54 protein-coding genes (1 of these 54 only partly in view) are annotated in these 56493 nt (G+C 67.3%); 37 read left to right on the top strand and 17 right to left on the bottom strand.

Annotation, left to right across the window (positions count from 1 at the left end):
* Positions 1-157: 157 nt before the first annotated feature.
* Entirely contained in the window at positions 158-445 is a 288-nt protein-coding gene (locus tag EGH23_RS05605) for an amphi-Trp domain-containing protein (protein WP_220579016.1), read from the bottom strand.
* 211 nt (positions 446-656) lie between these two features.
* Between EGH23_RS05605 and EGH23_RS05600 the strand changes: the two genes are divergently transcribed.
* Positions 657-932 (top strand): PadR family transcriptional regulator, encoded by a 276-nt coding sequence (locus EGH23_RS05600; RefSeq protein WP_162315939.1) that lies wholly within the window; start codon positions 657-659, stop codon positions 930-932.
* A 40-nt stretch (positions 933-972) separates the two neighbouring features.
* Here EGH23_RS05600 and EGH23_RS05595 read toward each other — a convergent pair whose 3' ends face one another.
* Positions 973-2253, bottom strand: coding sequence for an AI-2E family transporter (locus EGH23_RS05595; RefSeq protein WP_220579015.1), 1281 nt, complete (start codon positions 2251-2253; stop codon positions 973-975).
* 82 nt (positions 2254-2335) lie between these two features.
* Between EGH23_RS05595 and EGH23_RS05590 the strand changes: the two genes are divergently transcribed.
* Entirely contained in the window at positions 2336-3598 is a 1263-nt protein-coding gene (locus tag EGH23_RS05590; protein WP_328765813.1) for an MgtC/SapB family protein, read from the top strand.
* 15 nt (positions 3599-3613) lie between these two features.
* Here EGH23_RS05590 and EGH23_RS05585 read toward each other — a convergent pair whose 3' ends face one another.
* On the bottom strand, positions 3614-3940 hold the full coding sequence (locus EGH23_RS05585) for a ribbon-helix-helix protein (protein ID WP_220579014.1): 327 nt from the start codon (positions 3938-3940) through the stop codon (positions 3614-3616).
* A 173-nt stretch (positions 3941-4113) separates the two neighbouring features.
* Here EGH23_RS05585 and EGH23_RS05580 point away from each other — a divergent pair, with 173 nt between their 5' ends.
* The 9 genes from EGH23_RS05580 (at position 4114) to EGH23_RS05540 (ending at position 15351) form a co-directional block, all read left to right on the top strand.
* Positions 4114-6018, top strand: a complete 1905-nt coding sequence (locus EGH23_RS05580; RefSeq protein WP_220579013.1) for a sensor histidine kinase — start codon at positions 4114-4116, stop codon at positions 6016-6018.
* 80 nt (positions 6019-6098) lie between these two features.
* Complete coding sequence (locus EGH23_RS05575) at positions 6099-7034, top strand: HhH-GPD family protein (protein ID WP_220579012.1); 936 nt, start codon at positions 6099-6101, stop codon at positions 7032-7034.
* Positions 7035-7079: 45 nt separating this feature from the next.
* Complete coding sequence (locus tag EGH23_RS05570; RefSeq protein WP_220579011.1) at positions 7080-8834, top strand: alkaline phosphatase D family protein; 1755 nt, start codon at positions 7080-7082, stop codon at positions 8832-8834.
* Between the two features lie 81 nt (positions 8835-8915).
* Complete coding sequence (locus tag EGH23_RS05565; protein WP_220579010.1) at positions 8916-9494, top strand: NADPH-dependent FMN reductase; 579 nt, start codon at positions 8916-8918, stop codon at positions 9492-9494.
* Between the two features lie 51 nt (positions 9495-9545).
* The gene (locus EGH23_RS05560; RefSeq protein WP_220579009.1) at positions 9546-10178 is read left to right on the top strand and encodes a YIP1 family protein; all 633 of its coding nucleotides are present in this window, start codon (positions 9546-9548) and stop codon (positions 10176-10178) included.
* Between the two features lie 24 nt (positions 10179-10202).
* Positions 10203-10466, top strand: coding sequence for a hypothetical protein (locus tag EGH23_RS05555; protein ID WP_220579008.1), 264 nt, complete (start codon positions 10203-10205; stop codon positions 10464-10466).
* Between the two features lie 65 nt (positions 10467-10531).
* Positions 10532-12790, top strand: a complete 2259-nt coding sequence (locus EGH23_RS05550) for a DHH family phosphoesterase (RefSeq protein WP_220579007.1) — start codon at positions 10532-10534, stop codon at positions 12788-12790.
* Positions 12791-12831: 41 nt separating this feature from the next.
* On the top strand, positions 12832-13317 hold the full coding sequence (locus tag EGH23_RS05545; RefSeq protein ID WP_220579006.1) for a cupin domain-containing protein: 486 nt from the start codon (positions 12832-12834) through the stop codon (positions 13315-13317).
* 369 nt (positions 13318-13686) lie between these two features.
* Positions 13687-15351: a tRNA uridine(34) 5-carboxymethylaminomethyl modification radical SAM/GNAT enzyme Elp3 gene (locus tag EGH23_RS05540; protein WP_220579005.1), complete on the top strand. Its 1665-nt coding sequence runs from the start codon at positions 13687-13689 to the stop codon at positions 15349-15351.
* Positions 15352-15505: 154 nt separating this feature from the next.
* On the opposite strand, the gene EGH23_RS05535 is transcribed toward EGH23_RS05540, so the two are convergent.
* Both EGH23_RS05535 and EGH23_RS05530 read right to left on the bottom strand, forming a co-directional pair.
* Positions 15506-15883, bottom strand: a complete 378-nt coding sequence (locus EGH23_RS05535) for a hypothetical protein (RefSeq protein WP_220579004.1) — start codon at positions 15881-15883, stop codon at positions 15506-15508.
* Positions 15884-16021: 138 nt separating this feature from the next.
* On the bottom strand, positions 16022-16396 hold the full coding sequence (locus EGH23_RS05530; protein WP_220579003.1) for a DUF7994 family protein: 375 nt from the start codon (positions 16394-16396) through the stop codon (positions 16022-16024).
* 60 nt (positions 16397-16456) lie between these two features.
* Between EGH23_RS05530 and EGH23_RS05525 the strand changes: the two genes are divergently transcribed.
* Positions 16457-16918 (top strand): SRPBCC family protein, encoded by a 462-nt coding sequence (locus EGH23_RS05525; RefSeq protein ID WP_220579002.1) that lies wholly within the window; start codon positions 16457-16459, stop codon positions 16916-16918.
* Positions 16919-16927: 9 nt separating this feature from the next.
* On the opposite strand, the gene EGH23_RS05520 is transcribed toward EGH23_RS05525, so the two are convergent.
* On the bottom strand, positions 16928-17755 hold the full coding sequence (locus EGH23_RS05520; protein WP_220579001.1) for a hypothetical protein: 828 nt from the start codon (positions 17753-17755) through the stop codon (positions 16928-16930).
* A 182-nt stretch (positions 17756-17937) separates the two neighbouring features.
* Here EGH23_RS05520 and EGH23_RS05515 point away from each other — a divergent pair, with 182 nt between their 5' ends.
* The 7 genes from EGH23_RS05515 (at position 17938) to EGH23_RS05485 (ending at position 26173) form a co-directional block, all read left to right on the top strand.
* On the top strand, positions 17938-18648 hold the full coding sequence (locus EGH23_RS05515) for an MBL fold metallo-hydrolase (RefSeq protein ID WP_220579000.1): 711 nt from the start codon (positions 17938-17940) through the stop codon (positions 18646-18648).
* A gap of 65 nt (positions 18649-18713) precedes the next feature.
* Positions 18714-19748 (top strand): NAD(P)/FAD-dependent oxidoreductase, encoded by a 1035-nt coding sequence (locus tag EGH23_RS05510; RefSeq protein WP_220578999.1) that lies wholly within the window; start codon positions 18714-18716, stop codon positions 19746-19748.
* Between the two features lie 62 nt (positions 19749-19810).
* Positions 19811-21970: a ribosome rescue protein RqcH gene (gene rqcH / locus EGH23_RS05505; RefSeq protein WP_220578998.1), complete on the top strand. Its 2160-nt coding sequence runs from the start codon at positions 19811-19813 to the stop codon at positions 21968-21970.
* Positions 21971-22109: 139 nt separating this feature from the next.
* Positions 22110-22811 (top strand): DUF4013 domain-containing protein, encoded by a 702-nt coding sequence (locus tag EGH23_RS05500; protein WP_220578997.1) that lies wholly within the window; start codon positions 22110-22112, stop codon positions 22809-22811.
* A gap of 228 nt (positions 22812-23039) precedes the next feature.
* A complete protein-coding gene (locus EGH23_RS05495) occupies positions 23040-23774 on the top strand; it encodes a DUF4013 domain-containing protein (RefSeq protein WP_220578996.1) in 735 nt (244 codons plus the stop codon).
* A gap of 39 nt (positions 23775-23813) precedes the next feature.
* Entirely contained in the window at positions 23814-24881 is a 1068-nt protein-coding gene (locus EGH23_RS05490; RefSeq protein ID WP_220578995.1) for an mRNA surveillance protein pelota, read from the top strand.
* Between the two features lie 134 nt (positions 24882-25015).
* Positions 25016-26173, top strand: coding sequence for a sensor histidine kinase (locus tag EGH23_RS05485; protein WP_220578994.1), 1158 nt, complete (start codon positions 25016-25018; stop codon positions 26171-26173).
* Positions 26174-26199: 26 nt separating this feature from the next.
* Here the strand turns inward: EGH23_RS05485 and EGH23_RS05480 are convergent, their stop codons facing one another.
* Together EGH23_RS05480 and EGH23_RS05475 are read right to left on the bottom strand one after the other, a co-directional pair.
* A complete protein-coding gene (locus EGH23_RS05480; RefSeq protein WP_220578993.1) occupies positions 26200-26961 on the bottom strand; it encodes an MBL fold metallo-hydrolase in 762 nt (253 codons plus the stop codon).
* Between the two features lie 324 nt (positions 26962-27285).
* On the bottom strand, positions 27286-28086 hold the full coding sequence (locus tag EGH23_RS05475) for an ArsR/SmtB family transcription factor (RefSeq protein WP_220578992.1): 801 nt from the start codon (positions 28084-28086) through the stop codon (positions 27286-27288).
* A gap of 172 nt (positions 28087-28258) precedes the next feature.
* On the opposite strand from EGH23_RS05475, the gene EGH23_RS05470 reads away from it, so the two are divergent.
* A complete protein-coding gene (locus tag EGH23_RS05470) occupies positions 28259-30997 on the top strand; it encodes an ATP-dependent helicase (protein WP_220578991.1) in 2739 nt (912 codons plus the stop codon).
* A gap of 27 nt (positions 30998-31024) precedes the next feature.
* Here the strand turns inward: EGH23_RS05470 and EGH23_RS05465 are convergent, their stop codons facing one another.
* On the bottom strand, positions 31025-31666 hold the full coding sequence (locus EGH23_RS05465) for a helix-turn-helix domain-containing protein (RefSeq protein WP_220578990.1): 642 nt from the start codon (positions 31664-31666) through the stop codon (positions 31025-31027).
* 320 nt (positions 31667-31986) lie between these two features.
* Between EGH23_RS05465 and EGH23_RS05460 the strand changes: the two genes are divergently transcribed.
* The 3 genes from EGH23_RS05460 to EGH23_RS05450 all read left to right on the top strand — a co-directional run bounded on the left by EGH23_RS05460 (position 31987) and on the right by EGH23_RS05450 (position 34830).
* Positions 31987-32676 (top strand): helix-turn-helix domain-containing protein, encoded by a 690-nt coding sequence (locus tag EGH23_RS05460; protein WP_220578989.1) that lies wholly within the window; start codon positions 31987-31989, stop codon positions 32674-32676.
* Between the two features lie 76 nt (positions 32677-32752).
* Positions 32753-33214: a PH domain-containing protein gene (locus tag EGH23_RS05455; RefSeq protein WP_220578988.1), complete on the top strand. Its 462-nt coding sequence runs from the start codon at positions 32753-32755 to the stop codon at positions 33212-33214.
* Positions 33211-34830: a PH domain-containing protein gene (locus EGH23_RS05450; protein WP_220578987.1), complete on the top strand. Its 1620-nt coding sequence runs from the start codon at positions 33211-33213 to the stop codon at positions 34828-34830. Before EGH23_RS05455 ends, EGH23_RS05450 begins: the two co-directional genes overlap by 4 nt.
* A 333-nt stretch (positions 34831-35163) precedes the next feature.
* Here EGH23_RS05450 and EGH23_RS05445 read toward each other — a convergent pair whose 3' ends face one another.
* Both EGH23_RS05445 and EGH23_RS05440 read right to left on the bottom strand, forming a co-directional pair.
* Positions 35164-37980, bottom strand: coding sequence for an AAA domain-containing protein (locus EGH23_RS05445; protein ID WP_220578986.1), 2817 nt, complete (start codon positions 37978-37980; stop codon positions 35164-35166).
* Positions 37981-38018: 38 nt separating this feature from the next.
* A complete protein-coding gene (locus EGH23_RS05440) occupies positions 38019-38426 on the bottom strand; it encodes a DUF2237 family protein (RefSeq protein ID WP_220578985.1) in 408 nt (135 codons plus the stop codon).
* A 169-nt stretch (positions 38427-38595) separates the two neighbouring features.
* Between EGH23_RS05440 and EGH23_RS05435 the strand changes: the two genes are divergently transcribed.
* The 5 genes from EGH23_RS05435 (at position 38596) to EGH23_RS05415 (ending at position 42837) form a co-directional block, all read left to right on the top strand.
* Positions 38596-39141 (top strand): hypothetical protein, encoded by a 546-nt coding sequence (locus EGH23_RS05435; protein ID WP_220578984.1) that lies wholly within the window; start codon positions 38596-38598, stop codon positions 39139-39141.
* Between the two features lie 37 nt (positions 39142-39178).
* The gene (locus EGH23_RS05430; RefSeq protein WP_220578983.1) at positions 39179-39508 is read left to right on the top strand and encodes a hypothetical protein; all 330 of its coding nucleotides are present in this window, start codon (positions 39179-39181) and stop codon (positions 39506-39508) included.
* A gap of 74 nt (positions 39509-39582) precedes the next feature.
* Positions 39583-40077 carry an Lrp/AsnC family transcriptional regulator gene (locus EGH23_RS05425; RefSeq protein WP_220578982.1) on the top strand — a complete coding sequence of 165 codons (495 nt, stop codon included), beginning with the start codon at positions 39583-39585 and terminating at the stop codon, positions 40075-40077.
* A gap of 125 nt (positions 40078-40202) precedes the next feature.
* The gene (locus EGH23_RS05420; protein ID WP_220578981.1) at positions 40203-40661 is read left to right on the top strand and encodes an NAD-binding protein; all 459 of its coding nucleotides are present in this window, start codon (positions 40203-40205) and stop codon (positions 40659-40661) included.
* Positions 40662-40665: 4 nt separating this feature from the next.
* Positions 40666-42837: a universal stress protein gene (locus EGH23_RS05415; protein ID WP_425433201.1), complete on the top strand. Its 2172-nt coding sequence runs from the start codon at positions 40666-40668 to the stop codon at positions 42835-42837.
* A gap of 44 nt (positions 42838-42881) precedes the next feature.
* Here the strand turns inward: EGH23_RS05415 and EGH23_RS05410 are convergent, their stop codons facing one another.
* The 3 genes from EGH23_RS05410 to EGH23_RS05400 all read right to left on the bottom strand — a co-directional run bounded on the left by EGH23_RS05410 (position 42882) and on the right by EGH23_RS05400 (position 45416).
* The gene (locus EGH23_RS05410; RefSeq protein ID WP_220578979.1) at positions 42882-43937 is read right to left on the bottom strand and encodes a GNAT family N-acetyltransferase; all 1056 of its coding nucleotides are present in this window, start codon (positions 43935-43937) and stop codon (positions 42882-42884) included.
* A 169-nt stretch (positions 43938-44106) separates the two neighbouring features.
* A complete protein-coding gene (locus tag EGH23_RS05405) occupies positions 44107-45057 on the bottom strand; it encodes a zinc-dependent metalloprotease (RefSeq protein ID WP_220578978.1) in 951 nt (316 codons plus the stop codon).
* 74 nt (positions 45058-45131) lie between these two features.
* A complete protein-coding gene (locus EGH23_RS05400) occupies positions 45132-45416 on the bottom strand; it encodes a hypothetical protein (RefSeq protein WP_220578977.1) in 285 nt (94 codons plus the stop codon).
* 77 nt (positions 45417-45493) lie between these two features.
* Here EGH23_RS05400 and EGH23_RS05395 point away from each other — a divergent pair, with 77 nt between their 5' ends.
* From EGH23_RS05395 to EGH23_RS05370, 6 genes are all read left to right on the top strand, one after another.
* On the top strand, positions 45494-46552 hold the full coding sequence (locus tag EGH23_RS05395) for a M20/M25/M40 family metallo-hydrolase (RefSeq protein ID WP_220578976.1): 1059 nt from the start codon (positions 45494-45496) through the stop codon (positions 46550-46552).
* A 146-nt stretch (positions 46553-46698) separates the two neighbouring features.
* The gene (locus EGH23_RS05390) at positions 46699-47841 is read left to right on the top strand and encodes an AI-2E family transporter (protein ID WP_220578975.1); all 1143 of its coding nucleotides are present in this window, start codon (positions 46699-46701) and stop codon (positions 47839-47841) included.
* Between the two features lie 81 nt (positions 47842-47922).
* Positions 47923-48105 carry an LSM domain-containing protein gene (locus EGH23_RS05385; RefSeq protein ID WP_162315981.1) on the top strand — a complete coding sequence of 61 codons (183 nt, stop codon included), beginning with the start codon at positions 47923-47925 and terminating at the stop codon, positions 48103-48105.
* Positions 48102-48275 carry a 50S ribosomal protein L37e gene (locus EGH23_RS05380; protein WP_004517916.1) on the top strand — a complete coding sequence of 58 codons (174 nt, stop codon included), beginning with the start codon at positions 48102-48104 and terminating at the stop codon, positions 48273-48275. Before EGH23_RS05385 ends, EGH23_RS05380 begins: the two co-directional genes overlap by 4 nt.
* A gap of 9 nt (positions 48276-48284) precedes the next feature.
* Positions 48285-49727 carry an amidophosphoribosyltransferase gene (gene purF / locus EGH23_RS05375; RefSeq protein ID WP_220578974.1) on the top strand — a complete coding sequence of 481 codons (1443 nt, stop codon included), beginning with the start codon at positions 48285-48287 and terminating at the stop codon, positions 49725-49727.
* 158 nt (positions 49728-49885) lie between these two features.
* On the top strand, positions 49886-50455 hold the full coding sequence (locus EGH23_RS05370) for a GNAT family N-acetyltransferase (protein ID WP_220578973.1): 570 nt from the start codon (positions 49886-49888) through the stop codon (positions 50453-50455).
* Between the two features lies 1 nt (position 50456).
* Here EGH23_RS05370 and EGH23_RS05365 read toward each other — a convergent pair whose 3' ends face one another.
* Positions 50457-51014 carry a DUF420 domain-containing protein gene (locus tag EGH23_RS05365; protein ID WP_220578972.1) on the bottom strand — a complete coding sequence of 186 codons (558 nt, stop codon included), beginning with the start codon at positions 51012-51014 and terminating at the stop codon, positions 50457-50459.
* Positions 51015-51208: 194 nt separating this feature from the next.
* Here EGH23_RS05365 and EGH23_RS05360 point away from each other — a divergent pair, with 194 nt between their 5' ends.
* Positions 51209-52129: an alkaline phosphatase family protein gene (locus EGH23_RS05360; RefSeq protein ID WP_220578971.1), complete on the top strand. Its 921-nt coding sequence runs from the start codon at positions 51209-51211 to the stop codon at positions 52127-52129.
* Here the strand turns inward: EGH23_RS05360 and coxB are convergent.
* Positions 52117-52944 (bottom strand): cytochrome c oxidase subunit II, encoded by an 828-nt coding sequence (coxB, locus tag EGH23_RS05355; protein WP_220578970.1) that lies wholly within the window; start codon positions 52942-52944, stop codon positions 52117-52119. The two genes, EGH23_RS05360 and coxB, sit on opposite strands and share 13 nt — an antisense overlap.
* 186 nt (positions 52945-53130) lie before the next feature.
* Between coxB and EGH23_RS05350 the strand changes: the two genes are divergently transcribed.
* Entirely contained in the window at positions 53131-55407 is a 2277-nt protein-coding gene (locus EGH23_RS05350) for a DUF6789 family protein (protein ID WP_220578969.1), read from the top strand.
* A 1-nt stretch (position 55408) separates the two neighbouring features.
* The gene (locus tag EGH23_RS05345; protein WP_220578968.1) at positions 55409-55924 is read left to right on the top strand and encodes a DUF7979 domain-containing protein; all 516 of its coding nucleotides are present in this window, start codon (positions 55409-55411) and stop codon (positions 55922-55924) included.
* Between the two features lie 25 nt (positions 55925-55949).
* On the opposite strand, the gene EGH23_RS05340 is transcribed toward EGH23_RS05345, so the two are convergent.
* Positions 55950-56493, bottom strand: partial view of a cytochrome c oxidase subunit 3 gene (locus tag EGH23_RS05340; RefSeq protein ID WP_220578967.1) — the 3' portion only. It continues 275 nt past the right edge of the window; the window shows 544 of its 819 coding nt (coding positions 276-819); its start codon lies beyond the right edge, outside the window; its stop codon occupies positions 55950-55952.

The raw sequence follows: 56493 nt of genomic DNA, 5'->3' as shown, positions 1-56493 counted from the left end.
GGAGGGCCGAAGCGTCAGCGGGGACCAATTCAGGGCGGCAAGCGGTCGCGTTTTTCGCGACCGCTTTCCACTTACTTCGCTGCACTACACTACGCAGACGCTTCTCCGTTGTTCCGTTTCTCAGAAATATCGACACCGACGAGCGCCGAGAGCGGCGTCACTCGATCCGCAGGTCGCCGTCCGCGGACTCGCTCTCGGACGCGTTCTCGGGCCACTCCAGTTCGACTTCGATGCTCAGTTCGCCGTCGCCGTCGGTCGGTCCCTCCCGCTCGGCTTTGACCTCGAACTCCACTGTCTGCGGGGGGTCGAGGGTGACGGACTGGTCGCCCGCGCGAAGCGTCACGTCCGATCCGGATTCCAGCGAGTCGGCGAGCGTTCGGAGGTAGTCGGCGACGGCGTCTCGGTCGAGCGGTCGTTCTGTCTCGAACAGCGTCTCTTCTGGCATACCCTCCCTTGGCGGCGTCGCTAAATAATATCATCGGCATCACCTTTCCCAGAATGATGAAATATTGACTCGAATTTTCGGCGTGATAATTCGGCGCGATTCGCCTTGATACCACCGGAAAGCGGGTTCGATGTGGGGGAGGGAAACGCGAAACTCTCCGATTCGACATATTTAAACGATTTAGACAATAATACTAGTTTAGACCAGAGCGATGCACGACTTGACCGGATTCCAGCGCGACCTCCTCTACGTCATCTCGGGGCTGGAGGAGCCGCACGGGCTGGCGATAAAGGAGGAACTGGAGGAGTACTACGAGAAGGAGATCCACCACGGCCGGCTCTACCCGAACCTCGATACGCTCGTCGACAAGGGGCTCGTCGAGAAGGGCCAGCGGGACCGCCGGACGAACTTCTACACGCTCACGCGACGCGGCCGCCGCGAGATCGAGGCCCGGCAGGACTGGGAGACGCAGTACCTCGACGCGTGAGGCGACCCGACGTCGGCCGGCGCTGACTCCCCGACCCGACTCAGCTAGCCTCGGGGTCGTCCGGCGTCGTCGACCGCGCGGTGCCCGTCGATTGGTACTCCGCGGTCGGTCGGTCCTCGTTGCCCCGTCTATCGCCCTCGCTCTCGCCCCCGGTCTCGCTCGCTCCGCCCTCTTGATCCTCGACGAGATTCGTCGGATCGACCGCTCGCGGCCGTATATTTTCGCCCTCGACGAGCTCGGGGAGGACGAACCGGGCGAAGTGGACGACGAGCACCAGCAGCATCGGCGCGAGGAAGATGCCGGGCCAGCCGAAGAGGAACGGCCCGAGGACGTACGCGAACATCAACATCCCCGTGTGGAGGCCGGGCGCTGGGTCCCGGTCGCCCGCGGTCCGCCCGAATCGGCCGAGCGAGAAAGAGGCGCCGCTGGAGACGTACGGGCGGACCAAGAGGTCGGGAATCGTATCGACCACGACGAACGCGACCGCGACGAAGAGCGCGACGAACCACCAGCCGTCGCCGGCGAAGAACGCCTGCGCCGAGAGGTACGCCCCCATCGGGACGTAGACGAGTTTCATGCCGACGATGGGGACGAGGCTCGCGGCCCCGGCCAGCAGTCCAGTCAGGGCGGGGTACGGCACGGCGTGGCCGGCCGGTGCGACTATATCGACGAGGCTGAACGAGATGGCCCCGATCGCGCCGGTGACGATGGCGTTGAGGATGTTGCCGTAGAACACCTTGTGGAAACTCCGGTCGACCTCGTGGAAGTAGCGGTCTAAGACCCCGCGGTGGTCGAGGAAGTTCTTCCCCCATTCGGCCAGTCGCGGCCCGTCCCGGAGGAGGTAGAACGCGAAGGCGAACATGACGAAGACGTGGACGAGGCCGGTGCCTATGAACCCGACGTAGTTGAGGAACTGCGTGAGCGTCTCGACGAGGGTGCCGGTTCCGGCGTCCGTCAGGAGCGCCTGGGGGTTTTGGACGACGTCGGAGACGCCGAGATACGGTTCGGCGACGGCGGCGTAGGGGCCGAGGTCGGCGGTCGCGGCGACCCGTTCGAACTCCTGGAGGGCGATGGCGAGCGTGTAGTACAGCAGGCCGAGGACGGGCAGTGCGAGCAGGAACAGCGAGAGCAGCGCCGAGAGCGTTCGCTGGCGGAGGCGACGGTAGACGCGGCGGTACAGCGGCCGCGTCGCGTAGTAGAGGAAGATCCCGAAGACGAACGTGCCGATGAAGGTATAGAGGACGAACAGGAGCGTCGCCGCGAGGAGAGCGCCGAAGCCGATCCAGAAGGCGCGGGGCCAGTCCACGTCGGACGGTACCATGCGTTTCACTTTCGCAGCGGCCAATAAAAAGGTGTGCGCTCGCTGGCCGTAGTGTTTTACTCTCCGGCCGAGTACACGGACTGTGACTTTGATACAGTTGGCCTCCTCGCCGGGGTACGACGTCATCCTCAACATCCTGTTGGCCGGTGCGCTCGGGATGTTCCTCGGCCTGGAACGCGAGTGGTCGCAGAAGTCGGCCGGAATCCGGACGTTCGCGCTCATCAGTCTCTTGGCGGCGGTGTTCACGCTGACGGAGAACAGCACGCTCCTCATCGTCGGCGGCGTCCTCGTCATCACGCAGGGGGTGTTACTGGCGATACAGGGGCTCATGGCGGACGAAGAGCGCCTCTCGCTGACCACCTCCGTCTCGATGCTGGTCGCGTACGGCATCGGCTCGCTCGCCGCGACGGGGGCCAGGCTCGAGGCGGTGACCGTGGCCGTCATCTCCTCGCTACTGCTCGTCCTCAAGCGGGAGCTCCACAGCTTCGCGGGGGGGCTCTCGCGGGAGGAGGTGCGGTCGGCGACGGAGTTCGCCATCATCGCCTTCGTCGTCTATCCGCTGTTGCCGCCCGACCCGGTGTCGGTGCCGAGAATCGACGTCACGCTCGAACTCCGCACGATCTGGTTGATGGTCGTCTTCGTCGCGGGCATCGGCATCCTCAACTACGCCGTCGTCCAGAGCTACGGCGGCCGCGGCATCGCCATCACCGGCTTCTTCGGCGGACTGGCGTCCTCGACGGCGGTCGTCGGCACGATGATGGACCACGTCAAACAGCGCCCGGAGGCGAGTTCCTACGCGGTCGCGGCCATCCTGCTCGCCGACGCCGCGATGGCGCTCCGGAACCTCCTCATCACCGTCCTGTTCACCATCAGCCAGGGCGTGCTGGTGGAAGCGATCGTTCCCTTAGGCGCGGTCATCGTCGGCAGCGTCGTGGTCGCGGCGTACACGGCGGACTGGTCGGAGACCATCGAGATGAACCTCGACAGCCCGTTCTCGCTGCAGAACGCGCTGACGTTCGGCGGGGTGTTCCTGCTGGTCGTCGTGGCCGGCGGCGTCGCCAGCGCGCGGTTCGGGACGGCGGGACTGTACGTCACGTCCGCGATAAGCGGCCTCGTCTCCAGCGCGGGCGCGACCACGTCCGCGGTGTTGCTCTACCGGAGCGGAACCATCCAGAGCGAGCAGACGGCGATGATAGCGATCCTCATCGCGACGGCGTCCAGCATCGTCGTCAAGGCGGCGCTCACCGCGCCCAGTCCGAACCGGAAGTTCGCCACGCAGGTCGCCATCTGGAGTTCGGTCGTCCTCGGCGGCGCGAGCCTGATGGCCGTCGCGCTCCTGATGTGAGGTCCGCGGGCGGGGTCAGAACTGGTAGCGCCGGTCGTCGTCGTCCTGTTGCTGGGGGAACTGGTTGCCGGTCATCTCGTCGAAGGTCATCCCCGAGAGGTACTCGTCGTAGGTGCAGTCGTAGCCCGACCGGAGGTGGAAGTCGAGCGTCCCGCGTTCGACCGTCGCCTGGAAGAAGTCGTGGACGGCGCGGCGGACGAGCTCGTCGACGTCCTCGGGGTCGAGCGCGACCGAGAGCATCGCCAGTTCGTTGCGCGTCTCCCGGTCGAGGTCCACGGAGAGCTCCTCGCCGGCGGCGGCGTACTCGGCTTCGATCTCGTCTTGCAGATCGTCGAGACTCATGTCTCCCGGGTGGTGGAGGCCGCGGAAACGCTTTGCGACTCGTCGACCGAACCGCTCGCGAGCCGACGCCTCACGCCGTTTCGGGTCGCCGACAATATCACAAATTTTATACTTATTAGGCGGTGACACTCCGGGAGAGTGGCGGTTCGACTCACCGGGGACACCGACGACAGATGACTGGAGACGACGACGGCGCTCACTCGCGGGACCGGACGGCGGACCATCCGACCGGGCGAACGAGCGAACCGGAACCCGAGCGGACGCTTCGCGGCCGATTCCGGCGCGTAGTGCCGTCTGTCGTCCGACGGAACTACGCCGCCAGACTGGTGGTGACTCTCGCCGTCGTCGCCTTACTCGTCAGCGCCGCCGGATTAGCGGGCTACGTCCAGGTTCGAAACGCCGTCGAGGACGACCGGACCGAGATGCTGACGGAGGCGGCGACGCTTCGCGCGTCGTCGCTCGGCGAGTGGCAGTCGGGCGTTCGAGCGCAGACGCGGTCCTTTTCCGGTACGCTGGCGCTCGTCGACGGGAACGGGACGAGCGTCCGACAGTCGCTCGGACGGTTCGCGGCGACGTCGTCGGCGAACGTAGTCGAGATTCACTACGTCGACGGCTCGGGGGCACAGGCGGTGGTCGCTGCCAGCACCGAGCAGTCCGCGGCCGAACGGTCGACCGCGTCGATGCGGCCCGCGTGGCGGCCCGCCGTTCGCGAGGCGCGGGCCTCGACCGATCCGACGGCGGTTGCGTCGTCGGCCGCCTACGAGCGAGACGGGGGGCAGGCGATGGCGTTCGCCAGCCCGGTCGCCGACCGCGACGCCGTCCTGCTGGTCGTCGGGACGGTAGACGGGCGGCGGCTCGATAGCGGTGCGACGGGAACGACGGCGGTCCTCGACGGGGCGGGCGACCCCGTGTTCCCGACGGCGGCGAGAGATACCGAGCGGTACGCCGCGCGTGCGGGGTCCGAGACGGCCAGAGGCGGCGAGACCGCGACCGGCGAGGCGGGCGACGAGATGCTCGCGTACGCGCCGGTCGATGGGACGCCGTGGGTTGTCGTGACCGCCGCCGACCGGGCGACGCTCTTCGGGCCGTCGCGGGTGGTCGGTCGCACTCTCGCCGCCGTGATCGCGCTCGCGTTTCTCTCGTTGGGCGTCGCGGCGCTCGTCGTCTCCCGCGAGACGGTGACCCCGCTCGTCCGGCTCCGAGAGCGCATCGAGTCGATCGAGGACGGCGACCTCGGCGCGGACCTCTCGACCGAGCGCGAGGACGAGATCGGCCGGCTCTACGACGCCGTTGCCGACGCGCGCGACGCCCTCGCCGAGCAGATACGACAGGCCCGCGAGGCCCGGGAGATGGCGGAGCAGTCCAAGCGGGAACTGGAGCGGCAGAACGACCGCCTCGACCAGTTCGCATCGACGCTGTCACACGACCTCCGGAACCCGCTGACGGTCGCCCGCGGCCACCTCGAACTGCTCTCCGCGCAACTGACGACGCTGGACGGGGAGACGAATAGGGCGGAGCTACGGACCCACGTCGAGAAAGTCGAGGGCGCTCACGACCGCATCGAGTCGATCATCGACGACGTGCTCACGCTGACGCGGGAGGGCGAGAGCATCGAGCAGACGGCGGAAGTCGCCCTCGACGACGTGGCCCGCGACGCGTGGCGGAACGTAGACAGCGGGGGCGCGACCCTCGAAATCACGGGGACCCGTTCCATCCGCGCCGACCGTTCGCGTCTCCTCCGCGGACTGGAAAACCTGTTTCGCAACTCCATCGACCACGTCGGCGGGGACGTCACCGTCGCGGTCGGGCTGCTCTCGGACGGGTTCTACGTCGCCGACGACGGCCCGGGCATCCCCGAGTCGCAGTTAGGCGACGTCTTCGAGTACGGGCACACGACCAGCGAGGACGGGACCGGACTGGGGCTGTCAATCGTCAAGACCATCGCGGAGGCCCACGGCTGGCGGCTCTACGTCGACAGCACCTACGAGGACGGCGCGATGTTCGTCTTCTCGAACGTGACGGGCGGCGACGAACTCGACTGGTCGGACAGCGAGTTCGAGCGGGTCGACGTGGAGTAGTCCGGCGGTCCCGGCCCAGCGGCCGCCGCCGGCGACGAGGACCACTACACACAAACCGCGACGATGCTAACGGCGGGCCAATGAGCGAGCAGTCGGCGACCGCGGATCTCCCCGGCGACGTGCCCGCGGACCCGTCTCCGGTGCAGCGGGCGTTAGTCGAGTGGTACGAGGCCGACCACCGCGCGTACCCGTGGCGGCAGACCGACGACCCCTACGAGATTCTCGTCTCCGAGGTGATGAGCCAGCAGACCCAACTGGACCGCGTCGTCGACGCGTGGGAGGACTTCCTCGACCGCTGGCCCACCGTGGCGGACCTCGCGGCGGCCGACCGGAGCGACGTGGTCGGATTCTGGACCGACCACTCGCTGGGGTACAACAACCGCGCGAAGTACCTCCACGAGGCCGCGAGGCAGGTCCGCGACGACCACGGCGGCGAGTGGCCACGGGACCCCGACGGCCTCTCGGAGTTGATGGGCGTCGGCCCCTACACCGCCAACGCCGTCGCCTCCTTCGCGTTCAACAACGGGAACGCCGTCGTCGACACCAACGTCAAGCGCGTGCTGTACCGCGCCTTCGACGTGCCGGACGATGACGACGCCTTCGAGGAGGTCGCTCGGGCGCTCATGCCCGAGGGCGAATCCCGCGTCTGGAACAACGCCGTCATGGAACTGGGCGGCGTGGCCTGCGAGAAGACGCCCGATTGCGACGGCGCGGGGTGCCCGTGGCGCGAGTGGTGTTCGGCCTACGCGACCGGCGACTTCACCGCGCCGGACGTGCCGACCCAACCCAAGTTCGAGGGGAGTCGGCGGCAATTCAGGGGGCGCGTCGTCTCGACGCTGAAGGAGTACGACGAGCTCGCGCTGGACGACCTCGGCCCGCGAATTCGCGTCGACTACGCGCCGGAGGGCGAGTACGGTCGGGAGTGGCTCCGCGGACTGGTCTCGGACCTCGCGGACGACGAACTGGTGACCGTCGACGAGCGGGACGGCGAGACGGTCGCCCGCCTCCGGCGGTAGCGCCCCACCGAAACCGGGATACCGGTTCGCCGTCAGAGAGGTGGTATGTCGGGCGAGATCGGGCTGGACGGGCGGGACGAGCCGTCGCGGACGGCCGAGGACCACGTCGAATTACTTTCCGAACTGGATTCGCACGATCTCGCGCTGGCGATGGACCTCGTCGAGTCGGGCGACGCCGACGTCTTCGATATCGACGGCGAGGGCGACCCGGACGCGGTGTTCCCGCAGTCGGTGGCGAGCGGCGGGCCGACGCCGAGCGGCGTCATCCTCTGGACGCGCGTCGACCCCGAGCGGTTCGACGCGGAGACGCCGCTGGGCGTGCAGGTCGCGACGGACGAGACGTTCGGGGACGTGGTCTACGACGGCGTGGTGACCGACGGCGAGCGGATCGCCGCCCACGACTACACGGTGAAAGTCGACGTCGACGGCCGCCTCGACCCCGATACCGAGTACTGCTACCGGTTCGTCTACGACGGCGTGGCCTCCCGAACGGGGCGCTGTCAGACGCTCCCGCGGCCCGAGGACTCCCCCGACTCGCTCCGCATCGCCGTCCTCGCCTGTCAGAACTACCTCAACGGCTACTTCCCGGCGCTGGGCCACGTCGCCGAGGAGGACGTGGACTTCGTCGTCCATCTGGGCGATTTCATCTACGAGTCCGGCGACGGCCACTTCAAGGGCCTCGGCTCCTACGAGTACGAGGGCCGAGAGCTGTCGCTGCCCAGCGGCTACGACCGCGTGCGGAACCTCGACGACTACCGCTACCTCCACCGGACCTACCGCTCGGACCGCTTCCTCCAGCGCGCGCTGGAGTCGCACACGCTCATCGCCGGCTGGGACGACCACGAGATGGTCAACGACGTCTACTGGGACAGTCGGGCGGACGCGCCCGCGGGCGACCATCCGCGCGGCGACGACCCCGAGTTCATGACCGAACTCGTCGCAGACGCGATGCACGCGTGGTGGGAGTACATGCCCGCTCGCGTCGAGTACGACCCCAACGGCGAGTCCCTTCAGGAGCGGTTCGTCCTCTGGCGCTCGCTGGAGTTCGGCGACCTCGTCTCGCTGTCGCTGACCGACGAGCGCCTCTTTCGGGACCCGCCGCGGGAGGCGATTCCGACGCCCGACAACGTCGGTCCCCACCGCGAACCGCCGGGGCGGACGATGCTCGGCGAGGAGCAACGCGAGTGGCTCGTCGACACCATCGCCGACTCCGAAGCGAAGTGGACGGTGTGGGCCGACGAGGTGCTGACCATCCCGTTCCGCCTCGGCTCCGGACCGCTGTCGGTGTATCCCGTCCAAGGCGGCTGGGACGGCTACACGCGCGAGCGCTTGCAGGTGGTCGAGGCCATCGCCGCCGCCGACGTGGAGAACTTCGTGACGCTGACCGGCGACATGCACTGTTACGTCGCCGGCTACCAGCAGACCTCCTACCCCGGCCGCGTCACCGGCGGCGAGGGGGTCGCACAGGGCGAGCGCATCGGCGTCGAGTTCATGACGCCCGCCGTCACGTCGCTCAACGCGGCCGAAGCGCTGCATCTGACTCGGGGGCTTCGCGGGAGACTGACCGAGCCGCTGCTGAGCAAACTCGTCGCCGCGATGAACCCGCACATCGAGTTCTTCGACAGCCACAACTGGGGCTATTCGGTCGTGGAGTTCACCCGCGAGGACTGCACCTACGTCGGCTACGGCGTGGACAAGACCGTCGATTCGATGGACGGCGACCGATCCGTGGTCGTCGCCTACCGCGTCCCCGACGGCGTCGTCAACCTCGTCGACGTGACCGACGAGTACCGGTCGTAGCGGCGGCGACCCGGAACCGGCCGCGCTTTCACCCCTCGCCCTTCCGCTACCCCTTTACTCCGCGCCTCCGTGTCTCCGGGCATGTCCAGACCGCACGTCGTCGGTATCGCCGGCAGTCTCCGCGACGAGAGTTACACCCGCGTCGCCGTCGAACGCGCGCTCGCCGAGGCCGAAGTCGCGGGCGGGACGACCGAACTGCTCGACCTCCGTGAGTTCGATCTCCCGGTCTTCGACGCCGACGCCCGCGAGGCCGGTGACGCGACCCGATTGACCGACGCCGTCTCCGGGGCCGACGCGATCCTCCTCGGGACGCCTGTGTATCACGGGTCGTTCTCCGCGCCGCTGAAGAACGCGCTCGACTACTGCGGGTTCGACGAGTTCGAGAACAAGACGGTCGGACTGCTCGCCGTCGCCGGCGGCAGTTTCCCCATCACCGCGCTCGAACACCTCCGCTCGGTCTGCCGGGCGCTGAACTGCTGGGTCATCCCCCATCAGGCGGCCATCCCGCGGGCCAGAAACGCCGTCGAAGCGGGCGATATCACCGACCCGGACATCGACGAGCGAGTGGCGAGACTCGGCGAGGAGGCGGTGCAGTACGCCAATATCGAACCGGACCCGCCGTGTTTCGAGAGCACGGAGAACGTCGGCGCGGACGATTAGCCGCGGAGACGACTCGCAACTGTCATACTCGCAGAGTCGCTACGTTCGGGCGTGACACAGTGGGTCGAGAACACGACGGGCGGGCGCGACAGGGGACCGACCGCGCTGGCCCGCGCGTGGGGCGAGATTCTGGCCCGACCGCGGCGGTTCTTCCGGACCGGCGTCGCGCCCGGCGACCAAGCGCCCGGACTGATATTCGCGGCGCTGGTCGTCGCACTCGAAGAGCTGAGTCGCTTCCTCGTCGTCGACTTGGCCCGCCGCGGCGTCGTCTCGACCGGGCCGTTCGCGTATCCCGCCATCGGCGAGTTCACGCCGGGTATCGCGGTCCTCGTCCTGCTCGCGGTCGTCGTCTTCGTCGCGCCGGCGACGGTCCACCTGACGGCGGCGCTCCAGACGCTGCTGTTGATTCCCGTCGCTTCCGACCGCGGCGGCGTCAGCGAGACGGTGCAGGTGCTCTGCTACGCGATGGCGCCCTGCGTCTTCGCGGGGCTCCCCTCGCCCGAACTCCGGGTTCTCGTCACGCTCTGGGGGGCGGGGCTGTACGTCGTCGGTACCGCCGTCGTCCACGAACTCCGCCTGGGCGTGGCGGCCGTTCTCGCGGCGCTACCCGCCGCGATCGTCTTCGGCTACGGCTTTCGGGGCTTTCACGCCTTGGCGACGCTCGCATCGAGTGGTGGGTTTTAGGCGTCGGCGGCCCGCGGTTCGGATATGCTCAGTATCGACATCGAGCAGTTCATGCTGGAACTGAAAGACGGCGCGTTCAAGAACGTCGGTCCGTCGAACAAGCAGGCGACGATCAAGATGTACGACGTCGAGGGCGTGGACGTCCGCGAGTACGGCGACAAACGAGTCAAGATTGCCTTCGAAGACGAACAGGGCAGCGAAGTGGAGATAGCGCTGTTCCCCGAACAGGCCAGAGCGGTCGCTTCCGGCCTCGAAATGCTCGAATCGGAGAGCGACGTGATGGACTGAACCGGCGCGCCGCCGACGCGAGGAATTCGACAACAGTTTTAGGCAGCGCCTGCTTTCGTCGTCTAATGGGTTCGTGTATCATTTGCGGCACGTCCGTCGAAGGACGTATCTGTGACCTCCACGAGGAGGACGCCCTGTTCGTATTCCGAGGCAACAGTGCAGACCAACTATCCGTCGACCGGTACTACCGCGGTACCGTCGATGGATTCGCCGAGTTCGGCGTCTTCGTCGACATCGGCGACAGCGTCACGGGACTCCTCCACCGGAGCGAACTGGACCGCCGGCTCGACTCCCTCGACTGGGATTCGGGCGACGAGGTGTACGTCCAGGTGAAGAACGTCCGCGACAACGGCAACATCGATCTGGGCTGGTCCATCCGCCAGTCCGAACGCGAGTTCCGCGGCGTCCTCGTCGACGACCCCGAAGTCGGTCACTCGACGCTCCTCGAAGAAGAGGAAGCCGACGAAGCGGAGGCGGGTGCGGCGGATTCGGGAAACGGTAGCGCGCGGGACGAGGCGACCGAACGGAACGACGAAGCCGACCGGACTGGCGACAGCGGCGAGACTGCCGAAGTCGCCGAAACGGAATCCGACGCCGAAGCCGTCAGCCAGTCGAGCGACGCCGAACGCGTAGACGGCGCGGGCAGCGTCGGCTCGACGGAGAGCGGAGCCGACGACGCGGCGACGACGGAGACGGACGCCTCCCAGAACGGCGGGAGCGCGGCGGTCGTCGAAGAGCAGACCGAGGAAGCAGCGGCCGACTCGACCGACGCTGCCGCGACTGACGCCGAAACGGCCGATACCGAATCAGCCGACGCGGAGCCGAAGACGGTCGCCGTCGGGGCGCTCTCGGAGCACGTCGGCGAGGACGTTCGCCTCGAAGGCGAGGTCGTCGGCATCCGACAGACCTCCGGCCCGACGGTGTTCGAACTCTCCGACGAGACCGGCACCGTCGACTGCGCCGCGTTCGTCGAGGCCGGCGTCCGCGCCTACCCCGACGTCGAGGAGGGCGACTTCGCCCGATTCGACGGCGAGGTGCGCCGCCGCCGCGGCGAGATTCAGGTCGAGACCGAGGACCTCTCGGTCCTCGAAGACGCGGAACGCGACGAGGTCGAACAGCGGCTCGCCGACGCGCTGGACGACGAGGCCCGTCCCGACAGCGTCGACCCGCTGGCCGACGACCCGGCCATCGACGCCCTCTCCGAGGACCTCGTCGAGGCGGCCACCGAGATCCGCAAGGCGGTCCTCACCGACCGACCGGTCATCGTCCGGCACGCTAACACGGCCGACGGCTACCTCGCCGGCAGCGCGCTCGAACGCGCGACGCTCCCGCTGGTCACCGACCAGCACCGCCGCACCGACGCGCAGTACCACTACTTCGACCGCCGACCGCTCGAGGGCGGCGTCTACGACATGGACGACGCGACGAAGGACACGTCGACCATGCTCGACAACCGCGCGCGCCACGACGAGCAACTGCCGCTGTTCGTCTTCGTCGCCGCCGGCGGCACCCGCGAGAGCCTCGACGGCTTCGACCTGCTGAACGTCTACGGCGCGCCGACGGTGCTCGTCGACGACATCGACGTCGACGGCGCGGTCACCGACGCCGTGGACGCCGCCGTCTCGCCGAGCCTGGCCGACGCGCCCGAGACGACCGCGACGGCGCTGGCCGCCAACGTCGCCGCCCACGTCAACGACGACGTGCGCGAGGATCTCCGCCACCTGCCCGCGGTGAGCTTCTGGGAGAGCGTGCCCGAATCCTATCACGAGGCCGCCAGCGAGGCGGGCTACGACGACGAGGCGGTCGCGCAGCTCCGCGAGGCCGTCGCGCTGGAGGCCCATTACCAGTCCTACGAGGACAAGCGCGAGCTCATCACCGACCTCGTCTTCGGCGACGACGAGGACGACGTGGGCGGCCTGGCCGGTCACATCGCGGAGCAGTTCCGCGAGCGGGTGGACGACGAGGTCTCGACGGCGAAAGCCAACCTCGACTACCGCTCCGTCGGTGACGCGAATATCGCCGTGCTGGACACGGACGCGTACTCCCACCAGTACGAGTTCCCGCCGGAGGCGCTCCTGCTGGACGAGCTCCACCGCGACGTCCGCGACGAGGCCGACGCCGTCGTCGGTATCGCTAAGGATACGCTGTACGTCCGAACCGACGCCGACGTGGACATCCACGAACTGGCCGGCACCGTCGCCGAGGACGCGCCGGAGGGCGGCGTCGCCCCCCGGAGCGTCCGCGAGGGCTCGATTCGCTATCTGGCCGGTGAGCGCGACGCCGTGCTCGACGCGCTCCTGTCGGCGCTCGGCGACGAACTGTAGATTCGCGGAGCTTTTTCCCCGTTGCCGTCGTCGCCGGTGACATGAGCGACGGCCCCGTCAACGCCGACGACCTGGAGTGGACGAGCTACGAACACGGCCAGCGCACGTTCAAGCGCAAGCAGATCGGCGCGGCCGCCGGCGGCGAGGACCTCGGGACGAGCCTCTACGAGGTCGAGCCGGGCCACCGGATGTGGCTCCGGCACTACCACGAGGGCAACGAGGAGGCGCTGTTCGTGTTAAACGGCGGCGGGACGCTCTGGCTCGGACCCGACTCGACGGAATACGGCCTCGAAAGCGGCGACTACGTCGCCCTGCCCGCCGGCGAGGAGAGCGCCCACGAGATCGAGGCGGGCGAGGACGGTCTCCGCCTGCTCGCGGTCTCGACGATGGAGGAACCGGACATCACGGTCTATCCCGACAAGGAGATGGTGGGTCTCTACGCCGGCGCGGCCCCCGGCGGCGACAGCGACGAGCGCTCGCTCTCGACCTATTTAAATCGGAATGCGGAGATGGAGTATTGGGACTAGCGAGGGTCTGAGCGCAGGGAAGACCCTCGTACCGGAACGGCGACCGACGGGAGCCGTGAAGGAGTAGCGAGGGTCTGAGCGATGGCGAAGAACCTCGAATTGCGAGCGGAGAGGGACCGAATGTCTCTCAGGCAGTCGGGCGGCAACGCCGCCCGACGACGGCGAAGCCGCGAGCAGTAGCGAGACGCCGAGCGAAGCGAGGGGCGCGAACGGAGCGAGCGGCCCTCGATAAAGCGCAGCGGGAACGAAGTGACCCGCGAGCAGAGCAGCGAAGAACCTCGAACAGCGACGCGGTGACCGCGAGGCGTGAAGCGTCTCGAATGCGAGCGACACGCTTATTCGCGCGAGACGACGACTTCGGGTAACCCGATGAGTACCGACACGTCCGACCCGAGCGAGACGGAGGCCTTCCAGCAGGTGTGCGCGGAGTTGGTCGACCGGATCCTCGCCGGCGAGGTCGAGCGCGACGACGTCGAGCAGGCGAAGGTGGACGTCTGTCGGGAGTACTCCGCGCCGAAGGTGCCGAAGAACTCCGAACTGCTGGACTACGCGCCGCAGGAACACCGCGAAGTCTTAGAGGAGGTCCTCCAGCGGAAACCGGTCAGGACGGCCTCGGGCGTCTCGCCCATCGCCATCATGACCTCACCGCACCGGTGTCCCCACGGGAAGTGCCTCTACTGTCCCGGCGGCCCGGACTCGGAGTTCTCCTCCGCGCAGTCCTACACCGGCCACGAGCCCGCCGCGGCCCGCGGCGAGCAGAACGACTACGACCCGTACGGGCAGGTCACGCTCCGCCTGAACCAGCTACGCGAGATCGGCCATCCGGTCGACAAGGCCGAACTCATCGTCATGGGCGGGACGATGACCGCCCGGAGCCACGACTATCAGGAGTGGTTCGTCAAGCGGGCGCTGGAGGCGATGAACGACTTCGACGTGGACGCCGAACCCACGCCGGCCGAGGACGTGAGCTTCGCCGAGGACCCCGAGGAGTACGAGTTCAAGTACCTGGAGGACGTCATCGAGGAGAACGAGACGGCCGACGTGCGCAACGTCGCCACGACGTTCGAGACTAAACCCGACTGGTGTGACCCCGAGCAGATCGACCGGATGCTCGACTTGGGCGCGACGAAGGTCGAGGTCGGCGTCCAGACGACGTTCGAGCGCATCAACCGCGAGATGCACCGCGGCCACGGCGTTCAGGCGAGCATCGACGCCAACCGCCGCCTGCGGGACTCGGCGTTCAAGGTCGGCTTCCACATGATGCCCGGTCAGCCGGGGATGTCGAAGGAGATGTGTCTAGAGGACTTCCGGCGCATCTTCTCGGAGTCCCAGTGGAAGCCCGACTACCTGAAGATTTACCCGACGCTCGTCGTGCCGGGGACGGTCACCTACGACTGGTGGCAGAAGAACGACTTCGACCCGCTGGGCAATCAGGAGGCCGCCGAACTCGTCGCCGAGATCAAGGACATGATTCCCCGATACACCCGTCTCCAGCGGGTCCAGCGGGACATCCCGGCGGACTTCATCGAGGGCGGCGTCTGGAAGTCCAACCTCCGCCAGCTCGCATGGAAGGAGATGGACAAGCACGGCTGGTCCTGTGACTGCATCCGCTGTCGGGAGGCGGGCCACAGCGAGAACGACGCCGAGAACGTCTCCCTCGACGTGATGACGTACGAGGCCTGCGGCGGGACGGAACACTTCGTCTCCTTCGAGGACTTCGAGAACGACGTGCTGGTGGGCTTCTGCCGGCTTCGGTTCCCGAACGACCCCGTCCGCGAGGAGCTACAGGACGCGGCGCTCGTCCGCGAACTCCACGTCTACGGCAACTCGGTCGGGCTCGGACAGGCCGCGGGCGACGACGACCACCAGCACCGCGGTTACGGCAAACGCCTGCTGGCGAAAGCCGAAGAGTTGGCCCGCGACGCCGCCTTCTCGAAGCTCGCGGTCATCTCCGGCATCGGCGTGCGGGAGTACTACCGGAACAAACTCGACTACGAGCAGGACGGGCCGTACGTCTCGAAGCGGTTGGCGTGAGAACGGCCCGAATGAAGTGAGGGCCAGTTTTTCGCCCACGTTTTTCAACGAGTGGTGGTCAGAGACCACCCGAGGCCGAAAAAGGTGGCTGTGACGGGCCGTACGTCTCGAAGCGGCTGAGCTAGATACGAACGCGAATCTCGTCAACCCGGGTCTATCTCTGAAGGTAACCGTACGTGAGCGGGAACAGGGCGACGAACAGGAACAGCGTGAAGGCGGTCCCCGAGAGCGGGTCCGGCGGCGTGACCGTCGTTCCGGCGACGGCCGCGCCGAGACTGCTCACCGCGAACATCCACGCGACACGCTCTCGCCGGGCCACGGGTCTCGCTCGTTCGCGTGACCGCCGAACGCTAACGAGGTAGTAGACGGCGCTGGGCCAGAAGAGGACCGACCCGACCCCCCAGAGCGCGGGGAAGGAGCTACCGCGAGCGGCGGAATCGGCGTAGAACCAGTATCCGATCGAGAGCCACGCCACCGCGAACAGCGCGAGGCGGGCGAGAAACCCCGCGTAGAACAGCGCCGATAGAGACACGACTCGCGACTCGTCTCCCTGGGTTATCTGCTTTCCGTCGATCTCTCAGCGCTCGCGGAAGCAGTCGTCGCCGTCGATCACACCCGGCCGACTAGCGTTCGACGCGAATCCCTCGCACCGAGCGCGAGCTTCGCCAATTCACGGCCCGTCGTACTTCTCGGCCAGTCCGACGACGCCGAACAGCACCGCGCTCAGGCCGCCGAGGCCGACCAGCGCGGTGTAGGCGACGCCCGCTAAACCGCCCGGTCCGCCGGTCAGTCCGCCGAAGATAGCACAGCCGACGGCGATATCGCCGAGGCCGCTGCAGTCGTGGAGATCGAACTCGCGTCCGCCGACAGCCGTCGTCTGCCCCGTCGCAGCGGCGAAGAAGAGGAAACCAGCGGCTGCGAGAAACCCGGCGAACGTCGCCGCTCCGAGACCGGCGGTGAGCGAGGCCGGGCCGAAGAGCACCGCGAGACCGACGACCCCGGCCAGACAGCACACGCCCGCGAGCAGGTTCGTGCGATTCGCCACGACAGAGCGTGAGTGGCGGAGTCGGAAAGCCGATGCGGCTGGGAGACGCAGTATCGACAGATGCCCCGAATCCAGCGAGAGACGCGAATCGACGCGCCCCGCGAGCGGGTGTTCGACCTCGCGCGGCACGTCGAGGCCCACGTCGCCACGATGCCCGACGAGGAGGCCGTCGAGGGGACGGGACTGCTCGGTCCCGGCGACCGCGTTACGTTCCGCGCGCCGCAGTTCGGCATCCCGTTCGAACTCGCCGCGGAGGTCGTCGAGTTCGACCGACCGCGGCGGTTCCGCGACGTCCAACGCTCGGGCGTGTTCGGATCGCTCTCGCACGAGCACACCTTCGAGGAAGTCGAGGGCGGGACGCTCATGCGCGACGACGTGCGGTTTTCGATGCCGTTCGAGCCGTTCGGTCGACTCGGCGCGCCGGTCGCTCGCTGGCGACTCCGACGGCTGGTCGACTATCACGCGAAGGCGCTGAAACGGCTCGCAGAGGGCGGCGACTGGCAGCAGTACCTCGATAGCTGACCGAACCGGTCACCGCCGAGTGAAGGCCGCGGCGGCGTGTTCGAGGAGTTCCTCGGCCACCACGTCGATGCCGAGGACGTCTTCGCCGGGCGTGTACTCCGTCTCGAAGCCGGCGGGTTCGGCGGGCGGACCGCCGCGCTGGCCTCGGGGCGGCGGACCGTGGGCGTAGACGCCGTGCGGGTTCGGATACGTCCAGACGTGCATCATGCAGGGCGTGCGGCAGGGAAGGCGAAAGCCGCTGTCGGCCCCGCCGGCGTAGAGCGTCTGGTACTTCCACCACGCGTAGCGACCCGGCAGGCCGACGTGGTGGTGCCACGGCGAGCAGCGTTCCTCGTCGTCCTCGTCGTCGCCGTACACCGACGGCGGGTCGACCGGTTCGCCGTTCTCCGTGGCGATGAACATCACGCCGAGCGGTCGCCACCACTTGTTGTCCACCATGATCGAGGCCGGACGGGCGGCGTCGAGCAGCGAGTCGTCGCTGATGTACGCCGGGTTCAGCCAGTGGGACCAGCCGCCGGAGTCGCCGTCGTTGAGCAGGTCGAAGTAGGGGATGAATCCGTCGTCGAGGAGCGCACCCACCGTCGAGAGGTCGTCGTCCAGCGTGGCTGCGACCTCGTCGCGGAGCTCCTCCGTCCGCGGGTGGTCGTCGGCGCAACCGGCCTTCGTGGCGGAGTCGCAGTCTATCATCTTCGGTTCTCGCGTCGCGTCGGGACAGTCCTGACTGAAGAGGGACGACCCCCACCCCATTCGCGCCGTTCCCGAGAGGCCGGCGACGCCGCCGGACGCTCGTAGGACGTCACGGCGGGAGAACTCCCGCTCGTTCGGGTCACTTGTCATGTGCTCTGTTCTCAACAGTCACTGTGGCATCAACAATCGGTGCTTATCGCTCGGCTCGGTAGGATAAGATTCCCTTATCGGTCGCTCGAACCCGGATGAACCGGTCACACTATCACCGCTATCGGGTGATATTGACTACCGCGATTCAGCGTCGTTTTCCGGGTTCGGCCCCACAGTAGGGTATGGTACGGCGACTCCGAGAGGGGGTGTGGCTGCTCGAACTGGGGCTCGTTCCGCCGTTCATGTCGAACGCGTATCTCGTCGACGGGTCGGTGTTCGACGGCGTCGAGAACGGCCTGACGCTCGTAGATACGGGACTCTGGTGGAACGAACCGACGATAGTCGACGAGCTCGACGGAACGGGGCACGGCCCCGCGGATATCGACCGGGTGCTGGTGACGCACTACGACCTCGACCACGTCGGCGGTCTGAATCGCCTCGTCCCCGAGTTCGACGGGCCGGTGTACATCGGACGGGAGGACCTGTCCCTCCTCGACGGGAGCGCGGACCCGGGGCTGCTCCACCACAAGGGGCTGTTCCACCGGGCGAGCAGACAGCTATCGCGGCTCCCCGACGTGGACTGGCGACCGCTCTCGGAGGGCGACACCGTCGCGGGCTTTACGGCCTATCACACGCCCGGGCACAATCCCGGGCACCTCGTCTATTACCACGAAGCCGCGTCGACGGCGTTTCTCGGCGACTTGGTCTGGGGGGAAGAGGGGGCGCTGACCACGCCGTTCTGGGGGGACTCCTACGACATGGACCGTCTGCGCGAGAGCGTGCGCGGTCTCGCGTCGCGGATCCCCGCCTTCGACGTGGCGGCGATGGGCCACGGCGACCCGCTCCTCTCGGGCGGGTCAGACGCGCTCCGGGCACTCGCCGAAAGCGTCTGAGTGCGGGCCGGCGGCTCGCCGCCGCTTGGGTGAGTTATTTACTCGGTCCGGCCCACCCTCTAGGCATGACGGCGACGCTGGCGGTCGTCGGTGCCGGTGCGGCCGGTGCCGCGGCGACGTACGCACTCCGTGACGCATCGGTCGAGGTGACGGTCCTCGAGAAGAGCCGCGGCGTCTGCGGCCGCGCGGCCACTCGTCGCAGGGACGACTGCGTCTACGAGTACGGCGCGAACTACCTCAAGGACGCCGACGACCGCGTCACCGAACTGGTGACCGACGAACTGCCCACCGACGGCCTCGTCGACGTCGACGACCCGATCTACGCCTTCGAGCGCGACGGCGAGATTCGCGAGGGGAAAGAGGCCGACGAACACAAGTGGACCTACGAGGCGGGCATCACGCAGCTCGCCAAACGGTTGTTCGCCGAGACGGAGGCGAACGTCCGCAACGAGGTCACCGTCGAGACGCTGGAGCGGGTCGGTGACGGCTGGCGCATCTACGACGACGAGGGGACCGACTTCGGCCGGTACGACGGCGTCTTGCTGACGCCGCCGGCCCCGCAGACGGCGGACATCCTCGGGCAGGCAGAGTGGAGCCACGACGACCGCCGCTCGATTCGACAGACCGTCGCGTCGGTCCCCTACCGGACCGCCGTCGCGGGCGTCCTGCACTACCCCTTCGAACTCGACGTGCCGTGGTACGCCGCCGTCAACACCGACAAGGACCACGACGTCGGCTGGGTCGCTCGCGAGGAGTGCAAATCGGGCCACGTCCCCGACGGCGAGTCGCTGCTGTTGGTCCAGATGAACGAGGGCTGGTCGGTCGCCAACTACGACGAGCGGCCGGACGCCCTCGTCGAACGCATCGCCCGGCGGACGGCGCACCTCTTGGACGACGACCGACTGACCGACCCCGACTGGACCGACCACCAGCACTGGCGGTACTCCCAGTCGGAGGCGACCGTCGACCACGACGAGATCGCGACGGCGAGAGACCACGACCTCTTCTTCGCCGGCGACTGGGTGGCCGGGGAGTCGCGTCTGCACGCGGCGCTGCGGAACGGACTTGACACCGGCGAGGCCATCGCGGACACGCTCTGAGGCCGGCCATCGCGTTCGAGCGGTCCCGACAGGCCTTTGCGTCGCCGCCGACAGCCATCGACATGGACGAAAAGCGGGAACTGACGAGCGCCGACCTCGCGGCGCTCGAGAGCGAACTCTCCGACTATATCGGGGCCAAGCTCGACAAGGCCTACCTCTACGACGACGACGACGTGGTCAGACTGAAGATGCGGGATTTCGACCGCGGCCGCGTCGAGTTCATCATCGAGTTGGGCGACGTCAAGCGCGCTCACGTCGCCGCGACCGAACACGTTCCGGACGCGCCGGGCCGCCCGCCGGACTTCGCCATGATGCTCCGGAACCGCCTGTCGGGGGCGGACCTCGCCCGCGTCGAGCAGTTCGAGTTCGACCGCATCCTCGAACTGGAGTTCGACCGCGAGGACGCCTCGACCACCATCGTCGCGGAGCTGTTCGGCGACGGTAACGTCGCCGTGCTGGACGAACACGGCGAGGTCATCGACTGTCTGGACACCGTTCGACTCAAGTCGCGCACCGTCGCGCCGGGGACGCCCTACGAGTTCCCCTCGGCGCGGTTCAACCCGCTCACGGTCGACTACGAGGGGTTCGCCGCGCGCATCCGCGAGTCCGACGCCGACGTCGTCCGCACCCTCGCCACGCAGTTGAACTTCGGCGGTCTCTACGGCGAGGAACTCTGTTCGCGGGCCGACATCGAGTACAACCTCCCCGTCGAGGATCTGACCGACGAGCAGTTAGAGCGACTGTACGAAGTCGTCTCGGAGCTCGCGACGCAACTGCGCGAGGGGGACCTCGACCCGCGCGTGTACTACGAATCGACCGAGGATGGGGACTCCGGCGACGCCGACGCCGGCGACGGCGAAGCGAACCGCCGCCGCGTCGACGTGACGCCGATCCCGCTCGTCGAGTACGACCACCTCTACAGCGAACGCTTCGAGTCGTTCAACGACGCGCTGGACGACTACTTCTTCAACTTCCAGCGGGAGGAACAGGTCGAGGGCGGCGAACCTCAACGGCCGGATTTCGAGGCCGAGGTCTCGAAGTACGAGCACATAATCCAGCAACAGGAGGAGGCCATCGAGGACTTCGAGGCCGACGCCGAGGCCGAACGCGAGAAGGCGGAACTCCTCTACGCGAACTACGACCTCGTCGACGAGGTACTCTCGACGGTGCAGGGCGCTCGGGCCGAGGACGTACCGTGGGCCGAGATCGAAGCGACGTTCGAGGAGGGGGCCGAGCAGGGGATCCCGGCCGCGGAGGCCGTCGTCGGCGTCGACGGCACCGAGGGGACCGTGACGCTCGACATCGACGGGACGCGGGTCACGGTGGACGCCCACACCGGCGTCGAGAAGAACGCCGACGAGCTGTACAAGGAGGCCAAACGCATCGAGGGCAAGAAGGAGGGCGCGCTGGCGGCCATCGAGGACACCCGCGAGGACCTAGAGGCCGTTCAAGAGCGCCGCGAGCAGTGGGAGGCCGAGGACACCGAGACCGAGGCCGAGAGCGACGACGAGGACGAGGACGACGAACCGACCGACTGGCTGAACGAACCCTCGATTCCCGTCCGCTCGACCGAGCAGTGGTACGAGCAGTTCCGCTGGTTCCACACCTCCGACGGCTACCTCGTCATCGGCGGCCGGGACGCCGACGACAACGAGGAACTGGTCCAGAAGTACCTCGAACGGGGTGATAAGTTCTTCCACGCGCAGGCCCACGGCGGCCCGGTCACCGTCCTCAAGGCCACCGGACCGAGCGAACCCGCGAAGGAGGTCGAGTTCCCGCAGTCCTCGCTCGACGAAGCCGCGCAGTTCGCGGTTTCCTATTCCTCGGTCTGGAAGGACGGCCGCTTCGCCGGCGACGTCTACATGGTCGACCCCGACCAGGTGTCGAAGACGCCGGAGAGCGGCGAGTACCTGGAGAAGGGCGGGTTCGCGGTGCGAGGCGACCGGACCTACTTCGAGGACACGGAAGCGAGCGTCGCCGTCGGCATCACCTGCGAGGACGAGACGCGCGTCGTCGGCGGCCCGCCGGCGGCGATCCGCCCGCAGGCGGCGACGAGCATCACCGTCGAACCGGGCCAGTACGCCCAGAACGACATCGCCAAGATGCTCTACCGGGAGTTCAAGTCTCGCTTCGCCGACGAGACGTTCGTTCGGAAGGTCGCCAGCCCCGACCGGATTCAGGAGTTCCTGCCGCCCGGCGGGAGCCGGATGGTCGAGGAGTAGCGCGTCACTACTTCTACTGCCGGTCGAGGAGTAGCACGGCTCACGCACGTTTATATACTTGTTGGTCGTATTATACGAATAGATACCGGCGGAGGCTCGTGCTGAAAGGGAGGCCTCGAAGTCGTATCAGGAGACCACAATGTTTCAAGAAGCCATAAACTATCCGCGAAACAGCGACAGCGCCCTGAAGAACGTCGTCATCGGCGGGTTACTGCTCGTCTTTAGCGTCCTGCTCGTTCCGACGTTCCTCGTGATGGGGTACGTCGTCCGGTCCCTGCGGTCAATTCTGGGCGGCGTCGAGGAGCCGCCGGAGTTCGACGAGTGGGGCGAGCTGCTCGTAGACGGCCTGAAGGCGTTCGCCATCGGGTTCGCCTACTCGCTGCTCCCCGTCGCCGTCGTCGCGGTGGCGGTGTTCGCGGGCGGACTCACCCTCGGCATCGGGGGGAACGGAACCGGGAGCGGACTGGTCGTCGGCCTCATCTTCCTGCTCACCGCGCTCCTCGTGACCGTCGTCTCGCTGGCCATCGCGTACGTAATCCCCGCCGCCATCGTGGCCTGGGTCCGTACCGACAGCCTCGGCGCGGCGTTCTCGCCCCGTGAGATTCGACAGCTGGCCTTCAGCCGCACCTACGCGACCGGGTGGCTCGTCGCCCTCGGTATCAGCCTCCTCGCCAGCGTCGTCGTCGGCGCGCTCAACGCCGTCGTCGTCGGCGCGGTGCTCGTCCCCTTCGTCGTGTTCTACGCGAACGTCGCGGGGGTTCACGCCATCGGCTCGGCGGTCCGGGAGATGCCCGCCGTCGAGGACGGTCCCGACGCGCCCACCGGACAACCCGTGGCCTGAGCGGACGAACGCACTCGTCGGATTTTTTCGGGGCGTAAGGGACGAGCGAGTTCTCATCACAAGTTATCCATCCTGACGCACGTAGTCAGTACCCGGTATGCGACGTGCGACTTCCTCTCAGTGGGTGTTTATCCCCTTGGCGGACGAAATACGTACTGTTACTGCCACAGCGGGTCACTGCCGACCGTTTTCGGGTCAGAGCGACGCTGGCGGTGACGGTGATAACCCATGTTAGAAGACGCACTCAGATTCCCGTGGAACGGCGAGAAGAAGGGCGAGACGCTACTCGTCGGCGGGCTGTTGAGCCTGCTCGGGTTCCTGTTCGTCCCGCTCTTGTTCGTCTACGGCTACCTCGTCCGGGTCATCCGGCAGGTGGCCGCGGGCGAGCCCGAGCGGCCGCCGGTGTTCGACGACTGGGGCGAACTGCTCGTCGACGGCGTCGTCGCGTTCGTCATCTCGCTCGTGTACCTGCTGGTCCCGACGGTGGCTATCGCGTTCGTCGGCGGGCTGTTCCTCTTTCCCGTGATCGTCGTCGAGGGGAGCGCCGCCGGTGCCGTCGGCCCGCGCTCCGGACTACTCGCCGTCGGCGGCCTACTGCTGGCCCTGCTCGCGCTGTCGGCGTCGTTCCTGCTGTTGCTGGCCGCGGCCTACCTCGCGCCGGCGGGCGTCGCCGCGTTCGCCCGGACCGGTCGCTTCGGTGCGGCGTTCTCGCCGTCGCACCTGCGGACGGTCGGCGGTGACCGCCGCTACGCGACCGGGTGGCTCGTCGCCGTCGTCGTCGGTTTCCTCGCACAGGTCGTCGCCGGCGCGGTGGGCGCGACGGGTCTCGGCGCGCTTCTCGTGCCGTTCGTCCTGTTCTACGGCTCCGTCGCCAGCGCGTACGCCATCGGCGTGGGCGTCTCGGAACTCGGACTGACGGCCGAAACCGACGAGGAGTCCACCGCGAGCCAGCCCGCAGTGTGAATAGCAGGGCACTTGTGACCGGCGGGCCGAGGGGGAGACATGCAGATCAAGAGCCGGGAAGCCACCGGCGAGGGTCGGGAACGCGTCGAGGTGGTCCCCGAGACGCTCGACGACCTCTGGCACCTCTCGTACGTCATCGAACCCGGCGACCGGGTCTCCGGTGACACCACGCGGCGCATCCAGCGCAACGACGACAACCTCCGGGACTCCGGCGGGGAGCGCGAGCCCATGTGGCTGGCCATCGAGGTCACGGACGTCGAGTTCGCGAAGTTCGCCAACCGCCTCCGGGTCGGCGGCGAGATCGTCGAGTGCTCCCGCGAGGACCAACTGGGCTTTCACCACACCATCAACGTCGAGGAACACACCGAACTGACCGTCGAGAAGCGCTGGAAACCCGACCAGAACGACCGGCTGGAAGAGGCCGTCGAAGCCACCGAGAACCCCGACGTGGCCATCGCGACCGTCGAGGAGGGCGAAGCGCACGTCCACACCGTCGCCCAGTACGGCACCGAGGAGCGGGCCGTCATCACCTCGACGACGGGGAAAGGCGAGTACGCTCGGCCCCGCGACGAACTGTTCGGGGAACTCGCGAAAGTGCTGAAGCGGCAGGACGTGGACGCCTACATCCTCGCCGGTCCCGGCTTCACGAAACAGGACGCGCTGGATCACTTCGAGGAGGAGATTCCGGACGTCGCCGAGCAGATAACCGTCGTCGACACCGCGAGCGTCGGCGACCGCGGCGTCCACGAGGTGCTCAAACGCGGGGCCGTCGAGGACGTCCAACAGCAGACCCGCATCGCGGAAGAGGCGGATCTCATCGACGAGCTCATGACCCGCATCGGCGAGGGGAGCGAGGTCGCCTACGGTCCCCAGGAAGTCGCGAAGGCCGCCGACTTCGGCGCGATCGAGACGCTGCTCGTGCTGGACGAACGCCTCCGGTTGGAACGGGCCGGCGAGGGCGACTGGGATATCGACGTCGACGATATCATCGAGACGAGCGAGCAGAAAGGCGGCGACGTGACCGTCTTCTCGGCGGAGTTCGCCCCCGGCCAGCAACTGGCGAACCTCGGCGGGATCGCCGCGCTGCTCCGGTACAGACTCGACTGAGTCTCGGCAGCGAAAACCAACCGTACAGCCGACTGTCGCCCGACGTTTCCGGAGTATCGTTTCTTGTAATCGCCCGAAACGGTTTTTTATTACCCTCTCCTCTCGCTTACAATCACGTCGTGGGGAACTAGTCGATGTCATTCGAGGAACAACCGGACTTCGCGAGGCAAGTGGCCGACCTGAACAAGTACGGCCAGGCGCTCAACCGCTGTGAGAGCGTCGAGGAAGTCGTCTCGCTCACGTTAGAGGCGATGTCGCTCCTCTTTCAGTTTTCGTATTCGACGTTCGTCGAAGTCCGGGACGGCGAACCGCGCGTCGTCCACAGCACGAACCCTCGACTGACGCAGGGCGACCAACCGAGCGCCGTCGCTCGGCGGGCGTTCGACGACGGCGAGACGGTCGTCGCGACCGACGAAGAGGCGGGTATGACGCCCGATTCGGACGTGACGGCGACGCTCGCCGTCCCCGCACAGGTTGGCGGGGACGTGACGGCGGTACTCGTCACCCGCTCGACCACCGTGAGTTCCTTCGGAGAGGAACACAGCCGACCGCTGGAGATTCTGGCCTCTCACGCCGCGACGGCGATCAGCAACATCCGCTCGCGCGAGCGACTCGAACGAGCCAGGCAGGACTTAGAGACGCGCAAGGAGATGATAGAGATGTACGACCGCCTCCTGCGTCACGACCTCGGTAACGACTTGCAGGTCATCGCCGGGTTCGCCGACGACGTCGCGACGGAAGTCGAGGGTCAGACCGAGGAGTACGCCGGCAAGATCCAGCGGGCCGCCCGCAGTTCCGCCGACCTCATCGAGCGCGTCGGCTCGCTCGTCTCGACGCTCGAACAGCAAGACGAACCCGAACCGCGCCCGCTCGGGTCGATACTCGATAAGACCGTCACGGAAGTCGGGGCGAACTACGACTCGCTGACCGTCGACTTCGATCGGTCGGCCTTCGAGTACCGGGTCTTCGCCGGTGAACTCCTCGACTCCGTGTTCACGAACCTCGTCTCGAACGCCGCCGTCCACAACGAGGGCGACGTGTACGTGGTCATCAGCGTCGAGGAGTCCGGGTCCGACGAGATCGTCGTTCGGTTCGCCGACGACGGCGTGGGCGTCCCCGAACACCTCCGCGAGGAGATCTTCGAGATGGGGGCGAAAGGCCCGGAGAGCGACGGGAGCGGATTCGGCCTCGGCTTCGTTCGGGCGCTGACCGAGTCCTACGGCGGCGACGTCACCGTCGGCGAGAGCGAGTACGGCGGTGCCGAGTTCCGGGTCACGCTCAAGCGAGTCTGATCTGCGGCGGGCCGCCGGCTCGCCGTTCAGAACTCGTCGATGGTGATGGAGAGGCCGTCCTCCGCGAAGCGAACGTCGCCCTCGTAGCGGTCGCCGACCGATTCCAGCATCTCGTCGTGTCGCCCCTCCGTGTGCGGATAGAGATGCGTCAGATAGACCCTCCCCACGTCGGTGTCGGCCGCCGCGAGCGCGTCGCCCAGCGACGACGGCGTCGGATGGTTCGAGACGTCGACGTCGTCGGGGAACGAACAGTCGTGGACGAGGACGGCCGCCCCGTCGGCGAACTCGACGAGGTCGGTGAACGCCTCCGAGTCGCCGCTGAACGCGATGGTCGGCCCGCCGTCCTCGGCTCCGAGCCGATAGGCAAAACATCGCATCGAGTGGCGCGTCTCGAATCGCTCGCCGTCGAACCCCGATAGCGAGAACGACTCGGACTCGATATCGCGCAGCGTCAGGTCCAGTCGATTCTGCATGTACTCGTGAACCGAGAGGAGATCGCGGACGAGCGACTCGGTCCCGGGCGGGCCGGCGATCGTCAGGTCAGTCTCGCCGGCCAGCCAGCGAGCCTTCATCAGCACGTCGAGATCGGAGACGTGGTCGAGGTGGTGGTGGGTCAGCAGCACGGTATCGACGCCTTCGTAGCCCCGGTCGGTGCGGGCGAGCGCGGAGAGGACGCCGCTGCCGCAGTCGATCAGGAGCGCGTCGGACCCCGATTCGAGGAGATACCCGGACTGGGCGCGCGTGCCGGTCGGCATGGCGCTGCCGGTCCCGAGGAACGTGAGTCGCATACCCGACCCGTCGGGTCGGAGCGCAAAGGAAGTGATGTCGCGTCAGCGGGGACCGGGCGGACCGCGATGGAGGGCGGGGAAGGGGAGGGGGAGGGGGAGGGGACCGCTCAGGGCCGCGTCAGCGACGAAGCGGGCAGGCCGATGGCCGCCGACGGGGACTGGTAGGGTCCGACAGCGGAGATGCCACCCGGCGGGGCGGCCAGCGGCAGACCGATGCGTCCCGTGACGGCGCATTCTACGCTTCCACGGGGGATATAAAAAGTGCATCTGAGACTCAAAACGCGTTTTGAACGACCGAAAACCGCCGCACTGCGCGCGGTTCGACTATCGGTAGTTGCCGTAGACCCACATCGCCGTGACGACGGCGACGACCAGCAGGCCACCCAGGAAGAACGCCAGTCCCGGCGCGATCTCGGCCGCCCCGCCCCCGGCGGCGGTCGCGACGGCTTCGGTGCCCTGTGCGACCACCTCCGGGGCCTCGGTCGCCCGTTCGGTCGCTTCCGCCCCCCGGCTCGGCGTCGGCGTCGCCTCCGCGATGCTGAACCCGCCGCCGTCGCCGCTTTCGGTCGGGGCCGGCGTGTCGGCCGCCGGTGCCGGCGTCGCCGTCCCCTGACTCGCCGCGCCGCCGGCCGACCCGGCGTCGCCGCCGTCGGCCCCGCCCGAGGCGGACATCCCGAAGGGGATCGGGACGTTGCCGAGCAGGATCTGGACGAGGACGCTGGCGGCGGTGAGCAGGCCCACGACGGGGACCAGACGCGTGAGAAGCGACCGTAAGGAACGCTTGCGGTCCTGCGTGCCGACGAACAGCACCAGTGGGTCCTCCGGCGGTTCGAAGACCTTCATCTCCTGACCCTTCTCCGAGTACTGGGTACCGGCGACGGCGATGAGCTCCTCGTCTTCGAGCTTTTCGAGGTGGTAGGACACCTTCTGGATAGACATCCCGAGGCGATCGGCCAGTTCGGAGGGCGTTCCCGGTTCCTCGTAGACCGCGTTGAGGATTTCCCGGGCCGTCTCGGAGGAGAGCGCGTCGAGGACAGCGGAGACGTCTTCGTCGACACCGACGAGTTGGAGTTCCCCGTCCTGCGACGCACTCGCGTCGGGACCACGCGAGGGCAGCAAGGACATAACCGACTCAGTGAGCCCCAGCGTAATGAATCTCCGGGAGACTCCGACCGAGATTTGAGTGTCGACCCGGCGCGGTAACCCGACGCTATACGAGCGGGGTGAACCGACCCACGGGCCGACGGTGCCGGAACCCACTTGACCGCGCGGCCCCTCCTCCAGACGAGAGGCCACGATGGGAGGACGAGAGCGACTCGCGACGACGGCCCCGGCGTTCGATCCGGAGTCCGTCGCCATCGACGACGCGGACGTGCTGGAACTGCTCGACCCGGTCGTCCAGGAGTGGTGGGTCGAGCAGTTCGGGGAGTTCGTGCCCGGCAACGGCGGCTTCTTCACGCCGCCGCAGAAGGAGGCCGTGCCGCTCATCCACGAGGGGGAGAACGCGCTCATCTGTGCGCCGACGGGAAGCGGCAAAACGCTCGCCTCCTTCACCGGCATCATCAACGAACTGTTCGGGAAGGCCCGCGAGGACGAACTCGACAACTCCGTCTACTGCCTGTACGTCTCGCCGCTGAAGTCGCTGGCCAACGACATCCATCGGAACTTAGAGGTCCCGCTCGCCGACGTCACGGCGAAACTCGACGAGCGGGGCGAGGACGTGGAGATCCGCCACGCCATCCGCCACGGCGACACGAGCGACAGCGAGCGCCAGGCGATGTTGGAGACGACGCCGCACATCCTCAACACGACGCCCGAAACCCTCGCCATCCTGCTCAACTCCCCGAAGTTCAGGGAGAAACTGGAGACGGTGGAGTACGTCGTCGTCGACGAGATCCACAGCCTCGCGGAGAACAAGCGCGGGACCCACCTCTCGGTGTCGCTCGAACGGCTGGAGGCGATGGCCGAGGGGTCGCCGACGCGGATCGGCTGCTCGGCCACCGTCGAGCCGCTCTCCACCGTCGCCGAGTTCCTCGTCGGCCGCGAGGAGCCCGGCGGCGACTCTCGCCCCTACGAGATCGTCGACACGCGCTTCTCCCGTGACTTCGACGTGGAGCTCTCCTGTCCGACCGACGACCTCATCGACACGCCGAGCGGCGTCGTGACCGACCGGTTCTACCGGCAGCTGCACGACCACGTCCAGAGCCACACGAACACGCTGATATTCACGAACACCCGCTCGGGGGCCGAGCGAGTGCTCCAGAACCTCCGCGAGAAGTTCGATGCCTACGACGAGGGCAACTCCGGGTGTCACCACGGCTCGCTCTCGAAGGAGAAGCGCCACGAGATCGAGGAGGCGCTGAAGGCGGGGACGCTCGACGTCGTCACCACCTCGACGAGCCTGGAACTGGGCATCGACATGCCCCACATCGACCTCGTGGTGCAGGTCGGCTCGCCCAAATCCGTCGCGTCGCTGCTCCAGCGCATCGGGCGGGCGGGCCACCAGCTCGGCCAGACGGTCGAGGGCCGCGTCGTCGCGCTCGACCGGGACGAACTCGTCGAGTGCGCGGTGATGCTCAAGAAGGCCGAGGAGGGGTTCGTCGACCGGGTGTTCATCCCCGAGAACGCACAGGACGTGGCGACGCAGCAGGTCTACGGCATGGCCATCAATCGGGTCCGTCCCGAGCGCGAGATCCGCGGTATCCTCGGGCGAGCGTACCCCTACCGGGACTACGGCGACGACGAGTGGGAACAGCTCATGCGGTACATGACCGCCGACTACCCGGGAATGGAGGAGAAGAACGTCTACGCGAAGGTCTGGCGCGACGCGAACGACCCGCCGGACGGCGAGTACCACTACGACGAGTACGACGTGGGCGAACCGCTCATGGGCAAGCGCGGCCGCCTCGCCCGGGTCATCTACATGACGAACATCGGCACGATCCCGGACTCGTTCACCTGCGACGTGAAGACCCGGTCGAGCGGCGAGTGGGTGGGCCAACTGGACGAGTCGTACCTCGATACCTTAGAGCAGGGCGACGTGTTCGTCCTCGGCGGCGCGAACTACGAGTACCGCTACCGGCGCGGCTCGAAGGTGTACGTCGACCCGACGAGCGCCCGACCGACGGTCCCCTCGTGGTTCTCCGAGCGACTGCCCCTCTCCTACGACCTCGGGCGGGAGATACTCACGTTCCAGCGTGACCTCCTCGACAGGCTCGAACGCGGCGGGATGTCGGAAGTCCGCAACTGGCTGCGGGAGATGCCCTTAGACGAGAACAGCGTCAGGGCAATCGCTCGGATGTTCGGCCAGCAGGTCGCCTACGCCGGCAGCGAGAGCGTCGCCACGGACGACCGACTCGTCGTCGAGACGGTGCTCGACCACGACGAGTACGAGCGTCACTACCACGTCCACTCCAACTACGGCCGGCGGTTCAACGACGGCTTCTCCCGACTGCTGGCCTACCAGATGGCGCAGGCGGCGAACGCCAACGTGCAGGTGGCCGTCGCCGACAACGGCTTCACCCTCTCGATGCCGCTGAACCGCAAGGTGGACATCCGGCGGGTCATCGAGGACCTCGACCCGAGCGAGGCCCGAGCGAACCTGCGGGCCAGCCTCGACGGGACGGACCTCCTCCAGCGGTACTTCCGCATCAACGCCACGCGCTCGCTGATGATACTCAAACGCTACAAGGGTTACGAGAAGTCCGCCAGCCAGCAGCAGGTCTCCTCCGAGATGCTGCTCGGGTTCGCCGAGGACCTCGGCGACTTCGCCGTCGTCGAGGAGACCTATCGGGAGATTCTGGAGGACAAGCTCAACGTCGCCGGCATCGAGGACGTCCTGCGCGACATCGAGCGCGGGGCCGTCGACGTGGCCACGATACGGGTCGACTCCCCGACGCCGCGGGCGTTCGGATTGGCGACGCTGCTGGCGAGCGACGTGGTGCTCGCGGAGGACGAGTCGGCCGTCCTCGAAGCGTTCCACGAGCGGGTCCTCGACGAGATCGACGGCGACGGCGCCGTGGCGATCGACGACTGAGAAGCGCCCCAGCGCCGGTCCGACGGCTCACGTCCCGCGGGTGACCTCCCGCTCGACGAGTTTCTCCAATCCGCGCCGCAACCGTTGGGAGGCCGCGTTCGTGCTGATGCCGACGCGGTCGGCCACCTCGCCGAGCGTGTGTTCCCGCGGGACGCTCCAGTAGCCCATGTCGAGCGCCGCCATGACGCACTCCGTCTGCGCGCCGGTCAGCTCCCCGTCCTCGTCGGCGATCGACGGGTTGTAGAGGCGTTGGAGACGGATGTCCACGTCGTTCGCGTCGCACTGCTCTCGAAACGAGGTGAGGTCCGAGCGGGACAGGAACTGCAGGCGGAACTCCCACTCGTCCTCGTCGCCGTCGGCGGTCAGCACCTGGACGTCGTTCGCCCTCATCGACTGCACGAGGCCGTTGATCTCCGAGCTCCACCGGATCTCGAACAGCGAGCGCTCGTCGGCGTCGGTGACGACGCGGACGTCTCTCGTCAGCGAATCCGCTCTGATCGTCTCCTCTACCTCCGCCAGTGGCGCGTTCGCGACCCAGACGAGCGGCATCACCCCGTCCTTGAGGGGGACGATTCGCTCGATCTCGATGTCGATGTCCGGATACTCGTCGAGTAAGTTCCCGAGCGCGAAGTCCTCCGACGGGACTGTTATGTCTGAGATAACGACCATCTGGTGTGGGCAACTCTCGGAGGCGGCCGTTTATACCCCCCGGGTCGGGAGACAAAGTCACTGTTACATGTGAGAGCAAAATACTTACTGAGCTCCTGCATAGATAATATCGAACTCTATAGGCCGTGAAAAACGAGGGCATATCCTATCAACATGCAATATATAGCCGATCGTTCACGCACGAAAGGTAGCCGAACCGGATTTGCCGAACAGCGGGTAGCCGTCCCGCGGAGTTCGCCACGGGGATTCTGTGGCACCGTGGCGCTCCCCGTTCGAACGAGAGCAGAGTCGAACGAGACGACACGACGAGGTGAGAAGTAGTGCCCACGATAGTCAGAGCCACCGTCCCGGCCACGGAGGTCGCACTGGCCGAGACTTTCGCGGCGCTCTCGACGCTCGAAGTCGAAGCCGAACGCATCGTCAAGAGCGGCGAGAAGGTCGTGATGCCGCTCCTGTGGGTCCGAAACACCGGCGTAGAGGAGTTCGAAAGCGCCTGCGCGGACGACCCGACGATCGACGACGCAGAGCTGTTGGCGGACTTCGACGACGAGCTGCTCTATCGGATGCACTGGATCGAGCAGGTCGGGCTCCTCCTCCAGATGTTGACGAACGGACAGGCGACCATCCTGAACGCCTTCGGAACGGAGGAACAGTGGCACCTCCGGATGCTCTACCCGTCGCGGGACCACCTCTCTGAGACGAGGGAGTTCTGTATCGAGCACGAACTGGAGTTCACCGTCGACGCGATCCGAGAGATGGAGGGCGACCCCTCGGGCCGCTACGGCCTGACGACGGAGCAGTACGAGGCGCTCGTGACGGCGGTCAGGCGCGGGTACTTCGAGGTCCCTCGGGCCATCAACTTAGAGGAGTTGGCCGACGAGCTGGGCGTCTCCCACCAAGCGGTCTCGGAGTGCCTCCGCCGCGGGACCGAAGCCCTCATCGAAGACACGCTCCTCGTCGGTTTCCCCGAACAGGAGACCCAGTCGCCGAGCGCCCTCGAAAGCGACTAAAGGGCGACTCGCCGACGGGCACCGGGCCGAACGTTACGGCAACTGTTAACGGCACCTCGGCCCACGGGGTACGTATATGGAGTCGTTGCACCCGCGAGTGAGGCTGCTGTGGGCCGGACGAACCGCCCTCAGCGTCTCCGTACTGGCGGGCATCGCCGTCCTCGTGAACCGGTTCGCCGTCTCGCTTCCGCTCACCGCAGTCGTCGTTCTCTGGGGACTCCTGGTCTCGCTCGGGGCCGTCCACGCGGTGCTCGCCCATCGGATATGGCGCTTCGAGTTGCAGGACGACGCGCTGTTTCTCGTCCGCGGCGTCCTGACTCGCACCGATACGTCCGTCCCGTACGTCAGGGTCCAGCACGTCGATACGACCCGCGGGCCGATCGAGCGGACCGCGGGTCTCGCCAGCGTCGTCGTCTACACCGCCGGCTCCCGTGGTGCCGACATCACGGTCCCGGGCCTCCGACCCGAGCGGGCGACCGAACTACGCGAGCGGCTTCGGGACCTCGCCATCGAGAGCGAGGCGACCGACGCCGTATGAGGCGGCTCCACCCGCTGAGCGCCGTCCGGCGGACCGTCGTCGCGGCGATACAGGGTGCCTTCTTCGCGTTCTTCGTCGGCACCGCACTCGCCGGCGCGGCGGACTTCCCGGCGTGGACGATCCCCCTGCTCGCGCCGGCGGGCGCGGTGGTCGCCGCCGCGTTCGCGCTGGCGCGGTACTACCGATTCCGGTACGAGATCGAGGGCGATACGCTCGCCGTCGAGTCCGGCGTCTTCGCCCGGCAGTCCCGCGAGATCCCGCTCGGGCGGATACAGAACGTCGACGTCAAACAGGGCGTGGTGAACCGACTGCTCGGTCTCTCGGTCGTGGCCTTCGAGACGGCCGGCGGCAGTACGACCGAGGCGACGCTCGACGCCGTCGACGAGGGGGAGGCCGACCGGCTCCGTCGCCTCGTCCAACGCCGCGACCGGCGCGACGAGGAGCGCGACGATTCGGCGGCCGAGCCGGGGGGTGCGGCCGCGCCCGCCGCCGACGAATCGGGGACGCCGACGGGCAGCGACGCCGAGCGGACCGCGGCTCGGGCCGACGAACCGACGGAGGAGCTGTTCGCGTTCACGCCGCGAGACCTGTTGACCTACGCCGTCGTCTCCGTGCGGCCGGCCGCGCCGGCGCTCACGCTCGCCGGGCTCCCGCTGGGCGGCGACCTCGTGGCCGCGGTGTTCCGGTTCAACCTCGCCGTCCTCGGGAGCGACGCCGCGCCGTCGCTGTCGATACTGGAGACGTTCGGCCCGCCGCGGCTGGTCGCGCTCGCCGCCCTCACGCTCGCGGAGTTCCTGCTGACCGCGCTCGTCGTCAGCGTCGTCCTGACCGTCGTGGAGTACCACGACTTCCGCCTGTTCCGGGAGGGCGACGACCTGCGCTATCAGCGGGGGCTGCTCCGGCGCTACAGCGGGACGATTCCGCTCTCGAAGGTCCAGACCGTCACGATCAGGGAGAACGTCCTGATGCGACGGTTCGGCTACGCGACGCTCGTCGTCGAGACGGCGGGGTACAGCGGCGGAAACGACCAGTCCTCGCAGGGCGTCGCCGTGCCGATGGCCCCGCGGGAGACGGTGTACGAACTCGCCCGCGACGTCGAACCGTTCGGCGACCTGTCGTTCGAGCGCCCGCCGACGCGCGCCCGGCGGCGGTACGCGATCCGGTTCGCCGTCGCCGTCGGCGTCCTGACCGTCGCCGGGTACGCCGTCGACCGGTTCGTTCTCGAAACCGGCTACTGGTGGGCGTTGCTCGGTCTCCTCGCGCTCGTTCCGCCGGCCGCACACCTCAGGTGGCGACATCGCGGGTTCGCGCTGGACGACGACGTACTGGCGACGCGGGCGGGATTCTGGCGACGGACCACTCGCGTCGCGCCGTACTATCGCATCCAGACGGTCTTCGTCGGTCGCTCGCCGTTCCAGCGCCGACGCCACCTCGCAACCGTGACCGCCGACACCGCGAGCACGGCGAGCGTCTTCGGCGGGTCGGCGGCGGCCTACGACGTGGACGACGACAGAGCGAACGAACTCCGCGACACGCTCCGCTCGCGGCTGTACGCCGATTTGCTTGCGAGAAAGCGCGACGCGGGGGCGACGACCGGCGGATCGGTCGATCAGTAGCGTCGAGAGCGCGTCGGAACGGCGGTGAGAAAGTGCCAGCCCGTGCGGGAGCTCGTCTCGCCGCGGCGGCCTCGACGGTCGATCCGTCGGATAGATCCGCCGACCATACCGGCGGCTGCCTATCGGGTCTACGGACGGGTATCCGTGTGCCGGGCGCGCCGGTTCACTCGACGTGTTCCGCCCCGCAGCTCCGGCAGGAGAAGACAGTCTCCTCTGATAGCTCCTGTTCGACTGCCAGCGGGAAATCACACTCGGGACAGTTCATCGTACACCTACGTATGCGGTGTACGTACCTAAAATTACACCTTGCATAAACGCACCAGCAACGCGCGGCTACCGGGCCCACTCGACCATCCGGCGATACACGTCGTCGGCCGACAGCGCCGCCTCGTCCCCGACGAGGACCAGCGATTTCTTCGCCCGCGTGAGCGCCACGTTGATGCGTCGGTAGTCCTCGAAAATCGGGCCGTCGAGCGAGCCGGTCGCGACGAAGGAGACGACGATGACCTCCTTGCTCGACCCCTGAAAGCGGTCGACGGTGTCGACGGCCACGTCCGGGAGACGGCGGTCGAGCTCCGCCACCTGCGCGCGGAACGGCGCGATGACGCCGATGTCGTCGGCCGGGACGCCGGCTCCGCGGTAGGCCGCTACCACCTCGGCGACGGCGTCCGCTTCTCTCGGATTCGTGTTGCCGACCTGCGAGCCGTCGGGGTCGACGAAGGCGACGCGGTCGCGGAGGTTCGCCGGGAGCGCGTCCAGCGAGACGCCCGGCAGATCGTCGATGCGCTGGGCCGCCACCTCGCCGGTCGCCGGGCGCAACTGCCCGTCGTAGAACTCCCGGGAGGCGAAGGCCTGTATGTGCTGGGCCATCCGGTACTGACGGTCCAGCATCACGCCCGCCTCGGGCGAGGCTTCGATGAGGCGCTGGAACAGCGACCGCGAGAGCGTCTCGTCCTCGGACTGGACGACCGGCGGGAGCTGCTGGTGGTCGCCGACGAGGACGAACCGGTCGGCGAGCGTCGTCGCCGCCAGCGTCCCGGGCTCGGTCAACTGCCCTGCCTCGTCGACGACGGCCACGTCGAACGACTGGCTCTGTAGGGCCGTCCCGCCGCAGGTGGCCGTCGTCGCGGCGACGACCTGCGCGTTTCGGAGCGTCCCCGCGCACTCGCCGGGATCGCCGGACTGCTCTAACCTGTACTTCTGCATGTCCTCTCGGACGCCGCTCTCGGTGCCGACCCGCACGATGTCGGTGAATCCCTGTTCCTCTAGGGCCTCGATGGCGTTGTCCACCGCCCGGTTCGTGAACGCCGACAGCAGGATCCGGTCGCCGCGTTCGACCAGGGCCCGCAACATCCGCGCCAAGGTGTAGGTCTTCCCCGTGCCGGGCGGCCCGTGGACCAGCGCGAAGTCCTCGGCCCCGACCGCCAGTCTGACCGCCTCGTCCTGGGCGGGGTTGTTGTCGATGAACGTCTCCTCGACCGCGGAGAATTCGGGGTCCCGCCGCCCGAACAGCACGTCCTTCCGTTCCGGGGCTTGCGTAAGTAGGGCGTCGTGGAGCGCGTTCTGGAGGCGGTCGGTCGTCAGTTCGGAGGGGTAGACGTCGAGGCGGCGCAGGTCGAGCGGCTCGTCCGCCGTCACTACTATCTCCTCGCCGCTCACGGCTTCACCGTTCGCGTTTTCCGAGGTGCTTCGCGCCTCGCCTATTCTCTCGACTCGCGCGAGTTCCGCGTCTCCCGTCACCGGGTCGCCGTCGCTGGCCAGCACGAGGTTGCCCTCTCGAATCTTCGAGACGGCTCCGGTCCCCTTCGCGCGCAGTTCCCAGCGGCCGCCGTCGAGTTCCGCGCGGCCGGCGGGTTCGAGGTCCACCAGCGCGCGGTCGTCGTCGGCCCGCTCCTCGGGCGTCTGCTCCCAGAGCTTGGCGTACTCGCGGTGGACCGCGCGGCGTTCGGCCTCGATGGCGTCGTAGAAGCGCTCGAAGTACTCGCGCTCGTCCTCGGGGATGGCGACGCCGACCTGCCCGGCCTTCGACTCCTGGTCGAGGCGGCCCGAGACCGCCATACAGGTGTCCTGCTCGAAGCAGTACTCGCACTTGGCGTTGGCCTCGTACCCCGTCGGGACGCCGGTGTCGTACTCCATCGCGGCGATCTCGTTGCGGGTCCGAATCACGTACTGCAGCAGGCCCGAGCCGATGGAGAACTCCTTGGCCGGCGAGAGGTCGCCGCTCTCCTCGTTGCGGTCGACTGCGGCGTTCTTCGTATAGAGGAGCGTCCCCGTATCGGGAGCGGCCTCCAGGGGGCTCTGGGCGCCGCCGTCGCTGGCCATCACGTCGCTCGCGGCGAGCGAGTTCGCCGCGCGCTCGCCGAGCATCAGGGCGTAGGCCGTCGCCTGAATCTTGTCCTGAAACCGGGGCTCGCGCTTGGTGTTCTTCCCCGTCTTGAGCTCGACGGGCGTCCCCCGGCGGACGGCGTCGGCCCGCCCCTTCATGCCGAAACGCTCGGAGATGAGCGTCATCTCGGAGCGCCAGTCGCTCTCCGCGGGACTGAAGTCCCGATCCGAGCCGTCAGCGGCGGTCGCCGCTCCGTCAGAGTCGGTCAGCGTCCCCTGATTCAGCCACCCCTCGATGGCCTTCGCGTGGTCGCGGACGTCGCCGGCCACCTCGTCGGCCTCCCGACCCAACAGGCCGATGTCCAGCCCCGCCTGCTCGATCTGCTCGTCGATCGCCGTCTCCACGTCGCGGCCCCGGAGTAAATCCCCGAACACCTCGTGGACGACGGTCCCCTTGACGAGCGGGTAAGCGAGGTCTGCACCGTCGAGTTTCCGGAGGTAGTACATCCGGGGGCACTGCACCCACGCGCGGACGTCGGTCACGTCCACGAGGAAGTCCGGTTCGACCACGATAGCCGAGTCGCCCCCGACGGAGTACTGCGTCTCGCCCCGATACTGGCGCTCGTCGGGGTCGTAGACGGCCAGTTCCATCCCGGCTTCGAGGTAGTCGGCCGTCTCGGTCCACTTCCCCCACAGCGTGACCGTCGTCGGCTCGCCGGCCCCGCGTTCGGGACGGAGCGTCACCTCACAGAGGTCGCTCTCGCCGTACTGCGTGCTCACGGTCTTCGGCTCCTCGACTCCCACCACGACGCCGCGCAGTTGCACGCGACTGTCCACGTTCGGGGCGGGAAAAACGCTGTCGGTCAGTCGGACCGGCCGCTCGACGCCGGGCTCTGGACGTCGCCGCCGTCGTGTTCGTGCGCTTCGAGCGTCGAGAGCGGGACGTCCTCTAGGACGTCCTCGCTGGTCGCTTCGAGGACGACCGGCGGCGCGCGGTCGTCCGACTCGGCCTCCATCCACCGCGGGACGCAGACGCACCAGTGATCGCCCGGTTCCAGGCCCGGAAAGTCGAGGTCGGGGCGGGGCGTGACGAGGTCGTTCCCCTGTCCCTTGCTGTACTGGAGGAACTCCTCGGTCATCACCGCACAGATCTCGTGGCGACCCGGGTCTCGCTGGAGCGGGTAGCAGTAGCCGTCCCGCATGGCCCCGGTCATCGGGTCCGTTCCGCAGGGCTCCAGTTCCTCGCCCCGCACGTTCGATTCGCTCTCCATACCCTCGATTACGGGTGTCGGTTTAAAGGAATTCTGTACGGGACTCCGGGAGTTATCCGGCGATTGGAGTCGATGGGCGCCCCGAACACCGTCGGGCACCGCCCACACCGCCAACGATTGGCACGGACCGATGCCTTCATTCTGACCCGTCGCCAACGTCCGGACGACAATGCGCGTTCGTGACTGGCAGGACATCATCGGGGACGTGATGGACAGCGGTGCCGACCCCGGCGGCTGGCGGGCGGTCGGAGGCGACCGCGCGAGCGGGATCGGCGAGGACCTCTACGTCGGCCACCCGAGCGCGGGCGTCTACCAACTCAAGACCTACGCGAAGAACCCCTTCGAGGTACAGGGGGTCGGATCGCGGGTCGCCCGGCGCATCGACGAGGACGTCGACCCGCTGTTCCCCGAGGAGGGGTCGGGTCTCTTCGGCGTCCAGCAGGCTCCCGAAGACGAGAGCGACGCCGAGGAGAAGGCCCAGAACTTAGAGACGGTCCTGGAGACGCACGCCGACGCGCCGACGACGCCCAGAGCGATGCTCGAAGACATCATGGACGCGGTCGATTCGCCCGCCTACGGCCCGATGGAGTTCGACCAGTACGAGCGACCCGACCGGATGGACGACCTGACCGATACCTTCGAAGAGGCCGAGGAACTGCTCGATGCGGAGTTCGAGGACGTCATCGAGGAAGACGTGGACAGGGGGTTCTACTGATGACCGCGACACGCGGTACCGACGCAGGTGGGGCCTGATGGTCGGCCCGTCCATCACCGCGGCCGACCGCAAGCGCTTCCTCAAGCAGTTGAAGCTCGGGTTCGCCCTGCTGGTCGGGGGGTCGATGGCGCTGGTCACGCTCTACGGCGGCGCGGGACTGCCGATGGTCCTCGGGATCGGCGTCGGCGCGACCGTCGTCGGCGGCGTCCTCGCCGAGTTCACGTTCCCCGACAGCATCGCCGAGACCCCCTACGACGACAGCCGCGAACGGGGACCGAAACCCGGAACGCGAACCAAGCGCCGACGCGCTCGCGAGGACGACGACGGCGAGGAACAGCCCGCCCGAACCGACGGCGACGGCCGGTGAGGCCCGAACCGCGAGCGGGGGCGTCAGGGCGCCGACCACGAACTTTTGTACCGCTTCCGCCGTAAGCGCACCGTATGGCCGACTCGGAGTACCCGCTCGACGACTTAGACCGGCGCATCATCCACGCGCTCCAACGGGACGCTCGCCACACGTCCGCCAGCGAGATCGCGGAGACGCTGGACGTCTCGGCTCGTACCGTCCGCAACCGGATCGCCAAACTCGAAGAGGGGGGCGTCATCCGCGGGTACGACGTCGACGTCGACTACGAGGCCGCGGGATACCAGCTACACACGCTCATCGTCTGTACCGCGCCGATTCACGAGCGAGAGGAGATAGCGAAGCGCGCGCTCGACGTGGAGGGGGTCGTGGCTATCCAAGAGGTGATGACCGGTGCCGACAACGTCCACGTCGAAGTGGTCGGTGCCGACGGGAACGACCTGAGTCGGATCGGCCGCGATCTCAACGACATCGGCCTCGAAGTGGTCGACGAGGACCTCATCCGCAACGAGTACACGCGCCCGTTCCACTTGTTCGACGCCGACGCGATCGGTGACGGCCGGGAAGAGTAGTTCCACAACTTCGATATTCGATCGTATTATTTTCCGATACGGAATAGATTGCTAGGCATTTATGCCGGTTCGGAACTCATATCGCGTATCGGCGATAACGACCACCGCCGCCGTCGAACTTACCTATGACACTCAGAACGACCCTCCAAGACACGCTCGCTCGCACCGCCGGACCGCCGACGCTCCTCGTCGTCAGCGATTCGCACGCCGGGCCGATGCTCGCGTCGGCGTTCGAACCGACCGCCGATGTCCGTCTCGTCACCGACCACCGGAGCGCTGCCGGGCAGTTGCTCGACGGCACTCAGGTGACAGTCGGTGACGTGACGTCGCTGGAGACGCTCGCAGACGCGGTAGATGCCGACGCCGCGGTCGTCGCGCTGCGACGGGACAGACGGGCAGTGCTGGTCACCCAGTTGCTCCGCACGCACTTCGACCTCGAGACGGTCGTCGCGGTACTCAACGACCCGCAGCGGCGGGAGGCGGTAGAAGACATCGCCACCACCGTCGTTTGCGGATCGACGCTCCTCGCGACGGAACTGCGACGGGAGATCGAGCGCTCGCTCCCCGCATTCGAACCCGCCTGAAATGGTGAAAGACCTGGAACGAGACCTCGGTCTCCCGTCCGTCCTCGCCATCAGCATCGGCGCGATGATCGGCAGCGGCATCTTCATCCTCCCGGCGCTGGCGCTGGAGATCGCCGGCCCGGCCGTGATCCTCGCGTACGCCCTCGCCGGGATCCTCGTCGTGCCGGCGGCTCTCTCGAAGTCCGAGATGGCCACCGCCATGCCGGAGGCCGGCGGGAGCTACATCTACATCGAGCGCGGCATGGGGCCGCTACTCGGGACGATAGCCGGCCTGGGAACGTGGTTCTCCCTCTCGTTCAAGGGCGCGCTCGCGCTCGTCGGCGGCGTCCCGTACCTCCTGTTGCTGTTCGACCTCCCGCTGAAGCCGGTCGCGCTGGGGCTGGCGGCGGTGCTGATTCTGATAAACGTCTTCGGGGCCAAGCAGACCGGGCGGCTTCAGGTCGCCATCGTCGTCGTCATGCTGGCGGCGCTCGGCTGGTTCACCGCCGGGAGCGCGCCCAGCGTCCAGTCGGCGAACTACGCCGGCTTCCTCGACGCCGGCCTCGGCGGCGTGCTGGCCGCGACCGGGCTCGTGTTCGTCTCCTACGCCGGCGTCACCAAGGTGGCGAGCGTCGCCGAGGAAATCGAGAACCCGGGGCGAAACATCCCGCTGGGCATCCTCGGGTCGCTCGCGTTCACCACGGTGCTGTACGTGGCCATCGTCGCGGTATTGGTCGGGATCACGGACCCGGGGAGCGTCGCCGGGTCGCTGACGCCGGTCGCCGTCGCCGCCGAGGTGACGCTCGGATCGGCGGGCGTCGTCGCTATCATCACCGCGGCGATTCTCGCGCTCGTCTCGACGGCCAACGCCGGCATCCTCTCCTCGTCGCGCTACCCCTTCGCGATGAGCCGGGACCGGCTCGCGCCGCCGTCGCTGGCCGCCGTCAGCGACCGGTTCGGCACGCCGGTCGCCTCGATCACGCTCACGGGCGTCGTCCTGCTGATCCTGATCGCGTTCGTCCCGATCCTCGAGATCGCGAAACTGGCCAGCGCCTTCCAGATACTGGTGTTCGCGCTCATCAACGCGGCCCTCGTCGCCTTCCGCGAGGGGAGCGCCGACTACGACCCCGAGTTCACGTCGCCGCTGTACCCGTGGACGCAGATCGCCGGGGTCGTCACCGGCGGCCTCCTCCTCACGCAGATGGGAACCGTCGCGCTCGTCGGTGCGCTCGCCATCACGCTCGCGAGCGTCGTCTGGTACTTCTTCTACGTCCGCCCGCGAGTCCGCCGGGAGGGCGCGGCGACGGACGCCATCCGCCGGCAGGTCGGTCGGAACGCGCTCACCGATGTCGAGTCCGCCGCGGCGGACACTACCCGCGAAGTGCTCGTCGCGTTCACGAAAGACGTCGCCGAAGACAGGGAGCGAGCGCTGATCGAACTGGCCGCCGACGTCGTCCGACCGGACGACGGCCGCGTGGTCGCCGTTCGCTTCGAGGAGGTACCCGACCAGGCGCCTCTCATCGAGGACGTGGCCGACCAGTCGTCGGCGGACCTCGCGTTCGAGACGCGGATGGCGGCGCTCGGCGAGGAGCTGGCCGTCGAGGTAGAGGCCGACGAGATCGTCAGCCACGACACGAAACACGCCGTCGTCAACTTCGCGGCCAACCGGGGCGTGGACACGATACTGGCCGAACACGAACCGCTCCGGCTTCGGTCGCGGCTGTTCGCCGACCCGATCGACTGGGTCGTCCGGCACGCCCCCTGTGACGTCCTCCTCGTGGATTCCCTGGGCTACGACGAGCCGAAACAGGTCATGGTGGCGGGCGAGAGCGGACCGCACCCGCCGCTCGCGGTGACCGTCGCCGAGGCCGTCGCCGAGTCGAACGAGGGGAACGTCTCGCTCTGGTACCCCGCCGACGGCTCCGAGGAACGCAAGGAGACGATCGACGACTACCAGACCTCCCTCTCCGAGATGCTGTCGGTCCCTGTCCAGACTGAGTCGCTCCGTAGCGACGGTGGTCAGTTGCCGCGGCCGGACCTCCTCGTGTATCGGGGAGCCGACCACCGGCTCAGAGCGGCGCTGTTCGACGACGGCCCGCCCTCGCCGAGTCCGGGGTGTATGACCGTCACCGTCTATCCGCACGACTCCCGTCGGCCGTCGCTGGCGCGTCGATTCCTCGAACGCGCGGTCTTCTAAGTCTGCGGCCCTCGACGGTCGTTTCACGGCCTTTCTCACCGCGTCTACGACTCGGAGCTGACGTGTTTAAGGTAGAGCGACCGCCCCCTGTGGAGGACGTCCCACAGCGAGTTGCCGCCGCGCTCCCAGACGAGCGTCGGCACGAGCTGCCCGCCGAACCCCTCCTTGTACCGGAACAGGCCGTTCTCGTAGTCCGGTTTCGTCGTCCCGAGGTCGTAGGTATCGTAGCCGTTGTCGATCCCCCAGCGGACGACGTAGTCGTAGAGCAGTTCCGAGACGTGGTGGTCGAAGAACTCGCGCGGGACCGCGGCGACGTACCCGTGGACGGAGGACTGCTCGTCGTCGAGTATCTCCAGCAGGCCGCCGGCGTACTCGCCGTCGACGCGCGCGGTGACCAACAGCAGTCGGTCCGCCATCCCGAGCAACGACTCGAAGAACTCGCGCGGGAACGCGGAGACGCCGAGGTCGTCCATCACCTGCGCGTACGTTCGATAGAACCGTTCGAGGGCCTCGCTCGTCACCGCCTCCTCGATCACCTCGGCGTCGCCCTCCCGCCCGCGGTCGATACCCTTCCGTCTGGACCGGCTCATCCTCGAGAGAATGTCCTCGTACGGGCGCGAGAGGTGTAACAGGAAGCGACAGCGCCGCCGGTTCGGCTCGTAGCCGTGACTCTGAAAGAGCGTGTTGTAGCGGAGGTAGCCGGTATCGAGCGCGCGTATCTCGTGGACGACGGTCCGGCCGGTGCAGTAATCTGCCACCGTCTCGAGCATCGCGGGGAGGACGGTGTCCGTATCCGTCGTCGCCAGCGGGCCGCCGAAACCGGGTTCGACCGAGACCAGCCGTCGGAGCGGCGAGCGGTCGAGCCCCTCTACGGGTTCGAGAAAGTTCGGAAAGAGACTGATCGGATTCCCGTCCTTCTCGACGAGGAGATGCCTCGGCGCGTGGCCGAGCCCGTTCTCGACGGCTTCGAGCCACTCGTGGCGATGGAAGACGCTCCCCCGCGACGACTGGTCGACGACGGCGTTCCAGCGGTCGGGCGACACCTCGCTGATCGACTCGAGCACACGCAACTCGTGGTTGGACTGTTCGTCCGTCCCCATCGCCCTTCCCGAACGTAGCCCAGATGCGATGCGACTAGAGAGCGGCATCTACGTAGCGGCCACACGACCGGTCAGTAATGTTATGGTGAGCTTTCAGCCGGTAAGCCCTCCGGACCGGCCCCGCGCTGTCACAGCGGCGAGACGGCCGTCGGCCGATAGAAGCGTCGGCTTACGGGTCGACCCGTCGGATCCAGAGCGACGGATTCTCGATCTCGTCGTCGGTCGGCAGCGTCTCGGGCGAGTCCCAGACGCGCCCGGCGGCCGCGACGCCGCGAACGTCGGCGACGGTCTCGAAGAACGCCTTCCCGCGCTCGTACTGCCGGCGTTTCATCCCGAGACCGAGCATCCGGCGGACGAGCTCCGCGACCGGGCCGCGCCCCTGTCGGCGCTCGTCGACCTTCCGCCGCAGGTCGTCGTACTCGTCGTCGAAGGCGCGGTCCATCAGCAGCTCCGCGTACCCCTCGACGGCGGTCATCGTCGTGTCCAGTTCGCCGAGCGAGGTGCGGTCTAAGTTGCCGTCGCTGAGGCGGTCGATGGCCTCCTCCATCTTCTCCTCCATGTGCTCGGAGAGCCACGGCGCGGCCCCGAACTCCGCGGCGTGAGTCACCTCGTGGAAGGCGATCCAGCGGCGGAAGCGGTCCTGGTCCACGTCGAGTTGGGCCGCGACCTTCCGGATGTTCGGGCGCACGAAATAGAGCGCGTGGTCGTCGCCGTCGGCCAACAGGAGCGGGTCGTACTGGCCGAGGACGTTGTTCGCGAGAAACGAGAGGGCGAAGGCCATCGATCCGGTGTTGACGACGCGGGCGACGCCGGGAATGAACTGCGCCTGCTGTTCGATCGGGGCCATCACCCGCTCGAAGGTCGCCACGTTTGCGTCTATCCAGTGGTGGCGGTGTTGGATCTCGACCGTCTCCGGGAGGTCGAAGTCGAGCCCGCCGACCTCGCGGACGCGGTCGCGGGCGTCGCGGACGTCGCTCGCGTACCCCTCGCGCTCGCCGGCGGAGACGTCGAGGTCGCCCGGGTCCGTCGCCTCCTTGGCGGCGGCCGTGACGGCGCTCCAGTCAAGCGGCCCGTCGCCGGACGCGCCCGCGACGGCGCGGGCGCTGTGATACAATCCCATATCCCGGAAACGGGGCGGCGATGCATAGGCCTTCTCCCCGCGCGGCTCGAGTCGGGCCGCGACGCGGTCTCAGTTCAGACGTCGCCGAAGTCGTCGTCGAGGTCGTCGTCGAGATCGTCGTCGAACTCGCCCAGTTCGTCGCCGCCGCCGAGCAGTTTCTTCTTCGCGACGACCGCGACGACGAGCAGCGCGACGAGGACGAAGACCGCGATCAGTCCCGAGCGCCCGCCCTCTTCCTCCTCTTCGAACTCCTCCGCTGCTACGTCTTCCTCGTCGTCTTCGTCGATTCCGAAGCCGGACGTGCCGGCGGTGAACTCCGAGCCATCCAGGTTCAGTTCCAGGAGAGTGAATTTCGCCATACCGGTACGTCGGTCCGACGGCTTTTATCCGTTGTGGCGCCCCGGTGATTCATAGTCGGTGACGCCTTATCCCGGGTATGGAGGAACGACGACGCGATTTCTTGGAGTCGCTGTTGACCACGCCGGGTCCCTCCGGCTACGAGGCCGACAGTCAGCGCGTGTGGGTGGACTACGTGAGCGAGTTCGCAGACGAGGTCAGGACCGACGACTACGGCAACGCGGTCGCCACGCTTCGCGGCGACGACACGTCGGTCGCGCTGGCGGGCCACGGCGACGAGATCGGCTTCATCGTCCGCGATCTCACCGACGATGGATTCGTCCGTCTGGAACGCATCGGCGGGTCAGACAAGACGGTCTCCCGCGGCCAACACGTCACCGTCCACACCGCTGACGGCCCGGTCTCGGGCGTCGTCGGACAGACCGCGATTCACCTCCGGGAGGGCGAGGAGGAGAGCGTCCCCGAGATAGCCGAACAGCACGTCGACGTGGGTGCCGAAGACGGCGAGGAACTCGAATCGCTGGTCGACCGCGGCGACCCGGTCACGTTCGCACAGACCGTCTCGGAGCTGGAAAACGGCCGGCTCGCCGCCCGCGGGATGGACAACCGCGTCGGCATCTGGGCGGCCGCCGAGGGCCTGCGCCGCGCGGCAGAACGGGACGTCGACGCCACCGTCCACGCCGTCTCGACGGTCCAGGAGGAGGTCGGCTTGCAGGGCGCGAAGATGGTCGGGTTCGACCTCGACCCGGACGCCGTCGTCGCGGTGGACGTCACCCACGCGACCGATTCGCCGGACTCGCCGGGCGACCGCTCGAGCGGCGTCGAACTCGGCGGCGGTCCGGTCGTCTCCCGGGGCAGCGCGAACCACCCGGTCGTGGTCGAGTCGCTCCGCGAGACGGGTGCCGACGAGGAGATAGACGTCCAGTTGCAGGCGACCGGTATCCGAACCGGCACCGACGCCGACGCCTTCTACACCGCGCGCGGCGGCATCCCTGCGGTCAGCGTCGGGCTCCCGAACCGCTACATGCACACCCCGGTCGAAGTCATCGACCCGGCGGACCTCGACGCGCTGGCGGACCTGCTCGCCGGGTTCGCGGTCCGTGCAACCGAAGACGCTCCCTTCTCCGTCGATGTGTAGCCGCAGAGTACCGCCGGCTCGGCGCGGTATCGCGCGCGTAACAAACCGCGCTACCGGCGACGCGAGCGGCGTGGCCGGGGCCGCTTCTCGGTCTCACGCGCCGTCGATTGCGCGTCGCCGTCGGGTTCGGGGGCAAAGTTAGTAGCATGGAGTGGCCACCGTCTAAGAGCCGAACGGCGTGGTGGGTCCTCGGCCTGTTCGTCGTCGTCTTACTGGCGTGGGTGTTCACCAACTACGCCGGCGCGTTCGTCCTCGGTCTGTTCCTCTACTACGTGACCCGGCCGGCGCACTGGCGGCTTCAGTCCCGGTTTCGACCGACCATCGCCGCGGTGATCTCGCTGCTCGTCCTCGCCGTTCCGGTGGTCCTCCTCGTGGGCTACACGCTCGCCGTCGCGGCACAGGAACTGGGCAACCTGGCACAGACGGTCGATCTCGGCCCGTTGGCGGGGTTCATCGAGCCGTACCTCGACGTCTCCACGATCGTTCAGGACCCCGAGGTGCTGCTCGAAAACCCGGACGTCGTCAGCGCCGGACAGCTGTTCGCGACCGGCGTCCTCGCGTACCTCCCGCTGATCGGGGCGGCGCTCATCGACCTGTTTCTGGCGCTCACCGTCGCCTACTACCTCCTCCGGGACGGACCGCGGCTCAGCCGGTGGCTCCGGAACACGCTCGGCGGTAATTCGGCCGTCTTCGACGAGTACGTCGAACTGGTCGACGAGGACCTCGGGAGCGTCTTCTTCGGGAACATCCTCAACGCGTTCGTCGTCGCCATCGTCGCGGTGGTCCTCTACTCCACGCTGGACGCCGTCGCCCCCGCCGGCGGTATCCCGTATCCGGCGCTCGTCGGCGTCCTCGCGGGCGCGGCGAGTCTGATACCGGTCGTCGGCATGAAACTGGTGTACGTCCCGGTGGCGCTCGGTCTCTTCGGACGCGCGTTCCTCAACGGCGAACCGCTGTGGTTCCCGACGGCGTTCCTCGCGGCCACCGTGGTCATCGTCGACTTCATCCCTGACCTCCTGCTCCGACCGTACGTCTCCGGGCGCAACCTCCACGTCGGTCTCGTGATGATCGCGTACATCATCGGGCCGACGCTGTTCGGGTGGTACGGCCTCTTCCTCGGCCCGCTGTTGCTCGTCGTGGTCTATCACTTCGCGCGAGTGATCGTCCCGACGCTGACCGGCAACGAGGGGACCGAGCGGACGCCGACGCCGCCCGCAGACGCGGTGGGTATCCGCGCCGCCGAGCCGTCGACGAGAGACGGCGGGTCCACCGAGAGCGACGCCACGTAGACAGCGCGGCCGACGCGCGATTCGCCGATATCGGGCGAAGCAAGCGGTACGTTTAAGCGGCAGACACTATCTCAACCGTACATGAGTGGACGACCGCTGGACGTACTCGAAGCGTCGCTCGGCGAGGACGTCACCGTTCAACTGAAGGGCGGCGAACTGTTCGAGGGCGAACTCACCGGGTACGATCAGCACATGAATCTCGTCATCGAAGACGAAGACACAACGATTATACGCGGGGATAACGTCGTCTCGATTAACCCATGACTGGCGCAGGAACACCGAGCCAAGGGAAGAAGAACACCACGACACACACGAAGTGTCGCCGGTGTGGCGAGAAGTCGTATCACACGAAGAAGAAGGTCTGCTCGTCGTGCGGCTTCGGCAAGTCGGCGAAACGACGTGACTACGAGTGGCAGTCGAAAGCCGGCGAATAACCCACCATCATGCACGAGAAGTGCGGCGTTGTTGGTATCTCTCTCGAAGACCGTAACGCCGCCCGCCCTCTCTACTACTCTCTCTACGCCCTCCAGCACCGCGGCCAGGAGTCCGCCGGTATCGTCACCCACGACGGCTTCCAGCAGCACAGCCACGTCGAGATGGGACTGGTCGGCGACGCCTTTGGTCCCGGCGACCTCCAGTCGCTGAACGGGGCGAACGGGATCGGTCACGTCCGCTATCCCACCGCGGGCAGCGTCAACGCCTGCTGTGCCCAGCCCTTCTCCGTCTCCTTCAAGTCCGGGTCGCTGGGCCTCTCGCACAACGGGAACCTCGTCAACGCCGACGAGATCGGCGACGAACTGGCCGACCTCGGTCACGCCTTCACGAGCGACGGCGACACCGAAGTGATCGCCCACGACCTCGCGCGCAACCTCTTGGAGGAGGACCTCGTGCGCGCCGTCAAGCGGACGATGGAGCGCATCCACGGGTCGTACTCGCTGACCATCATGCACGACGAGACGGTGCTCGGCGTGCGAGACCCGCAGGGCAACCGCCCGCTGTGTATCGGCGAACTCGAAGACGGCTACGTGCTGGCCTCCGAGTCGGCCGCCATCGACACGCTCGACGGCGAGCTAATCCGCGACGTGAAACCGGGCGAACTCGTCGTGCTCCACCCGGACGGCACCGGCTACGACACGTATCAGCTCATCGAGCAGCAGAACACGGCTCACTGCTTCTTCGAACACGTCTACTTCGCTCGGCCGGACTCGACGATCGACGACAACCTGGTCTACGAAGTCCGCCGCGATCTGGGCCGCAAGCTCTGGGAGGAATCGGGCGTCGAATCGGACGTCGTGCTCCCGGTCCCCGACTCCGGGCGCGCGTTCGCCTCCGGCTACGCCGAGGCCGCACAGGACGACGGTTCGGACATCGAGTTCGCGGAGGGCCTGATGAAGAACCGCTACGTCGGCCGGACGTTCATCATGCCGACACAGGACGAGCGCGAACGGGCCGTCCGCCTGAAGCTCAACCCGATCAAATCGACCATCGAGGGGAAGACCGTCACCATTATCGACGACTCCATCGTCCGCGGGACGACCTCGACGCAGCTCATCCAGCTGCTGAAAGACGCCGGCGCGGAGGAGGTAAACGTCCGCATCGGTGCGCCGCCCATCGTCGCCCCCTGCTACATGGGGATCGACATGGCCTCCCGCGACGAACTCATCGCCGGCAACCAGTCCGTCGAGGAGATCCGCGAGGAGATCGAGGCCGATTCGCTGTCGTACCTCTCTATCGACGCCATCGCCGAGACGCTCGATACCAGTCGGGCCGACCTCTGTCTGGGCTGTGTCACCGGCGAGTACCCCTACGACATCGAGGGCGAGGAGACCGACCGCGACGTCGTCCGCCCCGATATCGGTGGGGAGCCGACGCCGGCCGACGACTAGCGAGGGTCTGAGCGTAGCGAAGACCCTCGATTATTGTGAACGGCGAGCAAAGCGAGCCGTGAGTAGCAGCGAAGGTTCGTGTTGGAGGACGATACTTCGGGAGGCCGTTTCGCACGCCCCCAGCACACTTTTTATCCGACCCGGGGTACCGAATCGGTATGCCCGGGCCTGCGTTCCTCCACACCGATAGAACTGCCCTCTGTTCGCCGGACAGAGACGATCTCGACTGGATTCGTCGCCTGTTCCACGACGATTGCGTGTGGGGTCGGGGGACCTATCCGCGACCGACCACGGCGGACCAGATGGAGACGTACTACGAGGAGACGCTCGCCGACGACGACTCGGTCCATCTGGTGATCTGCCTCGACCGAGATACCGAGAACGAGGGGGCGGTCGCAGACCGAACCGACCCCGTCGGCCTCGTCGCGATGACCGAACACGACCCGGAACGAGGGACCGCCGAACTGAGTTACTGGCTCGACCCCGACGCGTGGGGAGAGGGGTACGCCACGGAAGCGGCCGAGCGGCTGGTCGGCTACGGGTTCGACCAGCGGGCCGTACGCAAGTGGAAGGCCCGCGTCGTCGGTTCCAACGACCGATCTGTAGCCGTCTTAGAGCGCTTCGGCTTCGTTCGGGAAGGGACACATCGCGCGGAGTGGCGACTCGACGGCGAGTGGCACGACACGGTGTGGTACGGACTGCTCCGCGAGGAGTGGGACGAACAGTGAGTCACCACACCAGATACAGCATCGCGTAGACGACGATACCGAGCGAGAAGGAGATCAACCAGAGCCCCGCTGCCAGCTTTCCGGCTCGCGGATGGTTCGTCTCCGGGAGCTCCGCGACCGGATGGCTCGCGGCCAGCAACAGCGTGTAGTACACGAGCGGGATGGCGACGATCGCCAGCAGGATGTGGACGGCGAGCAGCGGGAGGTAGACGAACGACTCGACGGCGGCGGGACCGGCGAAGTCCGTCGGTCCCTCCAGCGTGATGCGGTAGAGATACAGAATCAAGAAGGCTCCGAACAGGCCGAACGTCGCGACCATCGAGCGGCGGTGGCGCTGAATCCGGCCGTTCCGTATCGCGCGAACGCCGACGACGATCGTCACGATAGCGGTGGCGCTGATGGCGGCGTTGAGGTGTGGGATCGCCGCGAGGACGGACTCCGGTGCGTGCGGGAGGACGCGAGGCGGGATCGCGCCCAGGACGGCCCCGAAGACGAGCGCCAGCGAGACCACGGTCAGCAGGCCCGTCAGCGCCGGGACGCGAGCCCGTGTCTGGTTCATGTTCCGACGTTGGTGACGCCCGATAATGTGGGTTGTGACACGGGCCGGAGAGACCCGGACGACGTTCCATCCGTGGGCTTACCGCTGCTCAATCGTTGCAACGACGTCGAAGAGCCGTTCGCAACGAACGGTAACCCGAAATTACGTCTCTGCGGTACTCATTTACAATACTTTGCGAGCACGGATAGTGGTCCGTGCAATCACTACTCAAACGCGGCTACTACGGGTACGTGGGACTCGCGATGTCCGTTCTCTCACGGTACCCGCTGGGGACGAACGTCTTCGAGCGCGACTGGGACGCGCTGATAATCCTCGATACCTGCCGGGTAGACGCGCTGCGGGAAGTGGCCTGGGAGTACGACTTCGTCTACGAGGTCGACTCCATCTGGTCGGTCGGCTCCGCGTCCGCCGAGTGGATGGCCCAGACGTTCACGGAGCAGTACCGCTCGGAGATCGAGGATACGGCGCTGGTCTCGGCGAACGCGTTCACGCAGCGCGTCCTCGCCGAACGGGAGTTCCCAGAGGACGGCCGGGGCGTCTCGAACACCGACTGGAAGACGCTCCGTCCCGAGGACTTCCGCTACGTCGACCAGCCGTGGATGTACGCCGACCCGCCCCCGGTCGGTCTGACGCTCCCGCGACCGGTCACCGAGCGAGCGATCGCCGTCGGGCGCGAGATCGACCCCGAGCGGCTCGTCGTCCACTACGAACAGCCCCATCACCCCTTTACCGCGCGAGCGATAGCCGAGGGCCGCGAGACGCTCGAACCGTGGGAGGGAGAGCCGTTCGACTACCTCAAGAGCGGCGGGGACTTCCAGAAGGTGTGGGACGCGTACCTGGACAACCTCCGCTGGGTCCTCGACGAGGTGGGACTGCTACTGGAGAACCTCGACGCCGAGACGGTCGTCCTGAGCGCGGACCACGGGAACGCCTACGGCGAATGGGGGATGTACATGCACCGGTACGCCGTCCCCATCCCCGAGGTCAGGCGGGTGCCGTGGGCGGAGACGACGGCGACCGACGAGCGGACCTTCGAACCGACGCTCTCGCCGCCGAAAGAACAGCGGGACTCCGATACGACGGAGCATCTCCGGCAACTGGGTTATCTGGCGTGAGCCCGCGGCGGAGCGGAGATGCGCGCCGCGTCAGTACCGTTGGCGGGCGTCGCGGTGTCGTTCGCCGACGTCGCGGTGCCGTTACTCGCGGTTCCGTTCGCCGAGGTCGCACTCCGCTGTCGGTCGACCCAGTCGTCGTAGTCGGATTGGTTGAGGACGACGACGGTGCCGTCCATCCGACTGTGACCCGACCCGCAGAGCTCCGCGCAGTGAAGCCGGTACGACCCCGTCTGTGTCGGCTTGGTCCGGGCAATCGTCGTCTGTCCGGGGAAGATGTCCTGTTTGACGCCCAACTCCGGAATGTATATCGCGTGGATGACCCGCGAGGATTGGAGCCTGAACGTCACGCTCTCGTTTTTCGGGAGGACGAGCCGGGACTGAGTCGTGACGTTCGCCTCCGGGTAGTGGAACTCCCACCCCCACTGGTAGGCCAACACCTCTATCTCCCTGTCCGCGGCCACCTCACCGCCGTCGGTCTGTCCGGCGGCCGCCGGGCTGATGTAGGGGTTCAACAGGACGAAGAAGGCGGAGACGCCGACGAATATCAGTATCGCGCCGGTCGCGGCGGTCCACGTGATCTCGAGCGCGGGGTCGTCCACGGTCGGTTTCGGCCGGTCGTTGTTCCGGAATCGGTAGATCGCGTAGACGAGCGTCAGTTCGACGAACAGCGTCAACGGAAGCGCGACGTACAGCAACTGCTCGTTCAGGTTGTCGATGGCCGCCCGATTGACCGACTGGGCGGCCGCGGGCGAGGAGAGGGCGACGGCGCCGAGAGCGAGGGCACACAGCCACGCGACGTTACGACTGAGACGCATTGTCCACACCTTACCGCGGGCCACTCAAATAGCTTGGCGACTCCGAGACGGCACCGGGATTATCCCTCGAAAATCGACAGGTTCCACGCGTCGTCGCGTGGTTTTATGAGCGTGGCACCGTCAGTGTGAACCAATGAGTTCTCTGACCGCGTCGTCGCCGACCGCTCCGGGGTCCCCCGCCGACCGATGCTGAACAGAGCAGTCGTCGAGGGGTCCGCGCTCGCGCTCCTCGCGCTCGGGATATTCGCCCTCTGGTTCGGCGCCCGCCGTAGCGTTCGCCCGGAGAGCGACGGTGGATACACCACCAGAGAGGAGATCCGATTCGAGATCGACCGTCTCCAGTCAGAGGTGTACCGCTGGCTGACGACGACGAACCACCGCGACATCGGGATCCTCTACATCGTCTTCGGCACCGTCGCCGCCCTCTGGGGCGGGATGGACGCGATGATGCTCCGAACGGAACTCGTCACCGCGCAGGCGGACATCTGGACGCCGGAGACGTACAACGCGCTGTTTACGACCCACGGGTTGACGATGCTGATATTCTTCGTCCTGCCGGTCTTCTTCGGCATCGGGAACTACATACTCCCGCTGCTCATCGGGGCCGACGACATGGCGTTCCCGCGCGTGAACGCCATCGGCTTCTGGCTGTTGCCGCCCGCGCTCTTGATGGCGCGGCTGGGGCTGTTGATACAGGTCGGCGGGCAGGTTCTCAGCCTGTTTCTCCCGCAGGACACTATCCAGTTCTTCCTGACCGTCCGCGAGGTCAGCGTCGGCTGGACGCTCTACGCCCCGCTGTCGGTCCAGCAGCCGAACCCGCAGATCGACCTGCTGATACTCGGTCTGCACCTCTCCGGCATCGCCACGACCGTCGGGGCGATTAACTTCATCGTGACCATCGTCTACGAGCGGGCCGAGGACGTCACGTGGGCGAACCTGGACATCTTCTCGTGGAACATGCTCGTCACGAGCGCGCTCGCGCTGTTCGCGTTCCCGCTGCTCGGAAGCGCGCTCGTGATGCTCCTCTTGGACCGGAACCTCGGTACGACGTTCTTCGCCACGGAGGGCGGCGGCCCCATCCTCTGGCAGCACCTCTTCTGGTTCTGGGGTCACCCCGAGGTGTACATCCTCTTCTTGCCGGCGGCGGGGCTGATGAGCACGCTCTTACCGAAGTTCGTCGGTCGAAAGCTGTTCGGCTACCAGTTCATCGTCTACTCGACGATGGGGATGGGCGTGCTCTCCTTCGGCGTCTGGGCACACCACATGTTCACGTCGACCGTCGACCCACGGCTCAAGGCGTCGTTCATGGCGATCTCGATCGCCATCGCCGTCCCCAGCGCCATCAAGACGTTCAACTGGATCACGACGATGTGGGACGGCGACATCCGCCTCTCGGCACCCTTTATCCTCTGTGCGGGCAGCATCGGGACGTTCATCATCGGCGGCGTCACGGGCGTGTTCCTCGCAGTGATCCCGATCGACATCCTCTATCACGGCACCTACTACGTCGTCGGGCACTTCCACCTCATCGTCGTCGGCATCATCCCCTTCATGATGATCGCCGCGAGCTACTACTGGTATCCGCTCATCACCGGCCGGTGGTACGACACGCGGCTGGCGAAGTTCCAGGCGGCGCTGCTCATCTTCGGGTCGTTCGTGACGTTCATGACGCTGCTGGTCATCGGCGGATTGGGGCTGCCGCGACGGCAGGCCATCTATCCGGCGGAGTACCAGTTCGCCCAGCAGATCGCGACCGTCGGCGCGTACGTCATCGGCCTGAGCGCGCTGCTGTGGCTCTACAACATGCTGGTCTCCTACTGGAAGGGCGACGTCGTCCAGACGACGGACCCGTGGGACCTGAAGGCGACCAACCAGTTCACCCGGGAGTGGCAGTGGTTCGAAGAGCGGATGGTCGAGAAGTACGACCTCGACCCGTCCGAACCCGAGAGCACTCGGCGTTCGTACGCGCCGGATATGACGCCCATCGGCCTGCTCGGCGGCGTCGGCACCGTCGCGGAGAACGTCTACCGGAACGCGTGGATGGCGGCCGCCGGCGGCATCGTCGGCACGCTCCTGATGACCGGGGGCCTCGGCACGGCGGCGTACGTCGGCGTGCTCGATCCGGCCTCCTTCAGCGAGATCGCCGAACTCGTCGGCCTCCCGGCGACGCCGCTCGTCGGTGCGCTGTTGTTCCTCGTCGGCGGTGCCGTCACGTGGCCGCTGCTCTTTCTGGCGTTCTCGGAGTACCTCCCCGGTCGCCTCATGTTCGAGACGGGGCTGGTCTTCGCGACGCTCATCTCGACCGGGTTCGTCATCGCGTTCTACACCGGCCAGCAGGGACTGGCCTTTATCGGCTACCTCGGCTTCGTCCTCGTCGCCCACTGGGCGTACGGGCTGGGGCTAACGGTCACCTTCCAGTACCTTCGGTCGCGTCGGCGGAAAGCACACGAGATGGAGGCGTAAGATGGCGGACGAGCAACCGGAGTCGGTCCTGTTCACCTATCTCGCGCCGTTCGTCGGCGTCCTGCTGGTCGCCGTCGGCATCGGCGCGGCGGTACCGGGCGGCTACGCGCTCATCCAGGGCGACATCGCCGGCTGTGGCGACCCGAGCATCGCCGTCGAGAGCCCCGAGGAGACCGCCGGACAGTTCGGTAACGCCACGTCCCCGAACCTGGCTCGCTTCCAGTACGAGGAGCTGTCGTCGGCCGAGCAGACGGCGTTCACCGAGGCGATCGACGACCCCGTCGGCGAGGCGAAAGTGAAAGGTGAGTTCCCCCACGCCGCCGAGTTCCGCAACGGGTCGATCGTCACCTACGAGGGCGAACAGCGCTACGTCACCGTCGTCGCCGAGCACCCGTGTTACGCCGCCGCGCCGCTCCAGTTCCCGCTCGGCGTGTTCGCCATCGCGTTCGGGACGCTCGCGATCCTCTCGCCGCCGATATACCGGCGGATGGTCGCGCTGGAAGAACAGGCAGAGTGAGACGTGCAATCCCGGTGAGCGGGCGTCAAATCGACGCGCCGACGTACAGCACGAGGACGAGGAAGATCCAGACGACGTCGACGAAGTGCCAGTACAGCGACGTCGTCTGGATGGCGGTGTCGCGCTCGGCCGAGTAGTGGCCCTTGAGCGCTCGACCGAAGGCGATGGCGAGGAGGAGGACGCCGAGCGCGACGTGGAGGCCGTGCAGTCCCGTCAGCCCGAAGAAGGCGCTCCCGAGGATCCCCGTCGAGAGGGTAAAGCCCTCGGCGACGAGCAGTTCGTAGTACTCGTAAATCTGTCCGCCGAGGAAGACGACTCCGAGCAGTAGCGTCGCGCCCATGAGTCCGAGGAACCGCCGCCGGTTCCCCGATTCGAGCGCCTCGTGGGCGTAGTGCAGCGTGAAGCTGCTCGCCACCAGCAACGCGGTGTTGACGACGACGAGCGACCCCAAGAGCGACGGGAGGTGCTCGGGGGGCCACGCGCCGACGCGGATGAACGCGTAGTAGGCGAACCCCGCCGAGAACGTCGATACGTCGGAGGCCAGAAACAGTATCATGCCCATCCTGAGG

Source organism: Haloarcula nitratireducens, from assembly GCF_019599505.1.
Note: the sequence above shows the minus strand (reverse complement) of the source record. Positions and strands in the feature narration are given on the sequence as shown.

Coding starts and splice junctions, on each gene's coding strand:
- purF (WP_220578974.1), top strand. CDS start 48,285: ATGCACGAGAAGTGCGGCGTTGTTGGTATCTCTCTCGAAGACCGTAAC.
- EGH23_RS05605 (WP_220579016.1), bottom strand. CDS start 445: ATGCCAGAAGAGACGCTGTTCGAGACAGAACGACCGCTCGACCGAGAC.
- EGH23_RS05600 (WP_162315939.1), top strand. CDS start 657: ATGCACGACTTGACCGGATTCCAGCGCGACCTCCTCTACGTCATCTCG.
- EGH23_RS05455 (WP_220578988.1), top strand. CDS start 32,753: ATGGAGTCGTTGCACCCGCGAGTGAGGCTGCTGTGGGCCGGACGAACC.
- EGH23_RS05585 (WP_220579014.1), bottom strand. CDS start 3,940: ATGAGTCTCGACGATCTGCAAGACGAGATCGAAGCCGAGTACGCCGCC.
- EGH23_RS05345 (WP_220578968.1), top strand. CDS start 55,409: ATGGCGGACGAGCAACCGGAGTCGGTCCTGTTCACCTATCTCGCGCCG.
- EGH23_RS05490 (WP_220578995.1), top strand. CDS start 23,814: ATGCAGATCAAGAGCCGGGAAGCCACCGGCGAGGGTCGGGAACGCGTC.
- EGH23_RS05420 (WP_220578981.1), top strand. CDS start 40,203: ATGACACTCAGAACGACCCTCCAAGACACGCTCGCTCGCACCGCCGGA.
- EGH23_RS05390 (WP_220578975.1), top strand. CDS start 46,699: ATGGAGTGGCCACCGTCTAAGAGCCGAACGGCGTGGTGGGTCCTCGGC.
- EGH23_RS05370 (WP_220578973.1), top strand. CDS start 49,886: ATGCCCGGGCCTGCGTTCCTCCACACCGATAGAACTGCCCTCTGTTCG.
- EGH23_RS05545 (WP_220579006.1), top strand. CDS start 12,832: ATGAGCGACGGCCCCGTCAACGCCGACGACCTGGAGTGGACGAGCTAC.
- EGH23_RS05515 (WP_220579000.1), top strand. CDS start 17,938: ATGGTACGGCGACTCCGAGAGGGGGTGTGGCTGCTCGAACTGGGGCTC.
- EGH23_RS05510 (WP_220578999.1), top strand. CDS start 18,714: ATGACGGCGACGCTGGCGGTCGTCGGTGCCGGTGCGGCCGGTGCCGCG.
- EGH23_RS05595 (WP_220579015.1), bottom strand. CDS start 2,253: ATGGTACCGTCCGACGTGGACTGGCCCCGCGCCTTCTGGATCGGCTTC.
- EGH23_RS05385 (WP_162315981.1), top strand. CDS start 47,923: ATGAGTGGACGACCGCTGGACGTACTCGAAGCGTCGCTCGGCGAGGAC.
- EGH23_RS05450 (WP_220578987.1), top strand. CDS start 33,211: ATGAGGCGGCTCCACCCGCTGAGCGCCGTCCGGCGGACCGTCGTCGCG.
- EGH23_RS05435 (WP_220578984.1), top strand. CDS start 38,596: ATGCGCGTTCGTGACTGGCAGGACATCATCGGGGACGTGATGGACAGC.
- EGH23_RS05575 (WP_220579012.1), top strand. CDS start 6,099: ATGAGCGAGCAGTCGGCGACCGCGGATCTCCCCGGCGACGTGCCCGCG.
- EGH23_RS05485 (WP_220578994.1), top strand. CDS start 25,016: ATGTCATTCGAGGAACAACCGGACTTCGCGAGGCAAGTGGCCGACCTG.
- EGH23_RS05580 (WP_220579013.1), top strand. CDS start 4,114: ATGACTGGAGACGACGACGGCGCTCACTCGCGGGACCGGACGGCGGAC.
- EGH23_RS05555 (WP_220579008.1), top strand. CDS start 10,203: ATGCTCAGTATCGACATCGAGCAGTTCATGCTGGAACTGAAAGACGGC.
- EGH23_RS05475 (WP_220578992.1), bottom strand. CDS start 28,086: ATGTCCTTGCTGCCCTCGCGTGGTCCCGACGCGAGTGCGTCGCAGGAC.
- EGH23_RS05365 (WP_220578972.1), bottom strand. CDS start 51,014: ATGAACCAGACACGGGCTCGCGTCCCGGCGCTGACGGGCCTGCTGACC.
- EGH23_RS05350 (WP_220578969.1), top strand. CDS start 53,131: ATGCTGAACAGAGCAGTCGTCGAGGGGTCCGCGCTCGCGCTCCTCGCG.
- EGH23_RS05570 (WP_220579011.1), top strand. CDS start 7,080: ATGTCGGGCGAGATCGGGCTGGACGGGCGGGACGAGCCGTCGCGGACG.
- EGH23_RS05470 (WP_220578991.1), top strand. CDS start 28,259: ATGGGAGGACGAGAGCGACTCGCGACGACGGCCCCGGCGTTCGATCCG.
- coxB (WP_220578970.1), bottom strand. CDS start 52,944: ATGCGTCTCAGTCGTAACGTCGCGTGGCTGTGTGCCCTCGCTCTCGGC.
- EGH23_RS05410 (WP_220578979.1), bottom strand. CDS start 43,937: ATGGGGACGGACGAACAGTCCAACCACGAGTTGCGTGTGCTCGAGTCG.
- EGH23_RS05395 (WP_220578976.1), top strand. CDS start 45,494: ATGGAGGAACGACGACGCGATTTCTTGGAGTCGCTGTTGACCACGCCG.
- rqcH (WP_220578998.1), top strand. CDS start 19,811: ATGGACGAAAAGCGGGAACTGACGAGCGCCGACCTCGCGGCGCTCGAG.
- EGH23_RS05525 (WP_220579002.1), top strand. CDS start 16,457: ATGCCCCGAATCCAGCGAGAGACGCGAATCGACGCGCCCCGCGAGCGG.
- EGH23_RS05550 (WP_220579007.1), top strand. CDS start 10,532: ATGGGTTCGTGTATCATTTGCGGCACGTCCGTCGAAGGACGTATCTGT.
- EGH23_RS05425 (WP_220578982.1), top strand. CDS start 39,583: ATGGCCGACTCGGAGTACCCGCTCGACGACTTAGACCGGCGCATCATC.
- EGH23_RS05565 (WP_220579010.1), top strand. CDS start 8,916: ATGTCCAGACCGCACGTCGTCGGTATCGCCGGCAGTCTCCGCGACGAG.
- EGH23_RS05440 (WP_220578985.1), bottom strand. CDS start 38,426: ATGGAGAGCGAATCGAACGTGCGGGGCGAGGAACTGGAGCCCTGCGGA.
- EGH23_RS05500 (WP_220578997.1), top strand. CDS start 22,110: ATGTTTCAAGAAGCCATAAACTATCCGCGAAACAGCGACAGCGCCCTG.
- EGH23_RS05465 (WP_220578990.1), bottom strand. CDS start 31,666: ATGGTCGTTATCTCAGACATAACAGTCCCGTCGGAGGACTTCGCGCTC.
- EGH23_RS05540 (WP_220579005.1), top strand. CDS start 13,687: ATGAGTACCGACACGTCCGACCCGAGCGAGACGGAGGCCTTCCAGCAG.
- EGH23_RS05380 (WP_004517916.1), top strand. CDS start 48,102: ATGACTGGCGCAGGAACACCGAGCCAAGGGAAGAAGAACACCACGACA.
- EGH23_RS05495 (WP_220578996.1), top strand. CDS start 23,040: ATGTTAGAAGACGCACTCAGATTCCCGTGGAACGGCGAGAAGAAGGGC.
- EGH23_RS05430 (WP_220578983.1), top strand. CDS start 39,179: ATGGTCGGCCCGTCCATCACCGCGGCCGACCGCAAGCGCTTCCTCAAG.
- EGH23_RS05400 (WP_220578977.1), bottom strand. CDS start 45,416: ATGGCGAAATTCACTCTCCTGGAACTGAACCTGGATGGCTCGGAGTTC.
- EGH23_RS05480 (WP_220578993.1), bottom strand. CDS start 26,961: ATGCGACTCACGTTCCTCGGGACCGGCAGCGCCATGCCGACCGGCACG.
- EGH23_RS05405 (WP_220578978.1), bottom strand. CDS start 45,057: ATGGGATTGTATCACAGCGCCCGCGCCGTCGCGGGCGCGTCCGGCGAC.
- EGH23_RS05520 (WP_220579001.1), bottom strand. CDS start 17,755: ATGACAAGTGACCCGAACGAGCGGGAGTTCTCCCGCCGTGACGTCCTA.